The 47,360-nt window shown below is 32.7% G+C and carries 39 protein-coding genes; 24 read left to right on the top strand and 15 right to left on the bottom strand.

Annotated elements, in window-relative coordinates; all coding sequences use genetic code 11:
* Nucleotides 1-71 precede the first annotated feature (71 nt).
* Nucleotides 72-716 carry a hypothetical protein gene (locus tag ACWVCY_RS03910; RefSeq protein WP_455140428.1) on the bottom strand — a complete coding sequence of 215 codons (645 nt, stop codon included), beginning with the start codon at nt 714-716 and terminating at the stop codon, nt 72-74.
* A 169-nt stretch (nt 717-885) separates the two neighbouring features.
* Between ACWVCY_RS03910 and ACWVCY_RS03915 the strand changes: the two genes are divergently transcribed.
* The 5 genes from ACWVCY_RS03915 (at nt 886) to ACWVCY_RS03935 (ending at nt 6,972) form a co-directional block, all read left to right on the top strand.
* Nucleotides 886-1,758: a radical SAM protein gene (locus ACWVCY_RS03915; RefSeq protein WP_455140493.1), complete on the top strand. Its 873-nt coding sequence runs from the start codon at nt 886-888 to the stop codon at nt 1,756-1,758.
* A gap of 353 nt (nt 1,759-2,111) precedes the next feature.
* Nucleotides 2,112-3,344 (top strand): ABC transporter permease, encoded by a 1,233-nt coding sequence (locus tag ACWVCY_RS03920; protein ID WP_455140430.1) that lies wholly within the window; start codon nt 2,112-2,114, stop codon nt 3,342-3,344.
* A gap of 5 nt (nt 3,345-3,349) precedes the next feature.
* On the top strand, nt 3,350-4,021 hold the full coding sequence (locus ACWVCY_RS03925) for an ABC transporter ATP-binding protein (protein WP_455140495.1): 672 nt from the start codon (nt 3,350-3,352) through the stop codon (nt 4,019-4,021).
* A gap of 4 nt (nt 4,022-4,025) precedes the next feature.
* Entirely contained in the window at nt 4,026-4,544 is a 519-nt protein-coding gene (locus ACWVCY_RS03930) for a Fe-S-containing protein (RefSeq protein ID WP_455140432.1), read from the top strand.
* A gap of 544 nt (nt 4,545-5,088) precedes the next feature.
* Nucleotides 5,089-6,972, top strand: a complete 1,884-nt coding sequence (locus ACWVCY_RS03935) for a M1 family metallopeptidase (protein ID WP_455140433.1) — start codon at nt 5,089-5,091, stop codon at nt 6,970-6,972.
* 164 nt (nt 6,973-7,136) lie between these two features.
* Here the strand turns inward: ACWVCY_RS03935 and ACWVCY_RS03940 are convergent, their stop codons facing one another.
* Nucleotides 7,137-7,370 (bottom strand): hypothetical protein, encoded by a 234-nt coding sequence (locus tag ACWVCY_RS03940; RefSeq protein ID WP_455140435.1) that lies wholly within the window; start codon nt 7,368-7,370, stop codon nt 7,137-7,139.
* Nucleotides 7,371-7,597: 227 nt separating this feature from the next.
* Here ACWVCY_RS03940 and ACWVCY_RS03945 point away from each other — a divergent pair, with 227 nt between their 5' ends.
* On the top strand, nt 7,598-9,781 hold the full coding sequence (locus ACWVCY_RS03945) for a DUF3160 domain-containing protein (RefSeq protein ID WP_455140436.1): 2,184 nt from the start codon (nt 7,598-7,600) through the stop codon (nt 9,779-9,781).
* A 104-nt stretch (nt 9,782-9,885) separates the two neighbouring features.
* Entirely contained in the window at nt 9,886-10,008 is a 123-nt protein-coding gene (locus tag ACWVCY_RS03950) for a hypothetical protein (RefSeq protein WP_455140437.1), read from the top strand.
* Nucleotides 10,009-10,034: 26 nt separating this feature from the next.
* Here the strand turns inward: ACWVCY_RS03950 and ACWVCY_RS03955 are convergent, their stop codons facing one another.
* The 3 genes from ACWVCY_RS03955 to ACWVCY_RS03965 all read right to left on the bottom strand — a co-directional run bounded on the left by ACWVCY_RS03955 (nt 10,035) and on the right by ACWVCY_RS03965 (nt 12,395).
* Entirely contained in the window at nt 10,035-10,691 is a 657-nt protein-coding gene (locus ACWVCY_RS03955; RefSeq protein WP_455140439.1) for a hypothetical protein, read from the bottom strand.
* Nucleotides 10,692-10,696: 5 nt separating this feature from the next.
* Nucleotides 10,697-11,224 carry a hypothetical protein gene (locus ACWVCY_RS03960; RefSeq protein WP_455140440.1) on the bottom strand — a complete coding sequence of 176 codons (528 nt, stop codon included), beginning with the start codon at nt 11,222-11,224 and terminating at the stop codon, nt 10,697-10,699.
* A gap of 835 nt (nt 11,225-12,059) precedes the next feature.
* On the bottom strand, nt 12,060-12,395 hold the full coding sequence (locus ACWVCY_RS03965; protein ID WP_455140442.1) for a hypothetical protein: 336 nt from the start codon (nt 12,393-12,395) through the stop codon (nt 12,060-12,062).
* Between the two features lie 421 nt (nt 12,396-12,816).
* Between ACWVCY_RS03965 and ACWVCY_RS03970 the strand changes: the two genes are divergently transcribed.
* Entirely contained in the window at nt 12,817-13,254 is a 438-nt protein-coding gene (locus ACWVCY_RS03970) for a hypothetical protein (RefSeq protein ID WP_455140444.1), read from the top strand.
* A 91-nt stretch (nt 13,255-13,345) separates the two neighbouring features.
* Nucleotides 13,346-14,518, top strand: a complete 1,173-nt coding sequence (locus ACWVCY_RS03975; RefSeq protein ID WP_455140446.1) for a saccharopine dehydrogenase family protein — start codon at nt 13,346-13,348, stop codon at nt 14,516-14,518.
* A 62-nt stretch (nt 14,519-14,580) separates the two neighbouring features.
* Here ACWVCY_RS03975 and ACWVCY_RS03980 read toward each other — a convergent pair whose 3' ends face one another.
* Complete coding sequence (locus ACWVCY_RS03980) at nt 14,581-15,753, bottom strand: DNA glycosylase AlkZ-like family protein (protein ID WP_455140447.1); 1,173 nt, start codon at nt 15,751-15,753, stop codon at nt 14,581-14,583.
* 64 nt (nt 15,754-15,817) lie between these two features.
* Nucleotides 15,818-17,035, bottom strand: a complete 1,218-nt coding sequence (locus ACWVCY_RS03985) for a hypothetical protein (RefSeq protein ID WP_455140449.1) — start codon at nt 17,033-17,035, stop codon at nt 15,818-15,820.
* Between the two features lie 260 nt (nt 17,036-17,295).
* Here ACWVCY_RS03985 and ACWVCY_RS03990 point away from each other — a divergent pair, with 260 nt between their 5' ends.
* Nucleotides 17,296-19,146: an OPT/YSL family transporter gene (locus ACWVCY_RS03990; protein ID WP_455140450.1), complete on the top strand. Its 1,851-nt coding sequence runs from the start codon at nt 17,296-17,298 to the stop codon at nt 19,144-19,146.
* An 82-nt stretch (nt 19,147-19,228) separates the two neighbouring features.
* Here the strand turns inward: ACWVCY_RS03990 and ACWVCY_RS03995 are convergent, their stop codons facing one another.
* Together ACWVCY_RS03995 and ACWVCY_RS04000 are read right to left on the bottom strand one after the other, a co-directional pair.
* A complete protein-coding gene (locus tag ACWVCY_RS03995; RefSeq protein WP_455140451.1) occupies nt 19,229-20,071 on the bottom strand; it encodes a zinc metalloprotease HtpX in 843 nt (280 codons plus the stop codon).
* 135 nt (nt 20,072-20,206) lie between these two features.
* Nucleotides 20,207-21,688 carry an amidohydrolase family protein gene (locus ACWVCY_RS04000; protein WP_455140453.1) on the bottom strand — a complete coding sequence of 494 codons (1,482 nt, stop codon included), beginning with the start codon at nt 21,686-21,688 and terminating at the stop codon, nt 20,207-20,209.
* Nucleotides 21,689-21,848: 160 nt separating this feature from the next.
* On the opposite strand from ACWVCY_RS04000, the gene hydA reads away from it, so the two are divergent.
* Together hydA and ACWVCY_RS04010 are read left to right on the top strand one after the other, a co-directional pair.
* Nucleotides 21,849-23,222: a dihydropyrimidinase gene (hydA, locus tag ACWVCY_RS04005; protein ID WP_455140455.1), complete on the top strand. Its 1,374-nt coding sequence runs from the start codon at nt 21,849-21,851 to the stop codon at nt 23,220-23,222.
* 10 nt (nt 23,223-23,232) lie between these two features.
* Complete coding sequence (locus tag ACWVCY_RS04010; protein WP_455140457.1) at nt 23,233-23,637, top strand: ribonuclease HI family protein; 405 nt, start codon at nt 23,233-23,235, stop codon at nt 23,635-23,637.
* Between the two features lie 69 nt (nt 23,638-23,706).
* Here ACWVCY_RS04010 and ACWVCY_RS04015 read toward each other — a convergent pair whose 3' ends face one another.
* Entirely contained in the window at nt 23,707-24,537 is an 831-nt protein-coding gene (locus tag ACWVCY_RS04015; protein ID WP_455140459.1) for a transglutaminase-like domain-containing protein, read from the bottom strand.
* A 141-nt stretch (nt 24,538-24,678) separates the two neighbouring features.
* Here ACWVCY_RS04015 and ACWVCY_RS04020 point away from each other — a divergent pair, with 141 nt between their 5' ends.
* Nucleotides 24,679-25,554, top strand: coding sequence for an alpha/beta fold hydrolase (locus tag ACWVCY_RS04020; protein WP_455140460.1), 876 nt, complete (start codon nt 24,679-24,681; stop codon nt 25,552-25,554).
* A gap of 166 nt (nt 25,555-25,720) precedes the next feature.
* Nucleotides 25,721-26,572, top strand: a complete 852-nt coding sequence (locus ACWVCY_RS04025; protein WP_455140462.1) for a hypothetical protein — start codon at nt 25,721-25,723, stop codon at nt 26,570-26,572.
* 112 nt (nt 26,573-26,684) lie between these two features.
* On the opposite strand, the gene ACWVCY_RS04030 is transcribed toward ACWVCY_RS04025, so the two are convergent.
* The gene (locus ACWVCY_RS04030) at nt 26,685-27,734 is read right to left on the bottom strand and encodes an ornithine carbamoyltransferase (protein WP_455140464.1); all 1,050 of its coding nucleotides are present in this window, start codon (nt 27,732-27,734) and stop codon (nt 26,685-26,687) included.
* Nucleotides 27,735-27,752: 18 nt separating this feature from the next.
* Nucleotides 27,753-28,739: a carbamate kinase gene (gene arcC / locus ACWVCY_RS04035; protein WP_455140466.1), complete on the bottom strand. Its 987-nt coding sequence runs from the start codon at nt 28,737-28,739 to the stop codon at nt 27,753-27,755.
* Nucleotides 28,740-29,231: 492 nt separating this feature from the next.
* Here arcC and ACWVCY_RS04040 point away from each other — a divergent pair, with 492 nt between their 5' ends.
* From ACWVCY_RS04040 to ACWVCY_RS04055, 4 genes are all read left to right on the top strand, one after another.
* Nucleotides 29,232-30,260: a class I SAM-dependent methyltransferase gene (locus tag ACWVCY_RS04040; RefSeq protein ID WP_455140468.1), complete on the top strand. Its 1,029-nt coding sequence runs from the start codon at nt 29,232-29,234 to the stop codon at nt 30,258-30,260.
* A gap of 429 nt (nt 30,261-30,689) precedes the next feature.
* On the top strand, nt 30,690-31,703 hold the full coding sequence (locus tag ACWVCY_RS04045) for a uroporphyrinogen decarboxylase family protein (RefSeq protein WP_455140470.1): 1,014 nt from the start codon (nt 30,690-30,692) through the stop codon (nt 31,701-31,703).
* A gap of 622 nt (nt 31,704-32,325) precedes the next feature.
* Nucleotides 32,326-33,840, top strand: a complete 1,515-nt coding sequence (locus ACWVCY_RS04050) for a hypothetical protein (RefSeq protein WP_455140471.1) — start codon at nt 32,326-32,328, stop codon at nt 33,838-33,840.
* A gap of 325 nt (nt 33,841-34,165) precedes the next feature.
* Nucleotides 34,166-35,581: a serine hydrolase domain-containing protein gene (locus ACWVCY_RS04055; RefSeq protein WP_455140473.1), complete on the top strand. Its 1,416-nt coding sequence runs from the start codon at nt 34,166-34,168 to the stop codon at nt 35,579-35,581.
* A 151-nt stretch (nt 35,582-35,732) separates the two neighbouring features.
* On the opposite strand, the gene ACWVCY_RS04060 is transcribed toward ACWVCY_RS04055, so the two are convergent.
* Nucleotides 35,733-35,906, bottom strand: coding sequence for a hypothetical protein (locus ACWVCY_RS04060; RefSeq protein WP_455140475.1), 174 nt, complete (start codon nt 35,904-35,906; stop codon nt 35,733-35,735).
* A gap of 19 nt (nt 35,907-35,925) precedes the next feature.
* Between ACWVCY_RS04060 and ACWVCY_RS04065 the strand changes: the two genes are divergently transcribed.
* Both ACWVCY_RS04065 and ACWVCY_RS04070 read left to right on the top strand, forming a co-directional pair.
* Nucleotides 35,926-38,019, top strand: a complete 2,094-nt coding sequence (locus ACWVCY_RS04065; protein ID WP_455140477.1) for a S9 family peptidase — start codon at nt 35,926-35,928, stop codon at nt 38,017-38,019.
* 131 nt (nt 38,020-38,150) lie between these two features.
* Nucleotides 38,151-39,881, top strand: coding sequence for an alpha/beta hydrolase (locus tag ACWVCY_RS04070; RefSeq protein ID WP_455140479.1), 1,731 nt, complete (start codon nt 38,151-38,153; stop codon nt 39,879-39,881).
* A gap of 130 nt (nt 39,882-40,011) precedes the next feature.
* Here the strand turns inward: ACWVCY_RS04070 and ACWVCY_RS04075 are convergent, their stop codons facing one another.
* Nucleotides 40,012-41,076, bottom strand: coding sequence for an ornithine carbamoyltransferase (locus ACWVCY_RS04075; RefSeq protein ID WP_455140481.1), 1,065 nt, complete (start codon nt 41,074-41,076; stop codon nt 40,012-40,014).
* Nucleotides 41,077-41,331: 255 nt separating this feature from the next.
* Between ACWVCY_RS04075 and ACWVCY_RS04080 the strand changes: the two genes are divergently transcribed.
* From ACWVCY_RS04080 to ACWVCY_RS04095, 4 genes are all read left to right on the top strand, one after another.
* A complete protein-coding gene (locus ACWVCY_RS04080) occupies nt 41,332-42,114 on the top strand; it encodes an HAD family hydrolase (protein WP_455140483.1) in 783 nt (260 codons plus the stop codon).
* A gap of 96 nt (nt 42,115-42,210) precedes the next feature.
* Nucleotides 42,211-45,444 (top strand): GNAT family N-acetyltransferase, encoded by a 3,234-nt coding sequence (locus tag ACWVCY_RS04085; protein WP_455140485.1) that lies wholly within the window; start codon nt 42,211-42,213, stop codon nt 45,442-45,444.
* A 92-nt stretch (nt 45,445-45,536) separates the two neighbouring features.
* Nucleotides 45,537-46,247, top strand: coding sequence for a DUF4332 domain-containing protein (locus ACWVCY_RS04090; protein ID WP_455140487.1), 711 nt, complete (start codon nt 45,537-45,539; stop codon nt 46,245-46,247).
* Nucleotides 46,248-46,362: 115 nt separating this feature from the next.
* A complete protein-coding gene (locus ACWVCY_RS04095) occupies nt 46,363-46,863 on the top strand; it encodes a peroxiredoxin (protein ID WP_455140489.1) in 501 nt (166 codons plus the stop codon).
* 159 nt (nt 46,864-47,022) lie between these two features.
* Here the strand turns inward: ACWVCY_RS04095 and ACWVCY_RS04100 are convergent.
* Nucleotides 47,023-47,360, bottom strand: a 338-nt coding sequence (locus ACWVCY_RS04100; protein ID WP_455140491.1) for an amidohydrolase family protein, incomplete at its 5' end; no start/stop codon positions are given.

Here is a 47,360-nt window from a genome sequence, read left to right on the forward strand (position 1 = left end):
ACCATAAAATTCTTTAAAACTCTTAAGAGTAACTGTATAGTCAATTTATTAATTATTTATTTAATGAACATTCAGATAACATATCGAAACTGAGTGTCTCGGATGAAAATGGATATTTCTGCGGAAAGTTCTTTTAAAAGGGCATGAGCCTGAGCATTTAATCCCAATCTGAGTATCATATTAAGAGCAAGGCTATTCAATAGGTCAACTATGAAGAATTCATTAAGAATAGTTTCCAGCCAATGTAGAAAAAAAAGCTGGAAAGGAGGGTGCTTATTTGAGGTAAAACAAACTAAGTTTCTTTGTCCCAATCGATCCAATTGTTTCATCATCTGTAAACGAAGAAGACGGTTTTTTCCAAAATGAGCGTGATAATCTTGTGCATTTTCTAAATGTCTTTGTTGTAAATTAGAAAGCTCAATATTCAATTCACCTGAAATCCCTCTTATTACTTCTGAAATATTAAAATGAATTGTATAGGCTTGTTCAATTGAATCAAGAAGGCTTTGGAAAAGTTTTTTTAAGTCATAGACCACTTCACTTGTTGTATCGTCAGTATTTTGGAAACGACATCCCCCAAACAAAATAAGAGGCTCACGATTAGGAAAATCATTTTGATAATATAAAAAAGTTCTAGGTTCCTCAATAATAGCCATCGTGCTTGATTTATACTTGTGTGCATTCTTTTTGAAAGTATCTGAAAAATCTATCAGCATTTCTCCATGAATAATATTCAACTTTTCAAATCTACATCAATATTTTGAATTTTCTAAAATAATTGTACAAATTTGAAAGGATTGAATCCTTTTATTCAATCCAGAACTTTTATCTATTAGTGAATAAAAAAATTCAATCATGTTAACTGGTATTCATTTCTTATTAACTATGACCTGCAATTTTGAATGTAATCATTGTTTCTTGTATTGTAGTCCAAATTTTGAGGGAACTTTTACCCTAAGTCAGTTGAGAGCTGTTCATGAAGAAATGAGCAAAATTGGGACAATTGAGATGGTTTATTATGAAGGAGGGGAGCCATTCCTTTATTATCCTGTGATGCTCGAAGGAATTAAAATGTCTCATGAGAAGGGATTTAAGACTGGTGTTGTCTCGAACTCGTACTGGGCAACTTCTGAGGAAGATGCAGAGCTATGGTTGAAACCTCTCCTTGATCTAGGAATATCAGATGTAAGTATAAGTAATGATGTCTTTCATCATGGAGAAGCTGTGGTGAATCCAGCTACTAGAGCTTTAACTGCATTAAAGCGTCTGAATATCACTAGTGGGGATATATGTATCCAAGCACCATCATTAGACTTAGAAAAAACCCAAGAAAAAGGTGAACCAGTGATTGGAGGCGGGGCAATGTTCAGGGGAAGAGCTGTTGAGAAACTAATTACAGATGAATTACCACGAAAGCATTGGGAAGTGTTCACAGAGTGTCCTTATGAAGAATTAGAAGCTCCTGCAAGAGTTCATCTTGATCCTCTTGGAAATATTCATCTTTGTCAAGGACTAAGTATGGGAAATATGTGGGAAGTTCCTCTTGCAGAACTAGTAAAAATTTATGATGCAATGGCACATCCTATCTGTGGACCTCTCGTAAAGGGGGGCCCTGCAGAATTAGCAAGAAAATATAATCTTGAGCATGAGGAACAATATGTTGATGCTTGTCACTTTTGTTACTTGATGCGAAAAGCTCTAATTGATAAATTCCCTGAATACTTAGCTCCTAGACAAGTGTACGGATTTAATGAGTAACCATTCCCAAGTAATAATGTATATCTTTGCAGGTTTCTCCTATATTTAATCAGTTCTTTCTTGATCTTGAACTTAGAAATTAGTCTACTTTTCAATTCTTCTTTTCAACCACAGAATAAATATTTTCTTTCTTCCTTCAACAATTATCATAAACTGAGTTCATATTTTTCTTCGACATGAAGGATTCTTTTCTACCAACCTAAGAATTAATCATGATCTATTCCTTTCATATGATAGGTCAATAAATACATTTTTTTAATTAAATATAAAAAAAAATTTTAAAAAATAAATTAATAAAATAATTATTTCAGCCATACAAATCAGATATTTAACTGTAATTAGTTGGAAGTAGTATGTTTTTCAGGATTTTGAGAAAATCTTTTCTAAAAAGAAAAGGTAAAGTAATTATTGCAATAATAGCTGTTATAATGGGAGCAAGTATACCTTCAGCTATGTTAACAGTATCACTAGACATCAATGAGAAGATAGGTGCTGAATTTCGAAAATTTGGAGCTAATTTATTAATTGTTCCAAAATCAGACACAATAGATGTCGGAATTGGAGATATCAGCCTTTCAAGTATTACAAACCAACGTTATATCAATGAATCTGATATATATAAAATAAAAGAAATCAATTGGTCTAGGAATGTACTAGGATACTCCCCTTTTCTATACCAAGTGATAACAGCAAGTGCTAATGGACAAGAGCAACAAGTTGTGCTAACAGGAACATGGTTTGATAAAAACATAACATTAAAGGGAGGTGAAACATTCACCACAGGTGTAAAGCGAATCAATAGTTGGTGGTGGAACATTAAAGGGGATTGGATTAACGATCTTGATTCGCTAGGTTCTGAGTATTTTGAATGCATGATTGGTAGAACCGTTGCTGAAAAAATGAATTTAAAACTAGAGGATACATTTACAATAACATATAACCAAGAAAATACAATTATGCTTGAAGTAAAAGGGATAATTACAACAGGGGGAACAGAAGATAATCATATTTTTTTACCTTTATTTATAGTCCAAAATCTTAGTCTTCATCAAAACAAAATTCATACAGTTCAGGTAAGCGCTTTATGCACTGGTTGTCCAATTGAAACTATAGCTTCCGAAATTGAAGCTGAAATTAGCTATATTGAAGCTAAAACGATTTTACAGATGATAAATACTGAAATGAATATGCTAAGTAAGATTGAAATGATGATGGGGATTGTTACAATCATAGCATTATTAGCTACAATTCTTGGAGTTAGTACAACTCTTACTACCTCTGTATTGGAACGAAGAACTGAAATAGGATTAATGAAAAGCATTGGTGCCGAAAATCGGAAAATTGCCATATTATTTTTCTCTGAATCGTTAATTATCGGAATTCTGGGAGGTTTCTTGGGTTTTATTTTTGGGATAATTGGTGCTCAATTTGTTGGAATGATTGTTTTCCAATCATTAGTATCTCCTCAACTTATAGTACTTCCAATAATTGTTGGAATCTCGAGTAGTGTATCATTAATTGCTTCTTTACTACCCGTTAGAAGAGCAATGCAAATTGAACCTGTTACAATTCTAAGAGGAGATTGAAGAAAATCGGATTCATTGAAACTCAAAATTTAACAAAGATTTATGATAGAAATACGCAGGCATTAAGTAATGTAAGTATTTCTTTGGAAAAGGGAGACTGGACATCTATCATAGGCCCTTCTGGATCGGGAAAAACCACTTTATTAAATTTAATTAGTTGTTTAGATAAACCAACAAAGGGCGAAATAATGATTGATGGAATTATTGTCTCAAACCTTGATCTATCACGTCTCACTAAGTTTAGACGAGAAAATTTCGGTTTAATCTTTCAACACCACTATTTGGTCCCTTATTTAAGTGCTGTAGAAAATGTAATGTTAGCAATGTATTATCATAGCACTGTAGATGAAAATAAGGCAGTTAAAGCTTTAGAAAAGGTTGGTCTTAATCATCGATTAAACCATAAGCCATCAAAATTGTCTGGGGGTGAACAACAACGGGTATGTATTGCTCGAGCACTTATCAATAATCCTCAAATCTTAATGGCAGATGAACCTACTGGGAATTTAGATCAAAAAAATGGATGTAAAGTTTTAGATTTAATAAAACAGTTACACGAGGAAGGACATACTATTCTTCTTGTGACTCATAATATGGAAATCGCAAGACTAGGTAATCGTATTTTACAAATTATTGATGGAAAAGTAACGAATAATCATCAAACATATGGAGAATAAAAAATTGACTGAAAAAACAAAATTACCACAATCAGAATCTCATTCGCAACAAAATGGACAAAAATTTAGCAATAAACAGTTTTTCTTTACAATAATTATAATTACAATTTTAAGCACCGTTTTCATCCTTTCCATGCAAGGAAACAATGCAACATCACTCAAAGCTCCTATTTCAGGCGAAAATATTAAAATAAAGGTCTCTTCTATAAGTGAACAGGCTAAATATTATTATTATGATAAAGATAGTGTACGGATTAAGTTTTTTGTGGTAATAGGATATGATAATAAAATTCATGTCGCGTTTGATGCCTGTGATGTCTGTTATGCAGAGAAAAAAGGTTATAAACAAATGGATGCCATCATGGTATGCAATAATTGTGGGAAACAATATAACATTGTTGGAATAGGCACAGACAATCTTACAGGAGGCTGTTGGCCCTCTTATCTTCCACTTACTATTTCAACAGATGCTATTTACATCAAGATTACTGATATTATCGATAAAAAATATCTGTTTGTATAATTTAATCAGGAAGTTTTTTGATGCTTACATTTCTACTCCTTTTGTTATCATCTGAGATATTTTGTTCAATAAGATATTCTTTCAACGTAAAGATATAGTATGAAAAGAAATATTGCAGTTTAATGCCCTGATAATAAGTAGTGTATCAAATAGAGATTCTTTTCTTGTTATTTCAGAGTCTTTATAAACTCCAAGGAAATTTTTTGTAGATAATAATTCCCCTGAGTTATAATCAAATCCAATACACTGTTATCGCTTTGATCTCTTTTGGTTTCATAATTATTAGTTTTTATTTACATTCAAAATGACTAAATTTTGGATGTATTTTATGTTTTACTTTCTATTTTCTTTTAAAAATGAAACTGTTGGTCAAAAAACCTCCAGAATTCTATTATAGCAAGTTAGAATTCTTAAATATTTATTATAAAATTTTAACTTTTCTATTTCTCTGCCTAGATAGAAAATTATAAATTCAAGGGAAGGGTCTTTAATTATCACTATACGACTGAAAGAAAGATATTAAGAAGAAATTGAGACTATTAGTATGAAAAAGGAAGGAACTTTCCTATCTGGGATCATTCTGATCTTATGTCTATTTTTTCTATTAATCACTGTTAAATATCTCCATATCAATAGTATTAATAATCATGATAGCAATGATGAGTATTTAACAAGACAAGGTATAGAATCTTTATTAGGAGAAGAAAAGTCCTTTCAAGACGGTTTATCAAATTATTCACTTGATTTAGAATTAAATACTCAATATCATTATATTAGTGGAACAATGACCTTTGATTTTAAAAATACAGAAGAAATTAGTCTTGATAAATTATATTTCCATTTATTTCCGAATGCATCAGAATATGAGGAAGAACCAGGTTATATCATTATCAAATCAGTAAAAACCAGTGATAAACTTCAGGATCTTTCATATTATCTAGGTTACCAATTACTGAATGTCACACTTCCTCAACCAGTCACTTCTCAAGAATCCTATTCACTTTGGATAGAATTCGAAACTTATATAACAAATAATCAATCGTATCGCCTAACCTATGGAAATGAGCCCGAAAAAGGTCTTGTCTATGCGCTTTGTACTTATTACCCAATCCTAGCAGTTTATGATATTACTGGTTGGAATCTTGAGCCACAGTATTTCATAGGGGACCCATATTATTCTGATATAGCTAACTATTTTGTCAATCTAACCGTTCCAACTGGGTATAAAGTGGCCTCTTCAGGTCAACTAACAGCACAGATAGATCTTAATACTCAACAAAAATATCAGTTTCAACTATTAAAAGCAAGAGACTTTAGTTTCGCGGTAAGCCCTGATTTTATATTTGAATCAGGATCTCATGGGACAACAGACATATTTATCTATTATCTTCCATTTGTTTCTGAAAATTGGACCGTTAGTGCATTAGATTACGCTCAATACTCATTAGAGCTCTTTACGAATTTATATGGTCCGTACCCTTATCCTACACTCACTGTTGCTTCAACATATGGATTTTATGGAGGAATGGAATGGCCGGGTTTAGTATATATCCAAGCAGGTTATCCATGGGTCGAAACAACAATTGCACATGAAATCTGCCATCAATGGTTTTATGCAATAGTAGGAAATGATCAATTAGATGAAGGATTTTTAGATGAAGGTATTGTATGTTACAATCATTGGTATTACACTGAAGAACGATATAACTGGAAAGGCTTTTTTGATGAACATCTATGGAGAACAGCCGAAACAAGTAATACTACAAGCTTTCCAGAAGGATTAGTCATAAATCGCTCAATCAATGAGATTATTGAGCGAGGATTAGATCCCCAATATTATTGGGAGACCGCTTATCACAAAGCTCCGGCAGTATATCACCTTCTTCGGACTTATATTGGCGATCAATTTTTTTTTAATGCTCTACAACGCTATTACTCCCTTTATAGTTTTGAAATAGCTACTTTCCAAGATCTTATTGATTGTTTCAATTATTATACCAATATCAACTGGTTTCTTCCATGGTTTAACGAAGGTTTTATACCTGAAATTGAAATACACTCGTTTGGTTTGCGTGAATCAATTGATGGTAACAATTATTGTCTTTCAATTACACTCAAACAAAATGGTTCCTCTATTTATCCAACAATAATCCCTTTTCTTGTCTCTTTTTCTGATAAACCAAATATTCTAATCTGGATTTGGTGTAATGATTCTTCACCAATTACTTTTCATAAAACATTTCCTGAAAAGCCAGTGAGTATCTCAATAGATCCAAATAGTGGTTATTTGTACTCTTTAACACTCCTCCTGATGAATCCATTAATCTTAGAACCTACCACTACTTCTAGTAGAACCACTGGATTTATCTTCTCAATGTCTATTCTAGTATTAGTAGTAGTTTTTCTAATGAGAAAAAGGACAAAATGAAACTAAAAAAATTAAGGACTTCAATTTCTGTTAACCATAATTAATTCTATCAAATCAAATTCTAATTTATCAATGGGATAAATTTATCCTACATGACTGCAAGGAGAAGAGACCTAGAAAATCTAATAATTGATTAGCATTTAATAAATTCTTTTGAAAAGATCTTACTTAATCAATTGGGGAATAATTACATATTTACTTGCTGAGATATCTTTCCTTGTTAGCTCTTTTAGAAATTTATAATACTCTTTTTCTGCTTTGGCAATTCTTAAAAGAATTTCAGAATTATGAGTATCCTTTACAATGGAGGCTAGCTTCTTATAAATATAATAGCTTGTGATTTCATCCTTTTGAGCACTGATTAAAGCTTTTTTTGTGGTTTTGTCAATAATTGTCATATAATTCGCCATAAATTTAATTTTAAGATTTAATTTAATCCTTCTGTAGTCATCTGATTATAAATCTGAGCTATAATTCCTCATGTTTAAGTTCTTCAACACCCTGTTTAAAAGTTGGTACAGGTTGTATTAAGTTTGAAACAGGCTGTTCGACAGTCTAGGTTTTTATAATTAAATTTCTTGATATTAAGTGTCCTAAAAACACTTTTACGGAGTGTAATAATATTATGAATAAAAATATACTGCTTGCAACATTGAGTGGGGCGTTTTTAGCCATAGTTCTATTTACCGTCGCTTTTAGTTTATTGGATCCTAGGTTTATTAATCCGAATTATCCTGAATACAACTCTCCTCCAACTATTGATGGAACAGCAGCCAAATTCAAGATAACAGCACCCGTTTCTACTAGTTTTAGTCAATATATTCCATATGACCTCTCCTATAAGCCAAGTGTCCCCTATACTCAAATAAAATCAGATTTATCCAATGTAGATCTACAGGGATTGTCTATTAGTCAGACAACTAAAACTCAGTTAGCTACTTATGGATTCTCCTTAGTAGATGAGGAAATTGATGACATTTATAAGTTATATATTTCGCAGGAAGAAACACCCAAATTTATTACTACAGATTTATGTCTACATGCATATCATGTGTTATATGATATTAGTCTTCGCGTTCTAGAAGGAACTTATCTTAGTCCTGATTTTGAGATCATGCTTAATGCTTTACGAGATGATCAAATTTCTCAACGATCTTCAGCAACAGATTTAACTGTATTAGATGCCTTGGATCGCAATATTGCCTATCTTTCTGTTATGCTTTTTCTTTTAGATAACACAAGTTATCCTGTTCCAAGTTCAGTAGCTTCTCTAGTGAATGCGGAATTGCAGAATATAGAAGCAGGAAATTTCGCTACTTCAGCCATTTTTGGTTATAATGAGGATTATTCTCAATATAAAGTCCGTGGGCATTATACTCGGAATGATCTCCTCGCCAAGTACTTCAAAGCCATGATGTATGCTGGCCGAATGGGTTTCCTACTTCAAAGCCCAACGGGTGAGATTGAGATGGGAATTGAGCATACACGAATGAGTATGCTATTAATTTCTTCATTTAATGTTTCAATTGGTCTGGATAATGTGTGGGATTATTGGGATCGAATTTATGAACCAACTGTATTTTATGTAGGTGCAAGTGACGATTTAACGCCTGCTGAATATTATCAGGTGTGGAAACAATATGGATCCCTCATGGGTGACGAGTTATCTGATGAATTAATGATATTAAATATTATCTCAACTTTAAAGGCTTCTCGAAATCCCCAAATTAATTCAATGCTAATTAATGAGATGTTTGAAATATCAAATGTAACTCAAGGATTTCGCTTAATGGGGCAACGGTTCATCCCTGACTCCTATATCTTTCAAAACTTAGTTCATACCGCAGTTCCAGGAAGATTTATGCCAAATGGTTTAGATATTTTGTCCGTGTTTGGAAGTTCACGAGCAGAAAAACATCTAGAAACTGAAAATAGCACTTATTCAGACTATAATGACCAAATTTTAAAACTTCGAGCTGAATTTGGTAATTTAACAGCTTATGATTGGACTCAGAACCTTTATTGGTTATGGCTTTATACACTATTTCCATTGCTTGAACCAGCAACTGAAGGATATCCTAGTTTTATGCTAAGTGACGCATGGACAGATAAAGCACTCATGACTACTCTAGGTTCTTGGGCTGAATTACGACACGATACTATCCTGTATGCAAAACAGTCATATACACAGTTCACTTCTATCCCAGAATTATTAAAGGGGTATGTCGAACCTTATCCCGAGGTTTATGCACGTTTAAGCAGTCTAGTCCAGATGATGAATAATGGCTTGGATACTAGAGGATTACTGGTTGATGCCTTTAAGAATAAGTTAACTCAAATAGAAGCTATTTTTGATCACCTTGTTGAAATTAGTATAAAAGAATTGGAAAATCAACCTTTAAGTGAGAGTGATTATTTCTTCATTAATCGAGCTGGTGAAGACATTGGTATGCTCGCTAGCTACAGTGATCCCGAGACTTCAAATTATACTTCAGAGGCTGACGATCGGATGGCTATCATCGCGGATGTACATACTGATCCGAATCTTGGCGAAGTCTTAGAAGTAGGCACAGGAAATGCATTTTCAATCTATGTGGTGGTTTCTGACTCCAATAGTCATCTTCGATTAACACGAGGAGGAACTTTCTCATACTATGAATTCAAAAATCCTTTAACTAATCGTTTAACAGATGAAGAATGGCACATTATGTTAGATACTAACCCTCCAGCTCTTCCAGCTTGGATTGTTTATAATCTCCCTCTCAGTTCAGACTCAGATATCATTGCTACCGTTATAAAAGAAGAGTAGGTATTGATACTCTTCTAATTTTTTCTTCCCCCTATTCTTTATTTATACCTACATAGAAAACTAGAAATATAAAATTCGGTAACTTTGAATTAGGGGGTTTTTTCGTGGCTGAACTATCCGAAGAGCTCTTACAAGGAAAGACACTACGGATCTATTGGTTTTTACTTGAACATCCAAATACTGGTATTCGAGAGATTGATCGTCAATTAACTCCCAAAGAAAAATAGAAAATAAATAGGTGCAAGGGCAATAATTATAATTGCCAGATTGGATTAGCTAGAGAATTGTGTAATTGGTAACTCTCATAAATCCTATGTTCGTATGTCATAAAGAAATTCGATTGCCCTTCAGTCCATCCTAACTTCCTTAACCGATCATTAAGATGATCCCAAAAAATATTTTTATAATTAAGACTTCTCTTCATTTCGGGGGATGGATATAAAAGATGATCAGATTCATAACCCATCAAGATTAGCTCGGAAAGAGCCAACGCATGGTATGGTGGGAGAGACACGATGGTATAATGTTTCGAAGGGACTCTCTGGTACCATGGAATGAGATCTCTGTCGGAGATATTTGATGATGAAAGGATTACCTTCTCGGTATAAAATAATTGCGAAATCCGAGATGGGAGAAATTGTAATAAAGACAATCGCCGCTTAAACTCTAGTCCATATTTATCGTTAATTGATTGTGCACGATAGACGAGCTCAGAGGTCATAATTTCATCTGGAAAAAAGTCTGGTGGGTTAATCATCGTCGAATCGGGTATAATTTCCTGAAAATCTCCTCCGTTCCGTAGAAAAGTCATAACTGATTGATCAACATCGACCCCTATTCTCTTCAACATATAGATATGAATTAAACCAATTTGATCCTTCATTTGGTCTATCATTGCAATGGTAACCATTTTCTTCATAATCTCCCAATTATTATGAAAATCTTTTCAACAAAGATCTCTTTGAATAATAATAAAATCCGTTGATATAGAACTGAAGGGAGATTTTCCATCATTTGTGATTCGAGAATCCATGTATCATACCCTTCAAGACATGATATCCAAAATGCGAGGCAAGTTGGTGCGATCTTATACAACTGAAAGAATGCATTTATTTCTGCGAAGTCCAACCGATTAGATGATGATAGAACAAGTGTTTCAAAATTTTCAAACTGGGGGTGTTCAATAGTTATAAAATAGTCGAGAAGTTCAATCCAGATCATTCTTTTGAAATAAGAACAACAATTAGGGTCAATTAAAATAGGTGTCAACTTCTCTATCCACTGGTGTAACCAATAATCAACAAACTCCTCAGCGGAATTAAAAAGCAATGGAATTAAAAAATTCTTACCTGCAATGAAACTAAATTTAGGATCTAAAAAAGTCCCACCAGTAGAATCAATCAAATACTTATAGGACTTCTTCCTAAATACCATATGATTCATATATGATCAAACCTCAAAATGTATAATTAAATATCCCAGTAAATTATGCATCTCTTTAATTATTTCATTAAAAATTATAAAGAAATTTTATATCATTAATTTCGAACATATATTTTGAATCAATATGATTAATTAAAGTATCTTAACAAAATAAAGGTGGATTAAGAATTTTTCGTATAGAAGCACCACGTGGTCCAGCATTAATAAGATTTTGGGTATTTTGTGCAATTATTTGTTTTAGCATTATAATACTAGGTTTTATTTTTAGTATTTTTTGTCGATATTGTTATTATCGAGCTAAACAATTATTATTTTCTTCAGATCCTCACCCCGATCTTCAGTTCTTTAATTCTCGTGCCAACTTACTTCTATATCTCAAGAATAACCTATTAAAACAGCAGAGTTTTTATGTTATTTGGATTATTTCAGTACTTGTAATGATGATATACATTGGAGGTCGTAATCTCTATCTATTATATTTACTTCCTGATCACATTAATATCCTTAATACTTGCACCAATTTTATTCTCACTCTATCTTTAGGATTTATTTTTACCTTTTCTTTTTGCTATTGTTATCACAGGGCTAAATGGTTATTCTCAAAGGATAATCGTCCTAACTTCCACTTCATTACCCCTCATGGTGAATTTATAGCTTTTATCCACATTAAAAACATTATATTAAGGAAATGGTATTTTTACATTATTTGGTTTTTAGTAACTCTACGTCTAATTATATTCATTATCGATATTTATAATTTTCTATTACCAGTAATTAGTTACTGATAGTGGATACGATGAAAGAAAATAATAAATAGTGTGAGAGGGGAACCCTATCAATGACTTAAGATCATTTGAAGTATTTCTTCTTCTTGGTAATAGTGTTCATAGATGATCTTCAATCCTTTGTTCTGTACTCTATTGTTTAAGTATTGATTTGCTGCATATCGGAAAATATTATCACATAATGTTTCATAGAGTTTCTTGACATTTCGATTATCCTTTGCACTTGTATCAAAGTATTGACATTCAATACTAGGATTGTTTAAAATTTCTGTAATATTTCTTGCTAATTTTTCGCCACGTTGAATAGGAACAGTCAATCCGTCAAATGCATCCCGTAGATCCGGAATGGAAAATGTTACGCAATTTCTAATGTGGAGCCCCGACAAAACTCAATGGTGGCATCTATCTCTTTCTCTGTTTCTGTAAGACCCCCAATAACTAGATTCTAGTATTTACTTTTATATATTATAGTGAGAGGTGTTCAAAACTTTTATCCCCGAATAGATGAAAGAGAGTGGGGATGAGAGTAATTTCCTGTTAAAAGGTTATATGAAACAAGAAGTAGATCACAAATTAAAGAAAAAAACGATCTCTATTACTAGCATGGAGGCATTAAAAATGCTGAAGTTAAAAACGATTCAGTCTCCTCAAGCTCACGAAACGAAAAACAATAAAATCAGGTGAAAAAGACGAACGAAGAATATTTTTTAGCCAGTCTCTTTTTTTCTTCTCCATTTCCTTTATTTAGTACCAACATAGAAAATAAGAAATATTCAAATCATTAGCTTTGGATTAGGGGTTTTTTTCGTGGTTGAAATATCTGAAGAGCTCTTACAAGGAAAGACACTAAGAATCTATTGGTTTTTGTTAGAACATCCAAATACTGGAATTCGAGAAATGGATCGTCAATTAGCTTTTAATTCTCCCTCAACAGTTCTTTATCATGTCAATAAATTATTTGATGCTGGATTAGTTAGAAAAGTTCAAGATAAATATTATATTGTTGAACCCATTAATAAAGGCATTTTCAGTTTATACTTAAAAATTGGTTCTCGCATGATTCCTCGGATTGTTTTTTATTTGTCATTCCTTATTGCAGCCTGCATTTTGTACTTCTGCATTGTTCTTACACGATCACCTACAATTGTTTACTTTGAGGATCTTTTTACAATTTTAATCATATTGCTTTGCATTTTCTTTTTTGCATTCGAAGCTTTCTGTATTTGGAAGATGAAACCCACTTAGTGTTTCACATGTTAAATTAATAGTTTTTATCTCGAATTTTCTCTCAAATCTTTAGATGAATTTATTAGTTGTTACAAATTTGGTCCAATTCATGTCTAATTATGCAGTACTCGGATTAGGAATGATGGGGTCGGCAATTTGCTATGATTTGTTGCATGATGATAATTCGCATGTATATGCTTTTGATGCTGATGAAAATCGTTTATCTCAGGCAAGTTCATTATTTTCTAGATCTAATAGGTTTTATTCTTTCCCCCTACAATTAAACGTAACCGATCCTCTCAATAATCATCCTTTAATTCAATTCATTCAAGAGAAAAATATTTCTCTTGTGTTTGGTGCGATTGATTATCGATATAACTACTATCTTTCACAGCTTTGTATTGCAGCAGGAGCACATTTTGTAGATTTGGGTGGAAATCCAGCAATCGTAAAAAAACAACGTACATTAGATCAATCAGCAAAAGATCACGAGATAACAATAATTCCTGATCTTGGTCTTGCCCCAGGTATGATTAATATCATTGCAGCTTATGCTATGACTAAATTTGACTTATTGTCGGATTGTCATCTTAGAGTAGGTGGTCTCCCTCAGAATCCTAAGACTTCACTTAATTACCAGCAAGTTTTTTCTATTAGAGGTTTAACAAATGAATATCTTGAAGATGCAGTTATTATTCGAGATCGAAAAATTAAAACCATTCCCTCTCTTACTGAAATTGAGATATTGACTTTTCCTGATCCCTGGGGGAAGTTAGAGGCATTTCAAACAGCAGGGGGATCCTCTTCTCTTCCAGAACTTTACGCTAGAAAAATTGATCATTTGACTTATAAAACAATTCGGTATCCTGGACATTGCCAATATTTCCAATTTTTAAAAGAATTTGGTCTCCTTTCATCTGAACCTCTAACTTTCAATCCAATTTTCACCCCAAGAGAAGTTATTGAATATTTTTTAGAAAAAAATCTTCCTCGTAATGAACCTGATGTTGTTCTTGCACGAATTGCAGTCTCAGGAAGCTTTCAAGGAAATAAGAAAGTACATATCTATGAATTAATAGATTATATGGATAAAAAAACAGGTTATTCTGCAATGGCGCGGACAACATCTTTTCCCACAAGTATTATAGGTCAATTTATTGTTAAAGGAGTAATAAGCCCATTTGGAGTCCTTTATGCAGAACAATCAGTTCCTTATGAATTATTTTTAGATGAATTAGCTAAACGTAACATCAAATTCATTTTTCGTGAGGAATCCATTTAGTATCCTTAATTCATTCCTTTCCCCTTTCCTTCAGAAGTAAGGAATTTTCCTCATCTTCTGAATCATGAAATAGGAAGAAGCCTCTCATTAATAAAAATTTCTAAGTCTTGAATTTTGCCTTTTAATTCCATTAATTGATCTTTTTTTAACTCACGATAAAGACTCCAAACAATGTCATAATTATTTTTAGTTCCTTCAAGTTCCCAGCGTCCAATTATCTCATGACCTAACCAGATTGATGGTCGAAGTTCGCCAGAAACATTCATTCCTTTGACCTTTGGATCCTCTGGAACTGGATCTGAGGGCCAGTAAAACCGTCTGTTTCGTGGAAATAACCGTATTTTCATTTCTTCACTAAGATACCATGAACGACTGATATAGGCTTTAGGAAAATGGTCTTCATATGGAAGTAAGAAAATTTCAGGGTTATAATCTTCATCCAATTCAAAAATTCGGTTATAATCTTGTTTGGTCATAATAGATTGTTCTTCTCCAATATTGAAGACTTCAAGATCAGATGAAATATTTTCAATAGTCTCTCGTATAAGTGTTTTAGTAAAATTAAAACACCATGCTATATCTTCAACTGTTACTGGACCAAAGATGCTAATATATTTTTTTGTTAGGTTTTGGATAGCTTCTGTTTCTGAATATTTTTTAAGATCAACCAAAGGCATCCATTGCTTGAATAAAGCATATGAAGTTAAATTACTTCGCGCATGACTCGCTGATGCCCTTATTACTAGACCTCGAGCCATTGCTAGGAATAATACTGGTCTAAAAATGGATTTCAAAGAGGGGAGGTGTTTATTTATTTCAGTTGTCTTTAAAGGACCTTCAGTCTCTAGTAAAGAACACAGCTGTTCAACACCCTCTTCTATTTTCTCAGGTCCAAGAGTTTTGATATATGAGTCATTCTGAGTTCTTCGAATATAATTGCCTTCTAATGCTTTTAATATCAGTGCAAGGTTATCTGAATGAACCACAAAATTAGTCGAACGAAATGCATTTATTCTAGCAAGACCTTTACCTGTATTAATGGCTTCAAAGATTGTTTTTGGATCATAATCACCGATTCGACTAAATAATGAAAGATATGGTGTCCAATAATCTGTTGAATGAAGTCCTAAAAGGTTATAAATTACATCAAAAATATTTGGAGCAGATTGGGTGACCAAGTACTGCTTGTAAAGTTTATTGTATCTGAACTTCTTGAAATTTATCCCTTTTTCCATCGATTAATCCTTCTTAATGTTTAACCATTCGGATTCTCCCCAATATGACCACTATTTCTATATTCTATCTTTCCTTCCCAATAGTAAACTTGAGAAAATCTTGTAATTCTTCTGCATGATGTCCAAGAACAACACAATGATGATTAGCAATTGATCTTTCAAAAAAATAATCAACAGGATCCTCTAGCTCAATCTCAATTTGAGTTCGACATGCTGACTCATTTGTCACATTCCTAACAACTCGTCCTTCTGAGACCCACCACTTGGATAAGTCAGAACCTCCAATTTTTACAACCGTTACCTCCTGTTGAGGAGAGAAGAATCCTTGAATGGCAACGCTTTTATCTGTTTCAAAATGTGTTTTAATGTTATAATTTTCTATCATTGTTCTAGGGACTGTACAATGAGCAAGATTTACGTGGTTTGTTTTTATATCCACATCTACAACATTACTCATAAAAACAGGTTTTTGGATTATTTTATTTACCAAAAACATTGTAAAGGTCGTTGGGATATCACCTTCACATCCTGCAATTAATCCTTGATCATTTAGATAGGAAAGAGCAAAGCAAGATGTAATCTCTGTTTTAACAACAAGAGTGAAGCATTCAACAGAGACAATGTCTAGCTGATATTTCTTAACTATAGTCTCTATAGTTTTTAATGCTAATTCCGCTTTCCTTACCTCTTCTTCTCCCACTTCACACTCTGAAGCTTGATCAAGAAAATTCTTCCCATTTTTACTTAATTCTCCTTGATTAACATTAATCCCATCAATTAATTCCTCAATAGGAATGTGAATGATTTCTATCCCCCAATATTTTTTTATCTTTTCTTCATCGACTTGTGAAGCAATTAGCCATTCAGATGACTTTCCTATTAAACCCATTCTTGAATTCTTAATTTTATCTAAAACAATATCGAAATATTTAATATTTTCAAGAAAATTACTAAGACCATGCGCTATTCTAACTTTTCTTCCCTGATCTTGAAGATACTCACGAACCTCCATTGCAGCAGGAAGAGAATTATTCAAGTCATAACTCAACAGAGAGATTGGTGAAATTAGATTAAGTTGATTTACAAAAGACACAATATCCTTCTCGGTTCCACCCGTTCCTACAAATAAGTACAATAAATGACCCTGTAGTTCCAATTGCTGATTTAAATAATCTAAAGGATGTTTAATTTGAATATTTTTAATTTCAAACTGTTTAAGGACAATTTTTTGCATTTCTTTAGAAGAGAGCGGAGAGAAAAAAGGCACAATAAAAATTCCCAAATAATATACTTCCTGTGTTTAAAAAAATATTTTCAACATGCTATTTTTAATTCATCCGCTCAATTCACTGAGGTTATTTTTTGGAATTTTATTCAAATATTGGAATAACATACCGAAAAGGAGAAGCTAAGAAGAATAGAAGATAACTATCTAAATCTAAGTGATCTAGAGTTAGATCTTCTTCTTTACCAAAATCAAAATTTTCTAAAAACCTTCCAGATTGCTATCTCACAAATAAGAAATGGAGCTGAATAATTGACATGAATGAAATAGAAACATCAATTTCAAAACCTGCAGTGATTTTTGGAGTTATCATTGGTATAGCCGTGAATTGGCTTGCATTATATTTAAATATCATTTTAGGATTAATTTCTATTGGTATCTCGAGTTTTGTAGTTTTACTTCTTACACGTACTTTTTTCCGTCGCAAAGCTACTGCTGAAAATTTAGCTTTAGTCTCCATCGCTTATGGGGCTACTAGTGCCGCGGAAGCCAGTATTGGCCTTTTATTCATCATATGGCTCTATCAAAATGCTGCCTCATTCGGTTTAGGTTTTTCTGCGCCAACTTGGCTGCTACCAAGCGATCTAATTTTAACTGATCGAGTAATTTTTAGTTTAGAATGGATAGTACCATTATTAACTCATTATTTTTTGATGTTTATTCCAGGAATTACAGGTTTAATTTTAGGGATTTATTTAGCTCCACGCTTTATTCATCGAGACAAAGAATATCCTTTTCCAGGTACAATCCAAGCAATTAAATCTGTTGAAGTCCTTGTTACCAATGAAAGATCAAAAGTTCAACTTTTCATTCGTTTCCTTTTCATTGGATTTCTTATTGCAGTAATCACACTAATTTTCTTACCTTCACTTGATGTTTCTAATTCTAACACTGGAATGATTTTTGGATTATATTTAGGTACTATTGGAGTAACCATGTTCGCTGTAGGGCTTATTATCAATCAACCAAAAATAACTATTCCCATAGGAATATCATCCGTTATTCTATATACCTTAATTAGTCCTCTTGTATTAGATTTTCCAGATTTTCAGAATAAAGTAGCTCTGGGACAATATCAACCTGATTTTTTTGGTTTATACTCATATTTACTTCAAAACACATTTTTATCTTTCCTAATTGGATTTATACTCTCTGCAGCTTTATTATCCCCCATTGTATGGAACTTAATTAAAAAAATCATAAAAAAGAACAATAAAAAAGTAGGTACTACCATTCAATCAGAAAAGTATGAAAATAATTCAATGGTATCAACACAACCTGAGCCAACAATTGAAATCCAGAAAAAAAAGAACTTTTTCTTAATAAGAAAACGAGACATCATAATCTCATCTATTTATCTCCTAGCACTTTTACTTTCTACTGGTTTTGTCATTCTGTTGGATATTTTACCAGGAACAGATCTCTTAATCATTCTTCTTTTACTTTTCTGGATTCTTTTACTGGGATCATTTATTCAAGGCATTTTAACTGTTTCAACTGTAGCTAAAAGCTCAACAGCAGTTGTTCCACCCTTTATTTTTGATAATATCCCCATTTTTTTAACTGGAGCACGTGGATTTCTTCCATACATCGCAACTCCTAAAGCAGAAGTTGGGGAAACTATTGGGGTGGTTTCTGCCTTAAAATTTGGCCAAAAAATGAAACTGTCTCAAAAGCATGTTTTAATAGCATACTTTGCAGGTTATTTAGTAGCAGCTCTTTCTACTCCCTTTTTTGCACTTTTTCTTTGGAGCGCATTAGGAATTGGAACAGCTGCCTTACCTGCTCCAGCGTTTCCAATTTACATCTCAATGATTGGTCCATTTGCTGCAGGTTCAATCGAACTATTTGTTAATATAGCTGAAGTTCTTATCGGTGCAATTTCAGCTTTATTTTTTCCAGGAATTGGTATTAGCCTAGCAATTGGTATGTTTTTTCCTCCTCATATGGCTTTATGCTTATCTTTAGGAGGAATAACAGCACTACTTCTTGAACGACATAGAGGAAAAGAATGGATGAAATCAAGAGGAGCAATTGCTGCAACTGCACTTTCTGTTGGAGCAACCTTAACTGTTCCTATCTTAATCCTATTAAATCTTCTTGCTTAATTTTTCCTCATAGAATTTAAATCAAAACTCAATAAAAAAGGAATTTCTCTCCCCACAATTTCATTTATACAAATTTATGCTATTATCGGTTAGCCAATTGCCTTAATCTTAATATTCTCTCTTCGATAGGTGGATGAGTGGAAAATAATCCTGCAAAACTCTTCGCAGAAAGAGGATTTGTGATATACAAATGGCTTAAACTTGGATTTGGTGCAGGACTTCTTTGATTATAATAAGCTCGAGAGTAAGATCCAAGTTTTCCAAGAGCATTTGCCAATCCTATTGGATTTCTAGTAATTTTTGCTGCTTCCTTATCAGCAGCATACTCTCGATTTCGTGAAATTGCTAATTGAATTAAAATTGCAGCAATAGGAGCAACAATCCAAGTGACAAGTAAAGCTAAAGGATTGATGTTATCACGATCTGAATAACTGAACCAGATTGCCATTCGTGAGATAAACATGATTGCTGAAGCAAACATAGCTGCTGTGGTTTGAATAAGAGTATCCCAATGTTTGACATGGCTCAATTCATGTGCAATGACTCCATCCAGTTCTTCTGAGGACATAATATTTAGAAGACCAGTATGCACTGCAATAACTGCTTTCTTAGGAGATCTTCCTGTAGCAAATGCATTTGGTGTAGGATTTTGTACAAGTGCCACTCGAGGCATTGGAACATTGGCTGCATGAGCTATACGTTCTACTCTTACATATAACTGGGGAGCTTGATTTTCATTAATGATTTGAGCTCCAGTCATAGCTAGAACGAGAGAGTCAGAAAACCAATATGATAGAAATACAAAAACTCCAGAGAATATAAGAAATACTAGAGGATGAACATTGAAAATTATCGAGATAACGTATAATATCCCGATTAAAATTGTGAATAATAATCCTGTTTTAAATAAATTACCAATATCCATGAAAACACCTCAATTTTGGGTAAATAAACTTGAATTTCTTTCACACTACATATCTGTAAGCCACTTTATTATGACTAGGTTAGCAGAAAAGAGATTGATAAAACTTGCATACTTCTGCTAGAAGATTTTTACACATTAACCTTGCTTAGTTCTAATTCCTGTAGCTTTTTGGGCTAATGTATTACTTTTATATTCGTAAAAAAGCTCAGAGAGCATTTGAATCTTTTGTAAGACATCAGATATATCAATATGAATGAATTTATAATTATAAATAAGAATTTCACCATTTGAAATGACGTATTGAACCTCATTCCCATTTGAGGCCCATATTATATTTTCCACAAGATTATCCTCCCTCGTAGGGGTTAAATTAGGTACAGTTAAATCGATTATAGCTATATCTGCTAATTTTCCTTGTTCTAGTGATCCTGTATTAAACCTTAGAAACTGAGATGGAATTATTGTGATTCTCTCTAAAACATCTTGAGCAGTCATTAATTTAGCATTATGATGAAATGCTTTTTGATATTGCGCAGCAACTCTTGCTGCATTAATGATATTTTGATTATCTGCACTACCAGATCCATCTGTAGATATTGCGAATTCTATTCCTCTTTCCTTAAACTTTTGTAATGGTGGCATACCAGAACCTAAAATAGTATTCGCCAAAGGATTATGAACAACTTTAGTCCCTGTTTTTGCTAGTATTTCCAAGTCGTGTTCAGTACAATGGACTTGATGACCTACAAATGTGTTTTGATCCAAAAATCCAATCGACTCTCCATATTCAATAGGAGTCATACCATATTCACCTTTGAACCACTCTGTTGTGGCAAATTCCTCACTGGAATGAATGTGAATAAGGGTTTTATGTTCAACTGACCATTTTTTTAAGGCTTTAAGAAGTTCTGGCCCATTAGAGAAGAATTGATCTGGACCAGGAATGATTTGGACATTCCTTTCATTACGATATTTTTGATAATAGGTCTCCATTCGTTCTACTGCAATAGAAGCAGGTTTGTCTAAAATTCGAGGGTCATAATGTCTATCTTGTGCTCCTACTGCAATCATGATTTTTGTTCCAGCCTTTTTATTAGCTCTAACTAATTCGTCTACATGGTATTTATTAAAATTACAGTGGTGTACAAGAGCAGTTGTGATACCATGCTGAATATCATCGATTCTCGCTTTTAAATAGGATAATTCATATGGAGAAACACCAAGTAGCTTTGTTAATTTTACTTCTTCTGAATGTAAGAACCCAGTATAGAGATTAACAGCCTCATCTAACCATGTTGTCAAGGGCTCATCCTTTGCTATACCAATGATAGCTGATTCATGATCATGTCCATGTGCTTTGACAAATCCTGGAAGAGCGACGCCATATATTTGTTTTAGCTCATTGGTTGGAGATAAATACGTCTCTTTCTCCCCAATGATCTCTATTTCTGAACCATATTTCTTCACAAATGATTTCATAATTTCTTGGTCATATTTCCCCACTTCTTTAATTTTATCTCCTTCTATCAAAATATAACCATCACTGATCCGTGCATTTCGTCCTAGTTGATCGGATATTGGTAATATAAACCGAGACCTTAGAATTTTATATTTCATGACCATACCTACCTAATGACTAAACTCCTTATATTCATTCAAAAGGTTTCAATATAGATTTTATTCTTCCTTTCAAGCGAGCTCCGTAATACGTATAAAGATGTAAGATCAATAATTTTTTTGCTAGCTAGATACTAACAAATCTTAAGGTGTTTTATATTTGGATTTATTAATTAAAGAAGGAACACTCGTTGATAGTACAAGAAGCTATCAAGCTAACATATGTATTGACCAGGGGAAGATCCATTCAATATTTGAAGGATCAAAACAGATTCAAGCTGATAAAGTGATCAATGCTAAAGATTTATTAATTTTTCCAGGAGTAATTGATTCACATGTTCATTTTCAACTACAAGATCTGGGAAAAATTATTTCCTCTGATACTTTTGCCTCTGGAACTCAAGCTGCAGCATTTGGAGGAGTAACAACTATAATTGATTTTGCGGATCAAACACGAGGTGAATCTCCTTACAAAGGGTTTTTGGACAGAAAAAAGAATGCAGATAAACAGGTAGCTATTGATTATAGTCTACATGTATCTTTAACCGACACTGATTTTCTTGACGAAATCCCTCTTTTAATAAAGGAAGGAGTTACAAGTTTTAAATTTTTTACTAGCTACAGTTGGAGGAATTTGTCCTTAGATGATTTCGACTTAATAAAACTTTTTCAGGAAATGCAAAAGAATCGTTGTTTGTTAATGGGGCATTGTGAAAATGATATTTTGGTACTTAAGGGACGTCAATCTTTAGTTAAGAGAGGTAAGACTGACCCAATATATCATGCTTATTCACGGCCGCATATTGTAGAAGAAGAGGCTATCCAACGGGTCATCCTCTTTGCTAAAAAAACCGGAATTAAACTTCATATTGCTCATATTACGACTAAGGAAGGAGGAGAGTTATTAGCAAATGCAAAACTTCAGGGATTAAAAGTCACTGGCGAAACATGCCCCCATTACCTTCTCTTAAATGAAGGAGCCTATAACGGTCCAAAAGGTTATTTGAATATTATGTCTCCTCCTCTACGACATACAAAGGATCAACAAGGATTACTTGACCACATAAAAGATAAAATTATCGATCAAATTGTCACAGATCATTGTGAATTTTCCCGAGAAAGCAAGGGAAGTGGAAATCTTCCTTTTGAGAAAATAGTAAATGGTATCCCAGGGATAGAGACTTCTCTTCCCCTTATGCATGATTTATTAATAAACAAACTGAATTTATCCTATTCTCAACTTGTGAACCTAATGTCAACTCAACCTGCTAAATTGTTTGGTCTCTACCCTAAAAAAGGCAGTTTGGAGATTGGTGCAGATGCTGATCTTATTATTTTTGACCCAACGCTGAAGAGACTGATTTCTCCAGAGATTCTTCATTATAATATTGATTGGAATCCATTTGAGGGCATTAAAGTAGTGGGATGGCCAATCGTGACTATTCTTAGGGGGAAAATTTTGGTTGAAAATGGAGAATTCATTGGACCTTCGAACTATGGTCAATTTCAAAAACGGAATCTTGTTGGAAAATGAGGATGTGATTTTGACTCTATTAATCTATACTGATGGTGCTTCAAGAGGTAACCCAGGAATCGCAGCTGCTGCCTTTATCTTGGTCAAAGATGGAAAAAAATTTTTTGAACAATGCAAATACCTTGGAAAACAAACTAATAATCAAGCGGAGTACCAAGCTATAATTCTAGCTCTTATTAAGGCATTAGAATTTTCCGAAAAGGATCTTATTTTATATTCTGATAGTGAATTGGTAATAAAACAATTAAATGGCGATTATCGCGTTAGACAACCTCATCTAAAGCTATTAAAGAGAAAAATCATGAACTTAAAAGAAGAATTCGCATCAGTAACCTTTTCACACATTTCTCGTGATAATATTTGGATTAAAAATGCTGATATTCTATGTAATCGGTGTATAGATGAAAATGAATGAGATTCACACATTTTACGAATTTTTTGATCTAGGAAGAATGAATTAAGATAATTAGCTAAAATTAGGTAATTAATCAGAATTTACTTTAATAAAATCTGGAGTTTTCCTAATCCACTCAAAATTAACCTGTGTTTTATTAGTAAAACTAACAGAATAATCCGCAAGATTGGAATGAAACTCCTCAATCTTTAAGATAACATAGTTATCTGTATGCTTTCCAATATTTAATAATGCTAGATCAATTGTTATCCAACCAATGATAGGAGAGTAGATTTCAGCCCATGCATGAGGAATAGGGGTAGGAGGGGTGTTCTGAACATGATAACCTGTTAATCTTCTAGATGGGATTCCTCTTCTTCGTGCTAATGTTAAAAAAAGATCTGTAAATTCATCACAATCTCCAATTCCTTCATTTAAAGCACGGAAGACCCCAACACGTTCTTCTAGTTTTTCAGGATTCTTAATTTTTGACCTAATATATGGAATAGAAGCCATTATCCAATCTTTCAAATAGTCCTCTTCAAACCATTTTATTAATGATGGATCTTGAAATAATGACGAAAATTGGGGCCAAAATTCTGTACTTGTTTGATATTTTTTCATAAATTTTTTAGAAATATTAGAAATTTTCCCCCAGTCATCTTGAAGCGACACATCTCTTTTATGTGGTAAAACTTGAATAATTCGATCAAAAGAAATTAAACCACTAGTTCGAACCTTACGATGGAAAAGAAAATAAGAATTTAACCCTTTTTTCTTCAGTTTAGTATAATTTGGTTGTTGAATAATCTTTATTTGTTGGAGATAGTCTGGGTAGTTGAAAAATTTGATAATTAAAACTGGAGAACCACTTTTGGCACGATATAATAATCTTTCTTGGTGTTCAATCTGCCATCCCATTTTTTTACTATTTCCTTACTAAAATTCATTAATTAGATAAAATTAATTATTGTTTGCATCAAGATTATTATGTACTCTAAATCGAATTCAGGAATATTTATTCACATGGTCATTTAGAAAATTACCCAAGAGGTTTTCTAGTTGGCATTTGAAACCCTAGAATTAAATGATAATGAAAGAAGTCGTCTTCCAGGTAGCTTTATTGAGATCTCGGAGGGTTATGTCCACTATGAATTAACAGGATCAGAAAACGGTGATCTAGTAGTCCTAATCCATGGGTTTTCATCCCCCTATTTAGTTTGGGACTACATTTTTGAAGAATTAGGGCAATCTGAATTTCAGGTTTTACGTTATGACCTTTTCGGACGGGGTTTCTCTGATCGTCCTATTGCTAATTATAATTTTGCATTTTTTGTTCAACAGCTCCATGAATTACTCCAAAAATTAAATTTAAGTAATAAAAAATTCAATCTTGTTGGGTTATCAATGGGAGGTGGAATAACTATGACTTTTGCTGATCAATATCCTGATTTGATAAAAAAAATAACTCTTTTTGACCCAATTGGATTTTCAAGTGGGATTAATATCCAATATTTAGCTTTAAAAATTCCGTTTCTTAATCGATTATTTCTAAAATTTTTAATTAATCATCAAATGTTGATTAATAGTCAAAAACCAGATTTTTACATGTATAAAGAAGTTGATCAATATTTAGAACAATTTAAAGCTCAGCTAAAGTATAAAGGTTATCTTAAAGCAATCCATTCAACTATCCTCAATAGTCCATTCAATAGTCTAAAGAATGTTTATCAACGTGTAGGAAAACTTAATATACCAATTCAGCTTTTTTGGGGGGAAAAGGATAAAACAATTCCTTTTAAAACAAACGAAAAAGTACGAGCAGCCATCCCACACATTATTTTTCATCCAATTCCTAATTGTGGACATATGCCTCAATATACCCATCCTCAGGCCGTAATTCCACTTCTATTGGAATTCTTAAGAAGTAATTTGTAGAATTTTTTTAAAAAATCTATTCCTTCATTTCACATTTCTAAAATTTTTGTATAAAAATAATTTATTAAAATTGTATCAGAATAATTAATAATAAGCCATGTAAACATTCTAGCAAATAACTTCATGTATAAAAATTATTAGTAACTCGTAAGTAAGAGGTATTAAAATGCCTTTTGGGCCTTTCAAGAAAAAGAAAAAGAAGGATTTACCTAATCCACCCTCATTTAAGACGGAAAATGAATTCCAGAGTCCAGCTGTTGAGCTTAAGACTCCTGAACCACCAAAAATGAAAGATTTTCAAAAATTTTCTTCAAGTACTGAGGACTATACATCAGAAAAACAAGGAGAACTGCAAGGACCTCCAAGATTAGAAGGACCCCCAAAAGATGTTTCAGGAGATTTCTATCTAGGCCCCCCGAAAGAAGGTATAACGAGTCATCCTCATTTACCAACTCCTCCAGCTTTCGGAAGTACTATACCTTCTTCACCTTCAAGTTTTAATAGATCAACAGAAAAACAAACTAGTCCTCTATTTGAAGATGAAAAGGTAACTGAAGATATTTTAAGAGAACTAAAGCAAACAAGTTTTGGTTCAGATTTAGAAAAGGCCCCTATTGAAAAAAATCAACGAATGTTGGTCGATGAATTTAATAAAAGACGTTTACAAGAGACAAAACGAAATTATATAGCTGCTGGTGATAAACAATTAGAATTAAAGTTTTACGATAATGCAGCAACAAATTTTGCCTGTGCTATCCTGCTAGATTTAATTTCTGAGGGTTACGAAGCAGCAAACCAAACAAAAACAGATTTAAGCAGACGGAAACCATCAGCAATACTTGATAATCCAGTATTTGATAGTGTAAGGTTGATTATCGAAGCTGTTAAAACAAGAAATTATACATTTTTTTCTCGCGCTGAGAAAAATTTAACAAAGCGAAAAGAGAGTATGTATCCAGAGGACGCTGCAATTATTGAAAATGGCATTAAAGCAGCTAGAACTCTTCTTGAATTATGATGAGAGGAGAAAAAAATCCTTAATTGAGGATATTATTTTATCCTCTATATATCATCGAGGAAAAGTATTTAATCTAAGACTTTAATTTAAAAAGAGAAAAAGAAGAGAAAAATCAAATTCCTGCCATAGTTAGTGCCATTATAGCTTTTTGGACATGTAAACGATTCTCTGCAACGTCATAAATACAAGATCTAGGCCCTGATGCTACCTCATCAGTAACCTCATGACCCCGATCAATAGGCATAGGGTGAGTAAAAATCGCATTATCAGTTAACGCCATTTTTTGAGTATCACAAATCCAATCTGGATATTTTAAGGCTTTTTCAATTTCTTTCTGTTTAAGAAATTCCCCATCTTGATAAGCTTCAGGGCTCATCCAGTGGCGAGAATAGACAACATGAGCTCCCTTATATCCATTAGAAACATGATTAGTTGTTTCAAAATTACTATTGTTTTTATTACAGTTTTTTTCAGTCCATTTAATAACTTGAGGATCAAGGTCAAAACCCTCAGGAAAAGCAACAGTTACATCCATACAATATCGTGATCCAATAAGCATTGCCTCTTGTACAGAACACCAAGACCGTGCTAAAGCACCATGACCCCATGTAACAAGTAATTTCTTCCCTTTTAAAGTTCTCCAATCAGGAGGATAATTAGTCCCTTTATTAAACCATTCTGACCAACCCATGACATCTGCAAGACCTTGACAAGGGTGATACTTATCATGAGCCATAGAGATTATTGGAATAGTGGACCAACGAGCATATTCTCGAAGGAGATCTTCGCCTTCTCCATAAGTACCTACTTTATCTTCCAGGATTCTTATTCCTAAGCCATGACCGTATCTTGCCATTACTTGAGCTGCATCTTCTACAGTCTCTCCAGCTGTCTTTTCGGTTTTCAATCGCATGGCTTTAGGTTCAAGAAATTGAGCGTGACCACCCAATTCAGTGGCAGCTACCTCAAAGCTTTGTCTTGTTCTAACAGAGGGATTATAGAAAAACATAAAGAATGTCTTATTTGCTAAAACACGACTATATCTAGATGAGTATCGCTCACGTTTCATTCTACCAGCCAGATCTAGAACTAGATCCAACTCATGTTTTGCCCAATCTTGGGTACAGATTAAGTCTCTTCCATATAAATCTGAAAATTCCATAGTTCTATCTCCATATCATTAAGGAACTATTGTGGTTCCTGCTTTTCCTTCAAGTGCTGCAGCAGCCAATTCAGGTCTAGTAATAATAACTTTCTTGCCACCATCTTTGATAAACCTGATAGCTGCTTCTAGTTTTGGACCCATAGATCCCTTTAATTTAGACCCAAAAACTCCTTTTTCTAAATGATTCTCTAATTCAGTAACAGTCATTTTGTCAATACCCCTTGCTTGGGGAGTATTAAAGTCTAAATAAACTTTATCAGTATCAGTCAGAATTGCAAAGTTTTCTGCACTAATATCAACAGCTAATCGTTCACCAGCTAAGTCTTTATCAATAACAGCTTCCACTCCCTTAACAGTTCCATCTAAATTTTTAATTACAGGAATTCCACCACCACCACTAGCAATCACAATAAATCCTGCTTCTAAAAGAGAATTAATTTGATCCTTCTCATGAATTGCAATAGGATCGGGGGAAGGAACCACCCGACGATAACCCCGACCAGCATCTTCAATAATTACAAAATCAGGATGCTCAGAAGTAATTTTATCTGCCTGTTCTCTTGTATAAAACGGTCCTACTGGCTTAGATGGATTTTTAAACGCAGGATCATCTCTCGAAACAATGACTTGGGTAATAATAGTTACAACTTTAATTTTTTCTTTAGGATCAAGACGACTAGGTGGACCTTCAGTATATAATAGATTGCCTAGAATATTCTGAATTAAGTAACCTATCTGAGCCTGTGTCATGGCCCCACAGATATCCATTGAAAGAACAGGTCTATTATGAGGAGGATAGGATCCTGCTTCCATTTGTAGCATAAGATTACCTACTTGCGGACCGTTTCCATGGGTGATCACCACCCGATAATTTGGAATAATCTTCATGATTTGTTTCGCTGTTTCAGTGATATTCTCGATTTGTTCTTCCTGTGTTCCCCTTTGTTTTCCTTTGATCATAGCATTTCCGCCGAGTGCAATCACAACTAGTGGTTTTAGCATTTTTATTCCTCAATCTGACGTATAATAATCAACACTTAATTTGATTGAAAAAGATGTCATATTCTCTATCCCTAAATTGCTTTTACAAAAAATAGGTAAAATCATCTAGATAACCCCTATTTTGCCCATAATCTTCAAGGAATTTATGTAAATTCCTTCTTAAAAGAATCTTAAATTAATTTTTACTATTTAGTATTTTAAACGGCTATTAACTCATGAATTTTTAAGATCACAGTTACTTACTTCAAACTAGGCTTTTTAACTCAATTTTTATTTCCATTCTAATTTTTTTATTGAAATTCACAATCAATTTTAGTAAAAAATCATTGAATTTTCCTCTAAGAAAATCACAAAGAATTTAATCAAGTATAAATTGTTAATAGTATTACAAAAATCTAAAGACCAGAGGCCATGAACTGATTCAGAGGTCTAAGAGGTCCTCATGAGGATTTTCTGTAAAATGGTAGTATGACTCCAATGGAAGGAGTAAAAATGAACCTAACAGAAGCTGAAAAACAATTTTTAATGGCTATTCGATCAATCGATCGTCATCCTAATGATTGGAATACGGGGGAAAATTTAAACCCAAATCTTGAGGCATTACGGAACCGAGCGAAACTGATATTCCTAGCCAAGCTCAATGAAGCAAGTTTTGAGAAAATAACCATTGAAAAGCTTATTGAAAAGGATTTGGTGAAAGAAAACGATGGATTATTTTCTTTAACTAGCTCTGGTCTGACTTTAACACGGCAAGTAGCTAAGGAATTTATCGCAGAGACTTATAGTAATACATTGGTAAGGTTAACGGAAAGTAAAATTGCTTCAAACGAACGTAAGCGGATTTATGGTAAAGACCTATACCAATTTAACATGTTGACCATGAACCAGCTTGCCAAACTACTTGAAGTTCTGAATTTATCCCCTGCTAGTTCTCTTCTAGATCTTGGTTGTGGACTTGGTAAGATTGCAGAATACATCTCTGATCAGACCCAAACGTCTGTCCTTGGGATAGATATTGCATATGGAGCTATTGATGTTGCTTTAAAACGTACCCAAAAAAAAAGAAACCGCATTAATTTTCGTGTTGAGGATATGGACGAGCTTTCTCTTCCTCAATTAAGATTTGACTGCATTATCGCTATTGATACTCTTTACTATGTTGAAGATCTTGAAACTACTGTAGATAAAATGAAGCGAATACTGAAACCTAAAGGTCAAATGGGGATATTTTATAGCCAAGTGTGTTCTCCTAGTGAATCGATGGATATTCTGCTTTCACATAATACAAAGCTAGCAGAAGTGTTAAAAAAACTTAACTTGCAATATCAGACATACGAGTTCACTGAGGAAGAAAAAGAGTTTTGGAATCAAAGAAAAAAAGGATTAGAAGAATTCAAATCAAATTACGAAGCAGAGGGAATTTTGGATTTGTATGAGATAGGATATCAGGAAGCTGTTAATTTGGTTAAGACTTTTAACGAGGGTAGATGCCGACGATATTTTTATCATGTCATCACTTGACTAAAGTAAAAATAAACAAATAGAATTTAAGATTATTTTATTTTGATTAGATCACGATAAAAGAGACTATTGAACGAATCGTTCAAAAGAAAATACTAAAAACCGTTATATTTGCAATTTTTATTCTTTTATCATATAGTTTAACATTTATCTTTTCTTCTACCGCGAATAATTCGGATCCTTCCGAATTCAAGAATAAAATAACAGAAGATCAGATCATTGTCTTTAATTCTGATATTGGTAATTTATTTGGTCAATATATACTAGAAGGACACATACTATTTATAGAAGCTAGGTTGCTCTTTAAGGATAAAATTATCTAGATTGAGGACTAATTGTAATAATTTAGGACCTTTCAGAAATATTTATGAAAAATATAACAACTACCTTGGGAATACAAATCACTCTTTTATATAGGTATGATAACAGATGAACTCGAAGGAAAGAGTCCAAATAGCTCTTGATCATAAGGAACCAGATTGTGTGCCACTTTTTGAGGCATGGATCGAGAAAGAAATTATAGATCAGTTCTCTGGTGATCCATATTTAACAAGAATTCATCTTGGAATGGATTGTTTACCGTTAGGAAGTCAGCCATCTAATACAAAAGCTTACAAAAATGGAATAGATGAATGGGGACGGATTTTTAAAAATGGACACTATGGAGGCGGAGTAGTTCAAAATTATAAGGATTTAGAACAATTTACACCCCCGCATTCACATGCAGCTGATTGGTTTCCAGAAAAAGAGATCGAACGAGTTAAGAAGGAATATAAGGAAGAATATGCCCTTTTTTATGCTTGGCATGATTGTTCATTAGGTTTATCCTATTTATCAATGGGAATGGATAACTTCTTCCTAGCGTGTTATAATGATTTAGAATTTGTAAAAGCGGTGATTGACCGAAGTACATTATGGACACAGGCACTAGTCGAAGAAGCAGTCAAAAATGAAGTAGATTTTATAGTATTAGGGGATGATGCTGCGGATAATAACCGTCCCATGATATCACTGCAAATGTTTCAAGAACTAATTCTTCCAGAATATAAAAAAATTACTAAAAACTGCCCTATTCCCATAATCTGGCATAGTGATGGAAATATTGAAACACTACTCCCGTTTATCGTTAAAGCAGGATTTTCTGGAGTCCATTCACTAGAACCAAAAGCAGGAATAAATTTACAGAAAATTAAACAAATCTATGGAACAAGTTTAGTACTTGCTGGGAATGTGGATACGACTCACATTTTATGTCAAGAGGATTTAACTTTGGTAAGAGAAGAGGTAAAACGAACAATTACACAAGGAGCACCAGGAGGTGGTTATTTGTTTTCTTCAAGTAATAGTCTATATCTAGGGCACAAAATCCTAGCAATAACAGAAATGTATCGATTTGCTAAAAAGATTGGAAAATATCCTATAAAGGATGCTAGAATAGTTTAGTAAGTTTAGAATGGGAATTTTATGTTTATTCTTACAAAATAAAGAATTTATTGACCACATATAGTAAACTAAAGAAGGGTATTTTTCTACAGTTAGAAAAAAAGGAATTAACACGACTACTACTTCAACCTCATCTCCAAGCTTTGTACTCCTATTAGGACTTATAGGATCTTTATTTCTTTTTAAAATAGGGGAAATAAACTGATGGTTATAAAGGAGTTCCTCGTTAATTCAACTGAATTATGGATAGGAATCTAAATTTTTTTGCTATTTTTGAAGTTAAATTAAATATTCCCTCCTGATAAAGAATGATTGTAGAAAAAAAGGCATATAAAACTGGTTATTTACTGGAGTCTAAGAAAGGGGTAATATATTTTTATCAAACATTTTTCTAAGTACAATTCAAGTATTTTAGAGTTGCTTACTTCATCTGTTCTTATTTGTTCTAAATTGTGGACGAACAGCCCAAAACTATAGAACACTGTGTTTGTTAACTGAAACACCCTGTTCTAAGTTATATTCCTTTTGTTCTAATGTATAGGTCTTTATTCATTAAGAAAAGCTCTTTTATTGTTTAATAACAACATAAAGAAGAATAGGCATTAAAAGGGATCGTTTTTTAATGAAAAAAAAGATCAACAGACTCAAAATCTACAAAATAGTTCTCTTTATTACTTTTCTATCAGCTACTTTTACTTCCATTCACTTCCTAGAGGGAAAGATTCCAATATATACGAAAACAGATCTTTTCATCGAACCTTATATTACTCATTTTAGACAAGGGTGTAATACAACCTTTCTTATGAGCTGGGATGATGCACGGCCAACAGATGTCTATCTGAGGGCAATCGATCTGAAATATGGAATTTCACATACTATTTTTGCTCCTAGCTATCGTTCATATCCCAATCGAAGCTTTTGGCGGTATGCTTTCCTCTTAGATGAAATGTTTCAGGGATTTGATGTACAATCACATAATGGACTTCATGTATATCTTTCAAGATATAACGCTGAAGAACAGGAGGCTTTTATCAAATGGGGTAAAACTGGAATAGAAGAATTATTTGGATTTACACCTATTGTTTTTGCCTATCCTAATGGCGATACAGGAGGATCTCAGTATGTTAAAAAATATTTTACTTTAGGTCGAACCATTGATAATGGAGGAACCTCATGGCCCCCTACTCAATGGGAGAAAGAAGGAGTTACCATTTCCTTTAATGGCATTAATGATAAGAATCTAAAGGATATTCCTATTATCTTAAAGCAAATTTTTCACACTCCTGGATTTCACGTGTTTAAAGGATACTCTCATTCAAACTTACCTGGATCTGATTATGGGGTTTCAGATTTTGAGAAGTATGAAACAGTAATTGAACAGATTTCAGGTTGGGAAAATGTGTGGTACACAAGTTGGGGTGAGTTAGTGGCTTATGAAATTGAAAAAAACCAAATTTCTGTTTCTAAAAATATAGTGAGATGTGTTGATTTCATTGAATTTACTTTATCAACAGTCCCAACCTTAAATACAGATATTTATAATGTGCCCATTACTGTTGCTCTTTCTCTCCCTGAAGAATGGAGTAAACCCACAGTACAAATCGACAGTAAGTTCATTTGTGAATTTTCCCTAAAAACTAACAACAACGTACCTCAAATATTTATTGATGTAAAACCCAAACAAGGTAATCAGAGAATAAAAATCTGGAAAAATCAACCCTCTATCGACCATTCTCCACCAGAAATAGCTAATTTTCGAATTAATACCATCACATACCAGGAAAATTGGGAATTAGAACCTCCTAGAGAAAAAACATTTTCATTTCTACGATTTGAGGCTTGTGATGAGGATTCACAAGTTGTAGAAGTAAATGCTATGGTAACTCTTTTTAACAACAGTCAATTTTTCTATAAACAAATGAAAAATCCAATATTTTGGAACAATAACTCCTATGGAAGAGTACTTTGGAATCCGAACATCTATAATGGTGATGTCCAACAAATCAGTAAACAAGAGGTTAAATCTACCACGATTATTGTAAAGGATGGATTAGGGAATATTCGTAAATCCACCTTCGATCAATTTGGAGGATTAATCGAAACTATTGTTGAAAGCTCCAATAATAATAGAAACTAATATTCCCTCAGATCTATTTCTTTACAATCACATTTTTAATCATTTATACTTCTACCTGTGCCTTTTAATATTAATATTAGGGGAATTATATCTATCTAGCAGTATTCAAACAAAATGGAAATGGGCAAAAAGATAAATAAAATAGATATGGGCGAAAATTAATTTACAAATTACATCAGAATGCTTTAAAAATTATTTAAATGGAAAACTAAATAATGTCATTAGGTTATTTAACTAAAATAATAAAATGCATCAAGCGTAAGATTTAAAATTTATTTTTTTTGATTAAATTCCAATAAAAACTACTATTGGATGAAATGTTCAAATGAAAATGCTAAAAACCAACGTATTTGTAATTCTTATTGTTCTTTCATTAAGCTCAACATTTTTCTTTTCTTTTGCCACAAATAATTCGGATCCCTACGAATTCAAGAAAAAAATAAAAGAAGATCAGATAACTGTCTTTAATTCGAATGTTGATGATTTAGTTATTCAATATATGCTAGAAGGACACATTCCATCCTTAGAAGCTAGTCTGGTCTATAAAGACAAAATCATATGGACTAAGGGATATGGTGAGCAACCGAAAGTTGATACTGTTTATAAAATTGGAAGTATTACCAAATGTTTTACTGCGACTGCTCTACTTCAACTTTATGAACAGGGAAAATTTGAATTAGATGATGATGTTAATAAATATCTACCATTTTCTATAAGAAATCCATATTATCCCAATAAACCTGTTACATTTAGATTATTACTTCTACATCAATCAAGCCTCCTTCGTGGTGGAGATCTCTACTATTCTTATATTTTAAATGATTTAGAACAGCAATTAGGAGTAAGTAATGAAAGCCTTCTGGTCTATCCTGATTGGCTAGAAGATATTTTTCTTTCTGATCCAAGTAATGACTCTGAGGTTTGGGCTACCTGGGCTCCTGCGGAAAAACAATATTATTTAACCTATTCAAACTTAGGCTATGATCTCTTAGGGTATTTAATTGAGATTTTATCAAATCAATCAATTGATGAATATTTCAAGAAAAATATCTTCGACCCTCTAAATATGACCAACACTCATTATACTTATCAATCCTATTCTCCAGATAGGTTGGCTATCCCACATGAATGGATTCCTGAAGGACATAGTTTTTTTTATCCACTACGCCCAGAGGATTACCCTAATGGTTCTGATAGAAATCACCACATTCCTATTTTTAATTTAGATGAACGTGGAGCAGGTGCTTTACGATCTACAACGACGGATTTGGCCAACTTTTTAATTGCTCACATGAATAATGGAATCTATGGAGATAATAGAATTCTAAGTGAAAACTTAATTAATCTAATGCATAATGAAAGTCAGGTTTTCTATGGTAATAAAATCTATGATTCATATGGATTCGGGTGGATGAATGAAAAGATCATCACTGTAGAAGTAGATGGAAAGGATGTAACACATTTTCTCCAAGGTCACGGTGGACGAGTCTTTGGATTTAATTCTCTGATGCTTTTTAATCAAGATATAAATATTGGTGTTATTGTTTTTGTTAATCAAGGCAATAACTTCTATGAAGATGACCCCATATCGCCTATTTTTAAAGTATTGTATGAAGAAGGAATTAATTTTAGAGAGGCATACATATCGAGTTCTGATGATACTTCTGGATTTGAATTCTTAATAGTTATTTTGACAGTAATATTCTATGGTTCCTTTAATAAAATATTCAGGAAAAAGTAAAAATTTAATCTAATCGATTTGACTTCTACTTGTTTATTAATAAAATGTTAAGAAATTTCAATCTGATAGATAATAATCAACAATTTATTAGTTTGAAAAATATTTACATGTTCTTTCTCTTTTAATTCTTCGTTAAAATATACCAATATCCTTATTCTCTTTTGAGAGTATCCATGTTACCTTCTGATGTCCAATCTATTTTTTTTATACGATTTATTAGATTTTGTAAGAAAAATTCATCAATATTCATCATGTCTCTGAAAGTGTCAGCATCAAGAGGTTTATTGACATAATACATAAAGATTATTTTGATCAGATTTAGCATTAAACAGAGGATCCTATCTATGAACCTAAACGAAAAGAAAATCTTACCGCCTAAAGCAACAATTAAACCACATAAAATGATTAATCATGGTACAGAACGAGTAGATAACTATTATTGGTTACGAGAAAAAGAAAATGCAGAAGTCATTGAATATCTTAAAGCTGAGAATGTTTATACAGATAAAATGATGGATCATACCAAATTACTTCAAAAAAAACTCTTTAAAGAGATGAAAGGTAGGATAAAAGAGGATGATGTTAGTACTAAAGAAAAACATAGAAATTACTACTACTATTGGAAAACATTTAAAGGAAAACAGTATCGAGCTTATTATAGAAATACTTCCAATGATTCATCAAGCGCTACTCATGAAGAATTACTTTTAGATGAAAACAAGGAAGCAGAAGGCTTAGAGTATTATAAATTAGGGTTTTTTAAAGTAAGCCCTAATGATAATTTCCTGGCATATTCTGTCGATACTTCTGGAGCAGAAGAGTTTGTAATCTATTTTAAAGATCTTATAACAGGAGAATTATTTCCTGAAACAATTCAAAACACTTCTTATACCTTTGCATGGGGAGGAGACAATAAAACTGTCTATTATACAACTCTTAATCCTCAAAAACAACCAGATAAGGTATATAAACATGTATTGGGGACGGATCCATCAATAGATGAACTGTTATATCAAGAAAAAGATGAACAATATTATCTCAAATTGAATGTTTCAAATGATTATCAATACCTATTTCTTACTCTTAGTAGCAAAAATACATCTGAAATTCATTTTTTACCTCTTACAGAAGGAAGAAACCAAAAATTTACTATGATTCATCCACGAGATGAGGAAAATGAATTAGAATACTATCTAGAACATCAGGCTGGAAAATTTTTAATTTTAACCAACTTAGATAATGCTGAAAATTTCAAGCTAATGCAAACAGACATTGATACTCCTAGTATTAATAATTGGGAAGAAATAATCCCACACCGTAAAGAAGTTTATCTAATAGATATAGTACCTAAACAGGCTGGACTAGTCTTATATGAACGTATAGATGGTATTAAAAAAATTAGAGTCCTAGCAAATAATTTTGATTATTACATTGATTTCCCCGATGAGATATATACCACTTGGAAACCCATTCATCTTCAAGAATCATTAGTAAATCCTGTATATAGCAGTCCACTTATTCAGTTTAATTATACATCATTAACTAATCCAACCATAAGGTATGAATATGACATTTTAACAAAGAGTCTACACATGCTTAAGCAAGAAGAAGTACTTGGATACAAACCAGAAGAGTACAGAACTAAACGTCTTATCTCCACTGCAGAAGATGGATCAGAAATATTCATTTCTTTGGTTCATCACAAAGGGATTGTACCAAAAAGTGATCAACCATTACTTCTTTATGGATATGGATCATATGGATATACTATCGATCCACAATTTTTAAGTACACGAATAAGCCTACTGAATAGAGGTATAATCTATGCAATCGCCCATATCAGAGGAGGAAGTAGCCAAGGAAGACCTTGGTACGAAAATGGAAAGCTTTTAGCCAAAAAGAATACTTTTACTGACTTTATTGCCTGTGCAGAATATTTAATAAATGAAGGATGGACCTCAAAAGAAAAGTTGATTATTATGGGGGGTAGTGCAGGTGGTCTTCTCTTGGGAGTAGTGATCAACATGCGACCAGAATTATTCAAAGGAGCAGTTGTAACAGTACCATTTGTAGATGTAGTAACAACTATGTTTGATGAAACAATACCATTAACAGTACTAGAATATTTAGAATGGGGAAATCCTAATGATAAAGAATATTTCGATTTTATGTTATCCTATAGTCCTTATGACAATGTTGAACCTAAAGTTTATCCCCATCTTCTAGTCACTGCTGGATTAAATGATCCTCGTGTCCAATATTGGGAACCAGCTAAGTGGGTTGCAAAATTAAGGATTCTTAAAACAGATAATAATCTCCTCCTCTTAAAAACGAATATGGGGGCTGGTCACGCAGGAAAATCAGGAAGATATGATTATCTTAAAGAAATTGCGCTTTATTATGCCTTTTTTCTTGATATTTTGGGTATAGATAACTAACGGGTAGCTCTTGAGCTATTATTTAATTTATTATTTAAATCAATAAAGTTTTCCAAAATAAGAACAAGAGTATTATTTAATAGTGTTTTTAATTAAAATTTAATCCGTTTTATTAAATGGAAGTCTTCTTAATGTCCTTTAAACGAACATCATTGCTTTTTCTAGGAGTCTTTGCTCTTCTTGGGATGATAGGTATTATTAGTGCTGCATTATTAAATTCCAATTTTGGAACATTGAATATAAGTCCCGTTTCAATATCGCATGCAGAAGTACAGCTTAGTGGATTGTTATATAAACCTAAAAGTGTCTCGTCTATGACTCCTTATCCCGCTGTTATTCTTACACATGGAATTGGGAGCTCCAAGGAATATATGAGTGGAATTGCCTTAGAACTCAGTCGGAGAGGGATTGTCTCTTTAGCTGTTGATGAAATAGGTCATGGTAATTCGGGTGGAACTTTCGGGTTTACTAGCGATCCTACATTAGGAATTTTATCAGCAGTAAGATATATTGAATCACTTTCTTATGTGAATAAGTCTTCCATAGGTCTTATTGGTCACAGCCTCGGAGCAGGAGCTGTACGAGCTACAAGTATAGCACATGGTAATATCACTGCAACAGTATTAATCGGAGGAGGAGTAGGGGAAATGGTTGAGGAAGCAGCTTATGGGGTATTTAATGCGACATTTCCAAAAAATCTATTAATTGCAGTTGGTAATCAGGATATTCTATTTGATATACCTTTATTAAAAGAGGATTTAAGGCCAATTTTTAACACAACTGATGTGGTTGAGCCTAATATTCAGTATGGAAGCTTTTCTACAAATACCGCCCGTAAATTTGTCTTAACATCTACTATACATCTTGCAGAAGCATTTGATCCTTTTATTGTTTCTGAAATAGTCCAATGGATGGAATCAACGCTTAATCCATCAAGCCAATTGCAGCTATCTCCTTCAGATTATCTCTTTAATTTAAGAGATCTTATCCTTGTCGGCAGTTTTTTTACCTTTATTGGTTTTATTTGTTGTTTTTCGGCAGTTTTATACGATCTTTTAGATGTTCGTAAGAAAAAGATGCAAGAATTATTTTCTATATCATATCATGAAAATTGGAAGATACTGCTCCTCTGGAGTTGCCTTGGGGCTATTTTATTTCTTCCTATGATGATAGCTGGTACTTTCATTCCTTTCCCTCCTTTATTATTTGGAACTTCGATCATTTGGTGGTTATTCATATGGGGGATTTTAGGATTGTTATTGATTAAATTTTTTATTCCTAAATTCACAGAAATTACCCCAGATATTAAAAAAAGACTTCAAACCTCCCTAAATAAGCAGGAAATAATTATTGTTATCCTCTTAATCATTTTCATCTATTTTATTAGCTTTTCATTAAAAGTTATTTTTAACCTAAATTTCCAAATTTTAACACCATTATTTGGGGATTTATTCCCTATTCCCCGTCTATTCATCTTTTTTGTCTATATACCTTTCTTATTCATTAATTTTTTTGCAGATGGTTTGTTTTTTTATGAATATTATGATAATAGAACGGAAAAAGATGTAAAATCAACACTTTCACAATTCTTCAAGATTACAGGTGTAAAACTAGCTCCTTTTGGAGTGATCATCTTTGTATTATACGTTCCATTATTTTTATTTAACCAAAAGATCATTCCAGGCTTTTTGGGACTTATCCTAGAGTTTCTATGGGGTATTATTCCTTTAATCACAATTTCAGCAATTTTTACTGACTGGTTTTATCGATTAACACGTTCAATAGGAACAGGAGCCCTTTTTAATGCTTTGATCATAGCTTGGATTATTGCAGATACATTCACTCTGGGAGGATTCCTATAAACAAGGAATAGATATATTCAAGTTAATAGCTTACCTGAACTGGTTCAAACATTGGTCATATAATTGCCAATCCTACCTTAAGTAGTATTTTAAACATAGAATAACTTTTAAAAAATGAAAAAATAGGGGATTAATGCATTATTGAAGCCATAATTCCCTTTTGAGCATGAAGGCGATTTTCTGCTTGATCAAAAATAATAGACCATTTACCATCTGCAACTTCATCATCCACTTCCATTGCTCGATCTTGGGGAAGACAATGCATATAATATCCTCGTCCTTTATTGGTAACATCCATTAATTCAACAGTTGTCTTCCAATTTTTATATTTGTTCATGATTTCAGGCATAATTTCTGGTTTAGCTGGCCTAACTCCTTCTATGCCATGCGCATCGAGAATTCCCCAACTTTTGGGATATACAAAATCAGCTCCTTCAAATGCAGTCTTCATATCTCGCTCTATTGTAAATGATCCACCAAATAAATCACAATGTTCCTCAACTTTTTTAATTATATCAGGATGTAAATCCATTTCCTGTGGACAAGCCAAAGTTACATCCATACCGAACATTGACGGAGCTAATACACCAGTTTGAGGTACAGCCATTGGTTTTTGACCTGCGGAATATGCCCAGCTCATAACGAATTTTTTCCCCTGTAATTTATTAAAATCATGGCTACATTTTTCATATATTGTCATTACATCAGCCATTCCTTGACATGGATGATAAATATCGTCTTCCATGTTTATTACTGGTTTTTCAGACCAATGAGCAAAGTTTCGGATGATTTTATGTCCTTTTCCATAGATCCATCCACATTTACCTCCATAAATACGAATTGATATTGCATCACCCATTCTAGATAAAACTCGAGCTACATCTGATACACGTTCAGTAGAATAAGCTACTTCATCGCCTTTTAATGCTGGAGTATAAATTGCACCAGGTTCTAAGAAATGAGCATGTCCACCTAGTTGTGTCATTCCTGCTTCAAAAGAGTTTCTTGTCCTTAAACTATCATTATAAAAAACCATAAACAAGGTTCTTCCTGGAAGAATGTGTCTATGGTCTTCATGGGTCACAAAACGACGTTTTAAGTCTATCCCGACACTTAACATCGTCTCAATTTCTTCTCGGGTAAATTCAATCATTGTAAGGAAGTCGCGTCCTTTTAAATCTTCAGTCACTACCATATTACTTTCACCAAAAAAATAATCTAAAGTTCTTTAGATAATATAGATAATTATTCTCCAAGTACTTAATCTAAAACATCAACTCCTCCATCCTCCTATATTCAAATTTGTTATTGAAGAATAGCTTGGCTATCAAGAAATTATATTTTTTGCTTTAGAAAATTCACCTAATACTTTTTATTTTATCAAAATATTTCAAGGTTAAAACTTTAATTATTTACTGTAGAATCAATTATTAAAAGGAAAAATCATAGAATGTCCTTTGAAATTATTTCATTTGACTTATGGAATACGATTGCTTATATAAAGAAACCATTTAATCTCTCTTTCAAACAAGAGCTTAATTTAGCATGGGAGTTAGTTAAAGAAGTATCAAATTTATTTTCCTTTAATGAATTTATGAATTTATATCACAAATTTTCTGTACATAACTCTATACTCAATAATACCAAATTAAAAGAAATAACAATGGATAAGGTTTTCTTATCGATTTTTTCTGAATTAAATCCCCAAAATATTGTTGCAAATCAAAAATACACGGACCTATTAATTAAATCATTTTTTAATAATATTTTAGAATATACTCAAATCTTTTCTACCATCCCTTCTCTACTCCAAGATCTGAAAGAACATAATTTTTTCTTAACATTAATTTCTGATCATGATTGGCCTCCAAATGGGTATGATTTGTTGAATAAATTTAATCTTACCGCCTTTTTTGATACCATTGTTTTTTCAGGGGAGGTTGGATTTCATAAACCTCATTATTTAATGTTTGAAACCGCTATTAACGATTTAAATTTGAGTAACCGCGAACAGTTGCTTCATATTGGGGATGATTATTACCGTGATGTTTTAGGTGCTATTAATTTTGGCGGAAAAGCTATTTGGTTAGATTTTTGGTCAGAGGAGATATATAAAGAAAAGAGGTATCGAAATCCTAAAAATTTACCATTACATCCAGGTATTGTAGCTAAATTCGCCAAGATTGATGAATTTGGAGGAAGCAAATTTCTAAAACGATTGCCACAAAAATGAGGTATATAAATATCAATGTATGATTCTTACAAAATATCGTAATTTCTTGATATCTTTTTTCAATTTGATAATAACATTTTTCAGAAGGATTTAATTATGGATCGGTCACAAGATGAGAAATTGAGTGAGTTCGAAGGTATAATTCGACCAATTGACATTGTAAATGATGCGCAAAATCTTGCTGATTTTTTTAATGAAATTGATGAACTTTGGCCTGGAACATGGACTCGTGGAATCCCCTATACAAAACAATTGGCAATTGATTTTATCAATAAGAGAAAATCTCTAAAGAATTTTGTCGCTTTTAATCCTGATGGAAAATTAGTAGGTTTTTGTTCGGTTCATAAAAGAATGGAAGAACCAAATGTTTCGTACATTGGAGTTCTTGGAGCACATCCCTCAATTCTTTCTAAAAAATATGGTAAGAATTTACTTCTCGCTGCAGTTGACTTTAGCGTTAAAAACGGTGATTTACGGCAAGATCTTAATACTTGGGCATCAAATATGAAGGCCGTTCCTTTATATAAAAAGATCGGTCTTCAATGGGTTCCTGATACGAGTGTTTATATGCAAAATTATCTTCCTGCTATTCTTAACCACTCATTTTGCAAGCCTTTTTTCGAAAAACATCCTAATTGGTATTCAAATCAAGTCCGTGAGATTACTCAAGCTCCTGATGATCATAAATTAGCAGATATGAGCGTTTTTAAGTATTATTTTAAGGAAGGAGAAGATTCACTAGAAGTCACTATTGATCGCTTTAGTCGTTCAATAGTTGGTATCTCCCGAAATTTAGAGGGAAAATTAATACAAGTTATCCTTAGACAAAACACACACGAAGTTTTCACAGGAATAGAAACTAATTTTCATCTGGGTGTTAATCATAATTTAGGGAAAGCTCTTCCTTTATCAATTAATTTTGAACCTTCTAAAGAGATCTCTATTCATAAAATGACCGCTAATACTGAAGCTCTTCCAGAGGGTTTAATTTATTCCAATTATTATTTAGTTAATTCAACAACTCCCGATTCAAATGTATATCGAAAGACTCCAAGTTTAAAGGCACATTTAAATGTTAATGGAGAGCTATTCACCTTAGAAATGGGTGTAAGAGCTAAGCAATTAATAAATATAACCTCTCACCATCTTGACTGGTGGTATCCCACGGGAATAATTGATCTTCCTTTAGTCATTCAGAATAGAACTCATGAACCGATCCAAGGAGAGATTCGCATTTGGTCTAATGCAAATATTGAAATAATAGAAAAAATTTCTCCAATTACACTTTCTTCAGAGGAAGTTATTGGGAAGAAATTTCAGATAAAAGTCCCAAAATCATTTTCAGAATCTTCTATAACACTTTACGCTCAATTAGTAATTAACAATAACAAAAGTCGTATTTTTGAGATTCCTCTTTTTGTTTCAAATGATCCATCAGTCGCAGCTGGTTTACTCTCAGATTCTAAAAAGATAATTCTATTGAATCAATTTATAAGGACAGAAATTAACTTAGAAGGAGCTCGAGTTACAATTTTATCTAAGGATTATTCTTTGATGGGAATTGGAGTAAATTTATTAGATTTTGGTCCACCCTTTGGGTTTAGTGAATTTAATCAAGTCGAATTTTCTTCTAAAATCTCCAAAAATGAAGATGGAATTGTTGTAAGACTGTCTAAGGCGAGTTTGTCAAAACCTGAGCTAAAATTTAATCGCCTTTTCAAATTGTCTCCCCAAAATCATCATATCGAAGTTTGGGAAGAAATTGAAAATCATGGCTCAATTGATGACTCATTGAGTGTATTAATTCAACCTCATTTCACTAATGGAGTAAGCTTACCTATAGGTGAAACATATTTAGCACTTGATGGTGAAATATTACATGAAAAAAATGTAATTTGGCCGATTAGAGAGGGGGATTTACCTGATGAATCAGAGCGATTTGAACCCTGGATTTGCATTGATGTGGCTGGGGTTTCTTATTATCATATACATGATCCAATCAATACTTCCGCTGATCCAAGTAGAAACAAATTGAATTATTTAGAAAAAACGCTAAACATTCCTGCTTTAACTGTTGTTAAAGGACCAAAAAGTTGGCTAGGAATTTCTAACCAATATAAATGGAAAGATATCAGACAAAAAGCACGCTTTTTAACTCAAGGAAAATTATTGTCTGTTCGAGAAAATAATCAAAAAGCTAAAGCTGCACTTAATTTACTCATCCCTCAAGAGGACTTATTACTTGGGAATTCAGAAAATAGAATTAATCTGACAATTGAATCATATCGTAATATGCCTTTAAATGGCAAATTAACTGTAAAATCCCCTGATGGATGGTCTATTGACATTGATAATGATCAAATTGAAAATTTATGCTTTCAAAATTCTCATCAGTGCAAATTGACGGTCAAACTACCTGATAGTATATACTTCGGAATATATCCCCTAACCGTTCTTATTCAAAGTCCTTTCAATAATATTATGAAAAGATTTTTAGTTTTAGCTTTTCAAGCAACATCCCAACCTAGAATCGAGATTCTTCCTCAACATCAAGGTAAAAAGCAAGTTTTACTTAGAAATGAGAGTTTATCTATTACTAGTTCAGAAGATTTTGCCGGTGCTATGACTTCTCTTAAATGGAATGATATTGAATATCTCTGCAGTAATTTTCCAATGCTAATTCCTTCGGTATTTTTCAATAAGGATCCTGGTGGGGTATATAACTCTCTTCTCGGAGAAAATGATGAACTAGATGAACTTAAGTATATTGATGAAAAATACGTATATGAAGAAACTCATGATGGACCTTGGAAAGGAGTACAATATACTGTTAATATCAACGAACAGAAATCATTGAAAGGTTTAGTTCTTAAGATCTCATATGAGATGTTAGGAGGAAACTCGAGGATTTTAAGAATTAGAATTAGAATAGATAATCCAACAACAGCAGCATTTAGATTCATTCATATTGGATTTCTATTCCCTGGATTTGAAGGAAAACGTGATGAAATGTACTCAATGTTGGATTTTGATGATCCTTCTCAAATCTATGAATTCTCACGAAAGAATCCTATACCATTAATTGGATTAGGGTCTTCTTCTATAAAAAGTCTTTTTTATCATAAAAATGGACATTCTTTGTCGCTAATTCCAGATGTTGAAAAATCTAATGTTTTGATTTTTGATGCAGGTGAAATGGTTTCAGCAGGTGGTGTCTTTTCTAGTTGTTACCTTGAACCGAATCAATCGAATGAAATAATTTACTATCTGGTCCCAAATTTACCTTCTGAAAATAATGCTAGAGATGTTCAAGAACTATTTTCTCATTGAAATTTACTCAATATTTGAAACCAGTCAGTTTGAACAAACTTTTAAGAATTTAAGCTTGATTGAATTTTACAAAAAAACGAAATGGTGAATTAATGGAGAATGACACCTTTGAAAGGTTTTTGAAAAAGTCAGGTAGAAAGTCTAATGTCATTAACAAGTATCTGACGTATGTTCAACTGTATGAAGATTACTTAAAAGAAAATAAATTCAAAGAATTAAAAAAAGCCGTATCAGAAGATCTAGAAGATTTTCTTCAACATTTCGAGGCATCAGAAAAACAATCTTCAAAAACTGTAATCTATACTTTACTATTATATTATAAAGCGACTGATAATAAAGTTATGAAGGACAAAGCTCAAAAATTACGACTTTTGAAAAAATCTAAAAAGACTCCATTTTTATTAGACAAAATTCTTGATGTGGACAAAAGATTTATAGAAAAGCTATCATCTGAAGGTATTAAAACTGCAAATGACATGATATTAGCTGGAAAAACAAGAAAAAATAGATTTGATTTAGCTGAAAAGTTGGAAATCCCCTATGAGGTTATTCTCGAGTTAACAAAAATTTCTGATTTAACTAGAGTAGGATATGTTAAAGAGAAATTAACCCGTCTTTATTATAACGCTGGTATCCAAACACCTGAAATATTAAGTCAATGGGATGCAAAAAAATTACGAAAACACTTTGAAGTATATATTAAAGATACAAATTGGGATGGAATGGTTCCTAATCTATCTGATCTAGTTAATAACATTGAAAATGCTAAAAAATTATCATCTATAATTGAGTATGATGATTAAAACAGTTAATTCTTTTGTTTTTATAACGAATTAACAATAATTAAGTTTTTGAATCTACTTTTTTTATGTAAAATAAAAACGTTAAACAATCAAAATTAAGATTAGGTGAATCAGAATGACTGAAAAAGTATTGCAAGGCGGAACTTCGTTAAAAGTAGGAGATAAAGCTCCAGATTTTACGCTACCCGCTCAAGATGGAAAAAAAATAAAACTTTCTGACTTTCGTGGAAAAAAGAATGTTATGCTTGCGTTTTATCCTCAAGATTTTACTCCAGTATGTTCCCACCAATTACCTTCATATAGCAAACAAATAGAAAAATTTGAGGAATTAAATACCCAAGTTTTAGCAATTGGAGTAGCTTCAATTCCTGTTCATAATGCATGGATAGAAGCATTAGGAGGTTTAAACTTTCCATTATTGGCAGATTGGGTACCTGCTGGTGAAGTTAGTAAGAAATATGACGCTTTTATTCCCCGAATCGGTTTCGGAAAGCGTGCTATCTTTATAATAGACAAAAAAGGTATTATAAGATATATAGATGTACCAAACGAGTTAAATGAAGGCCCTCCAAATGAAAAACCAATTTTCAAAGCGTTAGAAGAACTTCAAGAGTAATATATCTCTTTTTTCTTAAATTTTTTTTATTATTAGGGTTATATGTTTGAAATTTCTGCTAGCCTAGGCAAACTTACCATTAAAGTTAAAAAAATGGATTTAGTCAATACAATCCATTAAAAAATAACACACCCTTCCACCGAAAGATTGATTGAAAGTTTAAAAACGTTTACCAATTCTAGGTGTTAGATCTAATCGCTCCCAAAGTTTTAAAGCTGATTCCTTAGACTGTTGACTAATTTGAGTAGCATCTAATGATGTGTGAATCCCATTCTTCACAATAGTTTTTCCATTTACAATTACTCGTTTAATGTCTCTCCGTGAAAACGAACCGTATACTAGATGTCCAAAAACATTTTCCCTATGAATGGGTGTAGGTAATGCAGTACAATCGAATATTACAAAATCAGCTGCTTTCCCGACTTCTATTGAACCAATATGATCTTTAAGTCCTATTGCTTGAGCTGCATTTATAGTTATCATTTGAGTGACTTGTA

This window comes from Candidatus Hodarchaeum mangrovi (genome assembly GCF_975850365.1).

What these genes read in the sequence shown, in the direction of transcription:
- ACWVCY_RS03980 (WP_455140447.1), bottom strand. Translation starts at nt 15,753, where the DNA reads ATGGAAAAAGGGATAAATTTCAAGAAGTTCAGATACAATAAACTTTAC.
- ACWVCY_RS04075 (WP_455140481.1), bottom strand. Translation starts at nt 41,076, where the DNA reads ATGGTAGTGACTGAAGATTTAAAAGGACGCGACTTCCTTACAATGATT.
- ACWVCY_RS04040 (WP_455140468.1), top strand. Translation starts at nt 29,232, where the DNA reads ATGAACCTAACAGAAGCTGAAAAACAATTTTTAATGGCTATTCGATCA.
- ACWVCY_RS04030 (WP_455140464.1), bottom strand. Translation starts at nt 27,734, where the DNA reads ATGGAATTTTCAGATTTATATGGAAGAGACTTAATCTGTACCCAAGAT.
- ACWVCY_RS04025 (WP_455140462.1), top strand. Translation starts at nt 25,721, where the DNA reads ATGCCTTTTGGGCCTTTCAAGAAAAAGAAAAAGAAGGATTTACCTAAT.
- ACWVCY_RS04065 (WP_455140477.1), top strand. Translation starts at nt 35,926, where the DNA reads ATGAACCTAAACGAAAAGAAAATCTTACCGCCTAAAGCAACAATTAAA.
- ACWVCY_RS04080 (WP_455140483.1), top strand. Translation starts at nt 41,332, where the DNA reads ATGTCCTTTGAAATTATTTCATTTGACTTATGGAATACGATTGCTTAT.
- ACWVCY_RS04060 (WP_455140475.1), bottom strand. Translation starts at nt 35,906, where the DNA reads ATGCTAAATCTGATCAAAATAATCTTTATGTATTATGTCAATAAACCT.
- ACWVCY_RS04070 (WP_455140479.1), top strand. Translation starts at nt 38,151, where the DNA reads ATGTCCTTTAAACGAACATCATTGCTTTTTCTAGGAGTCTTTGCTCTT.
- ACWVCY_RS03955 (WP_455140439.1), bottom strand. Translation starts at nt 10,691, where the DNA reads ATGGTTACCATTGCAATGATAGACCAAATGAAGGATCAAATTGGTTTA.
- ACWVCY_RS04095 (WP_455140489.1), top strand. Translation starts at nt 46,363, where the DNA reads ATGACTGAAAAAGTATTGCAAGGCGGAACTTCGTTAAAAGTAGGAGAT.
- ACWVCY_RS04000 (WP_455140453.1), bottom strand. Translation starts at nt 21,688, where the DNA reads ATGAAATATAAAATTCTAAGGTCTCGGTTTATATTACCAATATCCGAT.
- ACWVCY_RS03910 (WP_455140428.1), bottom strand. Translation starts at nt 716, where the DNA reads ATGCTGATAGATTTTTCAGATACTTTCAAAAAGAATGCACACAAGTAT.
- ACWVCY_RS04090 (WP_455140487.1), top strand. Translation starts at nt 45,537, where the DNA reads ATGGAGAATGACACCTTTGAAAGGTTTTTGAAAAAGTCAGGTAGAAAG.
- ACWVCY_RS03920 (WP_455140430.1), top strand. Translation starts at nt 2,112, where the DNA reads ATGTTTTTCAGGATTTTGAGAAAATCTTTTCTAAAAAGAAAAGGTAAA.
- ACWVCY_RS04055 (WP_455140473.1), top strand. Translation starts at nt 34,166, where the DNA reads ATGAAAATGCTAAAAACCAACGTATTTGTAATTCTTATTGTTCTTTCA.
- ACWVCY_RS03940 (WP_455140435.1), bottom strand. Translation starts at nt 7,370, where the DNA reads ATGACAATTATTGACAAAACCACAAAAAAAGCTTTAATCAGTGCTCAA.
- ACWVCY_RS03995 (WP_455140451.1), bottom strand. Translation starts at nt 20,071, where the DNA reads ATGGATATTGGTAATTTATTTAAAACAGGATTATTATTCACAATTTTA.
- ACWVCY_RS03960 (WP_455140440.1), bottom strand. Translation starts at nt 11,224, where the DNA reads ATGAATCATATGGTATTTAGGAAGAAGTCCTATAAGTATTTGATTGAT.
- ACWVCY_RS03990 (WP_455140450.1), top strand. Translation starts at nt 17,296, where the DNA reads ATGAATGAAATAGAAACATCAATTTCAAAACCTGCAGTGATTTTTGGA.
- ACWVCY_RS03915 (WP_455140493.1), top strand. Translation starts at nt 886, where the DNA reads ATGACCTGCAATTTTGAATGTAATCATTGTTTCTTGTATTGTAGTCCA.
- ACWVCY_RS04050 (WP_455140471.1), top strand. Translation starts at nt 32,326, where the DNA reads ATGAAAAAAAAGATCAACAGACTCAAAATCTACAAAATAGTTCTCTTT.
- ACWVCY_RS04015 (WP_455140459.1), bottom strand. Translation starts at nt 24,537, where the DNA reads ATGGGATGGCAGATTGAACACCAAGAAAGATTATTATATCGTGCCAAA.
- ACWVCY_RS03935 (WP_455140433.1), top strand. Translation starts at nt 5,089, where the DNA reads ATGAAAAAGGAAGGAACTTTCCTATCTGGGATCATTCTGATCTTATGT.
- ACWVCY_RS04045 (WP_455140470.1), top strand. Translation starts at nt 30,690, where the DNA reads ATGAACTCGAAGGAAAGAGTCCAAATAGCTCTTGATCATAAGGAACCA.
- ACWVCY_RS04085 (WP_455140485.1), top strand. Translation starts at nt 42,211, where the DNA reads ATGGATCGGTCACAAGATGAGAAATTGAGTGAGTTCGAAGGTATAATT.
- ACWVCY_RS03945 (WP_455140436.1), top strand. Translation starts at nt 7,598, where the DNA reads ATGAATAAAAATATACTGCTTGCAACATTGAGTGGGGCGTTTTTAGCC.
- ACWVCY_RS03975 (WP_455140446.1), top strand. Translation starts at nt 13,346, where the DNA reads ATGTCTAATTATGCAGTACTCGGATTAGGAATGATGGGGTCGGCAATT.
- arcC (WP_455140466.1), bottom strand. Translation starts at nt 28,739, where the DNA reads ATGCTAAAACCACTAGTTGTGATTGCACTCGGCGGAAATGCTATGATC.